Source organism: Bacillus sp. FSL K6-1218 (assembly GCF_038006445.1).
GTDB classification, from domain to species: domain Bacteria; phylum Bacillota; class Bacilli; order Bacillales; family Bacillaceae_G; genus Bacillus_A; species Bacillus_A thuringiensis_S.
This window is the reverse complement of sequence record NZ_JBBOVE010000001.1, coordinates 515001-572671: the sequence shown is the minus strand read 5'-3', so window position 1 is coordinate 572671 and position 57671 is coordinate 515001. Positions and strand designations below refer to the sequence as shown.

Below are 57671 nucleotides of genomic sequence, written 5' to 3'. Positions count from 1 at the left end.
GACTAGCTGAGCAACGCACTCCTCTAGATTCATACAAATAGCTCGCTATTTCCTCCCTTAAGCTCAATTCTCCTTGAGGGTGTCCAAGAAAAAGCAACTCATTATTATGTGGCTGCCATACATCATTTATAAGCTTGCGGTACGTAGTGAACGGAAAAGTATCCGTATCAACCCCTGTTTGGGTGAAATCAAATTTATAGTTCTCCTCCCGAAACGATACTTCTTCTACTTTCACTTCTCTTCCTTCTACATAAATCATTTGTTCAATTTTACATACAAAATAACCTTTTCTCGATGCCGATTCAATATAACCTTCTGCAAGTAATTGCTCGTAAGCTGCTTCTACTGTATTTTTACTCACTTGTAAATAGCTCGCCAGCTTTCTTTTAGCAGGTAATTTTGTAAAAGCCGGAATCGATCCATCTTTAATCTCTTTTTTTATATACTCATACAATTGCACATATATTGCCTTTTTACTATTCATATTTAAATTAGGCGTTAATTCTAACATAATATCTGACCCCTTAATAAAACTAAAATCTGATACTTTTTACAGTACCAGAAGTTATATATAATTCCTTTTATCATGTCACACATAAAAAATCAAATACTGGAGAGGAGAAACATGATAATGAACAATGGTAGACGTATCGGACTTATTATGATTATTACAGGGGCTACATTATGGGGATTATCTGGTCCAATGATTCAGTGGCTATTTCAGCATACTAATGTATCCTCAATTGATTTTTTAACAATTCGATTGTTGCTTGCAGGAATATTTATTTTGTCTTTCTTACTTATAAAGAAACAAAACATATTTCAAATTTGGAAACACCCTAGATATTCTATACAACTTATTATTTTCTCTATTCTCGGCATGCTTGGTGCGCAATACGCCTTTATCGAAACGGTTCATATTAGTAACGCGGTCACTGCAACGCTATTTCAATTTCTAGGTCCTGTTCTTATTACCGTGTACGTTGCATTTGAACAAAGAAAATTCCCTGCTTCCATGCAACTATTCGCAATTATAGCCGCGCTAATAGGAACATACTTTATTATTACAAATGGCTCAATTGAAAATATTGTTTTATCTAAAGAAGCTATTATTTTTGGACTATTAACAGCAATCGGATTTGCATTTTATACCCTTCATCCGGCTTCTCTCATTAAAGAATGCGGGACAACTGTAGTAATTGGTTGGGGGATGTTAATCGGAGGAATTGCACTACTTATTTATAATCGTTCATTCGGGTGGAATCAATTTTCACAAACCCTTACACTAAAAACTTTTTCTATGCTTATTCTTATCATTATTAGTGGTACCCTTTCTTTCCTTCTATATATCGGTAGTCTTAAATATTTAGCAGCAACAGAAACAAGCATTTTATCTAGCATTGAACCCCTTGTAGCTACCATCGTTTCAATTACTTGGCTAAATGAAGCTTTTGGAGTATACCAATTATTAGGCGGCGTATGTATCGTTCTGTCCGTTATTTTTTTGACGATGCCTCAAAAAGAAACCGAACCAACCTATACAACGGAACAAATATAAAATGAAACTTTAATTAGTGGGGCTATCTCCCACTGATGATTAACCTACACCAATCGGGCTTTTACGGGATAAAAAATGTCAAAAGAGGTCGTACAAAACTTACGACCTCTTTTTATACTTTAAAGGAATTGTCCCGCCTTCTAGCAAATACAATTACACTAACAATAAAAACTAGGAGTGTGGCACCATGAAAAAAATCGGAACTATGCTACTTCTCTCCTTCCTCATCACTGGATGCACACAAACGCAACCGGATTCAAAAGAACAAAAAAAAGACGTAATAGCAACGTCATCCACTCAAGTGAACGCACCTTCCTTCTTTCACCTTAGTGTTTTAAAAGATGTAAATTGGGAAGAAACACCTTCTTTCGTAGAAGGAAAAATGCCTTTAAAAGGCATCGAAGGTAAAATCGCAATGGCTGATAGTCCTATTATCGCAAATGAACAAAATGAAATAATGTGGCACTTTTTAGATCCTGAAAGGCCAACTGGAAAATTGTCTATTATTGCGCTAAAGCAAGGATCTGTAACTCCAACACCAGTACTCTTTCAACAAGAAACTTCCAAACAAACTTGGACTACTTCAAATACAATCGATTCTACTACAAACGAACTCCCTCTCACTATGTCACTACCTTCATCTGGATTATGGTTATTAAATATATATATAAATGAAAAATATTATGATCAGTTTGTAATCACTGCTGAGTAAAGTGACAAAAATAAACCACTTTCTTACAACAATGTAATTTCTACGTCATGTACTTCGATAGTTGAATTATCTCTCTTCTCTTATACTTAAAGTAAGAAATGAAACGAGGAGAGATGAGAGATGAAACAAATGATAGAAGTGATCGTAGCAGTAACTGAGGTTTTAGTAAATGGTAAACAAGTTGCAATGGAATTAAATAAATAGTGAAGAAACATAAATAATTCTACACTTCTTCATTATTTTGATTTCTTATCTCAAAAAAGCAGTGCCTTTTTAGGCACCGCTTTTAGCTATTAATAATTTGGTATTTTCGTAATTTGCGCCACGCCTGAATCAATAGCTGCTTTCGCTACTGCTTCTGCAACACTTGGAACAACTCTTTTATCTAATGGATTCGGGATTACATAATTCGCATTACGTTCTTCGTCCGTAATGATGTTAGCGATCCCATATGCTGCCGCTAATTTCATCTCTTCTGTAATATCAGTCGCGCGCACATCTAACGCACCGCGGAATATTCCGGGAAACGCCAATACATTATTTACTTGATTCGCATAATCCGAGCGCCCAGTTCCTACTACAGCTGCCCCAGCCTCTAATGCATCCTCAGGGAAGATTTCTGGAATTGGATTCGCCATTGCAAACACAATTGCTTTCTCATTCATCGTCTGTACAAGTTCTTTCGTTAATACGTTAGGAGCAGATACGCCAATAAAAATATCAGCTTGGTGAATCGCTTCTTTTAACGTTCCACGCACATGTTCACGATTTGTCTTTTTTGAAACTTCAATTTGCGCTTCATTCATCCATGTTTCACCTTCACAAACAATACCTTCTAAGCTAACTAACGTAATGTGCTTTGCACCAGCCTTTAATAATAATTTTCCGATTGCAATTCCTGCCGAACCCGCACCGTTAATAACGATTTTCACATTATCCATTTGTTTGCTAACAACTTTTAATGCATTAATAACAGCTGCTAAAACGACAATAGCTGTTCCATGTTGATCATCATGGAATACAGGAATATTCGTTTCTTCTTTTAATCGTTTTTCAATTTCAAAACAACGTGGTGCTGCAATATCTTCTAAATTAATCCCTGCAAATGTAGGCTCTAAATTTTTTACAAGAGTAACGATTTCATCTACATCCGTTGTGCCTAAACATAATGGGAAAGCATCTACATTCGCAAATTTCTTAAATAAAATACTCTTCCCTTCCATAACAGGCATAGCTGCTTTCGGTCCAATATTCCCTAAACCAAGTACCGCTGTTCCATCTGAGACAACTGCCACCATATTACCGCGTGCCGTATAGTCATACACTGTTTCTTCATCCGCCGCAATTGCTTTGCAAGACTCCGCTACACCTGGTGTATATGTCAGGCTTAAATCATCCGCTGAATTTACTTCTACTTTACTTGTAATTTCAATTTTCCCTACTAATTCTTTATGCAGTAACAATGATCTTTCATTAATTTGATTATCTAACATACTTATAATCTCCCCTTAATTTGACAAGCTAGCTATATGAATATAGCTAGCTTGTTTGATCATGAAAACATTTTTAATAAAATTGTCGCTGTTACAACCATTGCTGCCCCGCCTAAACGAGTAGAAATTTGCGCGAACGGCATTAATTCCATACGATTTGAAGCCGATAAAATAGCGACATCTCCAGTTCCACCTAAACCGCTATGACATCCAGTTACAATCGCTGATTCAACTGGATACATTTTCATCACTTTCCCTACAAGAAAACCTGATGCTACCATTGTAAGAACAACCGATGCACACACAACAACATATCCTACTGAAAGAACTGCTGCTACGTCTTTTAACGGAATATATAGCAATCCTAATCCAACCATTAAAGGCCAAGTTAAATTTTTTGAAATAAATTTATATAAATGGAATGCTCCTTGCTCCATTTTCGCTGGCATTAATTTAAAGTATTTCACAAGTGCCGCTGAGAAAATCATAATGATTGCCCCAGGAATACCGATGAACTTAGAAGCAAATCCTCCGAAGATGAAGAACGTGCACGCAATTAATAAACCTGCTCCCATTAATGAGAAGTCAATTGGCTTCTCTGTATTTTGTTCTTTTAATAATTCTGCTTGATTGTCTGTTTTCACTAATACACCGTTACCACTAAGCTCTGGTTTCTTCTCACCTAAACGCTTCATATACCCTGCACTCACGATTGCGAACATATTTCCAATAATAGCTGCTGGAATAAGCTGTGATACAAACGTTGCTGATGATTCATTTAAAATGTCACTATAAGCTAGCGACAATGGTAAAATTCCTTCCCCGATACCACCACTCACAATTGGTACGATGATAAAGAAGAATGTCTGCTTCATTTCAAATCCAAATAGTGAACCGACCAATAATCCTACTGCTACAGAAGCTAACGTCCCTACTACTAAAGGAATAAACATACGAACGAAACCTTGTACTAACACTTTACGGTTCATTCCTAAAATACTTCCGACTACTAAACAAGAAATATATAGATATAAAAAGTTCGATTTTTTCATTAACATTGTCGCAGCTTCCATTGAAGCTGGATTCATCCAGTTAAAAAATACAAGTAATGATGGAATAAATAACGAAAGTATTGCTGGACCGCCGATATTTTTAAAAATTGGAATTCTCATCCCAATATCACCTAAGAAAATCCCCATGATCATAATAACTGCAAATCCACCAATCATATCTGCTGGCAATTTATTATATACAGATGCCCCATAAATAATAGCAGCCAATACTACATATAACGGTAAAGGTATAACACCGATTTTTACATTCATAATTTTAGAAGCGAAAGATTCTCTTTGTACTTCATTTCCTTCAGGAAATGATACCGCTTCCACATTTTTTTGAATTCCCATATGGCACCCCCTCGTTTTCTTAATAACAATATTAAAACGCTTTCAATAGTAAAAATAGTTTTTGTAAGTTTTGTAATTGATTTTGTAATTAAAAAAAGTATAAGCGACTTATACTAAGTCGCTTATACGTAAAACTCTATTTTCTTTTGATCAACACATCTTAATTTACTTACAGGTCTTCCCACATGTTGGTACATCATTTCGTTTTCTAACACCCCAATGTCAGTCAAAAACATTACATATTTTCGAATAGAAACTCTTGAAATTCCAACTAATTGTGCCATTTCATCTGTTGTAAACACTCTTCCATTCAGCGACTCGATCTTCTGCCAAATTAATTGCAACGTTTGCTTCGTTAACCCTTTCGGAAGCTCTTTAGTGACAGTAGGCTCTCTTTTTTCTTTTTGTAAAATTAACGAATCTAATTCCGATTGACTAATTTTTTGTTGTTCTTTCATGAAAGTAAATTTTTCTCGATATATCGTTAATGCCTCTTTAAATCGTTCAAATGTAAATGGTTTAATTAAATAATCTACAACTCCATATTGTAATGCTTTTTTAATACTCCCCATATCATGTACAGCTGAAATCATCATTATATCGATTTCTTTTTCTTGGTTCCGGATATACATTAAAAGCTCAAACCCAGTCTCTTCAGGCATAAAAATATCAAGTAATACTAAATCCACTCGTGATTTCTCTAATACTTCTATCGCCGACTTTACTGAGTTAACTGCTTGAACAAGTTCAAACCCTCCTACTTGCTCTAAATAATGCGTATTTAACATTGCTACCATCGGGTCATCTTCTACAATTAAAACTTTAATCATATTTGCCTCTCATCCCTACCTTTAGGTATTTCAATTGTTATCGTTGTTCCCTTTCCTACTAATGAATGCATATGAATTTCCCCATTTATTCGCTGTATACTTTCTTTTACAAGATACAAACCATAACCGCGGTTATCTCCCTTTGTGGAATAACCTTTCGTAAATAATTCCTCTATTTCTTTTTCTTGTATACCTTTTCCCGTATCTTGTACTGTAATAGTTAATATATCCCCATGTTGTATCTCAACTTCAACTTGCTTCTTTTCACAATTCGTCACTGCTTCTAATGCATTATCAATTAAATTTCCGACAATCGTAATAAGTTCATGAGTAATACTTTCATCATCTATTTCCGGCATGTAAGAATCTTCACTTATAATTAATTTTATATTTTTCTCTCTAGCATAGCTGAGCTTACCTAGTAAAAAACCAGCAAATACTGGACTTTTTATTCTTTTCATAACTCCACCAATTTCATATTGATGCTCTGATACCATACCGCTTATATACTTCTGTAATTCTTCATACTGTTTCATATGTGTAAGCCCTAATACGACATGCATCTTATTCATAAACTCATGAGATTGTGCCCGTAATGCTTCTGCATATAGTCTAATACCAGTTAGTTCCTCTGCTAGTTTTCTAATCTCTGTTTTATCACGAAATGTTGCAATTGCACCAACTATTTCTCCTTTTACATATAAAGGAACTCGATTCGTCACAATCGTAATTCCATAAATATTTTGTTCTTCGTTTAATTGTACTTCTCCCGTTTGCAATACTTCTTTTATACGTGAATTTGGCATATACAACTCAACATCTTTACCGATAAAATTTTCTTCAAGTCCGCTTTTTTTAAATAGACGTTTTGCTTCATTATTAATTAGCGTTACTCTAGCCTCTTTATCTACAGCAATGATCCCCTCCTTTACAGATTGTAGCATCGTATTTCTTTCTTCAAGAATTTTTGCTATCCTGTGCGGCTCAAGACCGAATAAACTTTTCTTTATATGTCTAGCTAGCAATATTGCTCCTATAATTCCGACTAATACTCCAACTCCGACACCAATATAAATGATATGTCTACTTTCCTTAACTCTCTCTTTTACATTATCTGCTGAAATACCAACGGCCACTGCTCCAAGTTGTTCACCTGTTTCAGAAAATATTGGTACAAACACTCGCATGGAAATACCTAAAGTTCCTTCTGCTAACGATACATGTTCTTTTCCTTTCAATGCAGGCCCTTCATCCCCACCAATGAAATGACGACCTATTTTTTGAGGATCTGGATGAGATTTTCTTATTCCATCCATGTCCATAACTACGATAAATTGAACACCTGTGTTTTTTAATATCCTATTTGTATACGTTTGGATTGCAGGGGTATCCGCTTTCCCAACCAAACCATTGATTACAATTGAATCATTCGCCACAATGTGTGCAATTGTTTTTGCTTTCTCTGCTTGGCTATCCTCCGTCGCCCGTTCTACATTATGACTAATTAATATATCTGTCACAAGTAAAGAAAAAATTACAACTGTACAAACTAACAATGTAATCGTTTTCCACAAATTCCATAGTCTTTTTCTTTTTTTCATCCCGTTAATGACTCCCCTAATTGCTGAATAGAAAAATAAGTAAGGTGATATTATTTTCACCTTACTTATCTGCTGTTATTATACTTTAAATTTACTAGTCATCGCTTGTAGTTCTTCGGCCATCCCAGCTAAGTTTTGCGAAGCTGAACTAATTTCCTCCATTGAATTAACCTGTTCTTCTGTTGAAGCTGCAACACTTTGCATACTAGCTGTATTTTCTTCTGCAGCCGCTGCAATTTCATCAATAGCATTTGTCACTTCATTTGCATCTCCAGCAATTCTCTTCGTTGTTTCTACCATTTGATTAACTTGAGAAACAATATGTGTAGTAGAACTTAAAATTTCCGTAAAACTTACTTTCGTTTTTGTTACAACATCAAGGCCTTGTTGAACTTCTCCATTCACATTATCCATTGCCTTAACAGTATGTTCAATATCCGCCTTAATTTCTGCAATTAAATTTGCAATCTCTCCAGATGACTCTCCTGATTGCTCTGCTAATTTTCTAACCTCATCTGCTACAATAGCAAATCCTCGTCCCTGTTCACCTGCTCTTGCTGCTTCAATAGCCGCATTTAAAGCTAATAAGTTCGTTTGAGTAGCTATGTTTTGAATTGCTTCAGAAATAGCTCCTACTTGCTTTGATTTCTCATCAAGAAGTTTAATAATAGCATCTGACTCGGATACCGACCTAGAAATAGACTGCATTTGTTTTGCAGTTTGTTCAACTAAATCTTCTCCCTCTTCAGCTCTTTCTCTCGCATGTAATGAGGAAATAGAAATTGACTCTGCGCTTCCAGTTACATCTTGAATTGCTGTATTTACTTGTTGCAATGTAGCCGCACCTTCTTCAACACCTTGACTTTGTGATTCAGCCCCACCTGATACTTGTTCCATTGCAATTGTAATTTGGTCTGTCGCATCATTTGCTTGCTGTACGCTCGCTGTTAACTCTTCTGCCGATGCTGCAACATGTTCTGCTGAAAAGCTAATTTGGGTAATAACATCTTGTAAAGACGTAGACATTTCATTAAATGAATTCCCTAATTTTCCTATGTCATCCTTGGAATGGATTGTAATTTTCTCTGTTAAATCTCCCTTACTAATTTTATATGCCGATTCAGCTATTTTTCGTAATGGCCCTGTAATAGACTTTGTAATGAAATAAATTAATACACTACCAAATGCAATAGCGATAGCAATAACAATTAAAGTCTTATAAAACACTGGACTGGCAGCTTGGGTAATTTCTTCATCGAACATAACGCCAACTACTTTCCAGCCTGTTTTCTCATTTGTTGCAAAGATTAAATTCTTTTTATCATCTTGTTCTGTATAAGACACATTTCCTTGTTTATCTTCATAAATTGGTTTAATCCAAGGATCAGTAACTTTTGCACCTGGTTTTCTAGATGGATGACTAACAATTTGCTTATTTTGATCTAAAATAACTGCATAACCTTTTTCACCAATGTTAATCATTTTGGAAATTTTTAAGATGTTATCTAAGTTTAAATTAATTCCTATAACACCTTTACCATCTTTTACTTCTTTCGCAATTGTCACTACCATATTTTTTGTAGATGCTGACTGATATGGCGCAGTAACAATTACTTTCCCTTTATTTTCATGTGCTTCTTTATACCAAGCTCTATCTGTTGGATTATACCCATCAGCCATTTGGATAAATGGTTCTCTTATAAACTTTCCCGTCTCTGTTCCAATATAAATACCTTCTACTTCTGGATGAAGCTTTATATATTGTGCTAATTTCGTTCTCACTATTTCTTCTTGTCCATTTGGATATGTATCCTCTGTTAAGATGTCTGCAAAGTACGTCGCATCAACAAATTTCTCTTCTATATTTTGAGAAATAACAGTATTTAAAATCGAAATATTCTCCTTTGCTTTATCTGTCATTTGATGTTCAAAATTTGTTTTGGCAGTTTGATATGAAACACCACCGATAATAATTCCTGGTATAGTTAAAATAATAAAAAATGAAATGATTAATTTTTTATTGATACTCATACATTTAACCCAGTTAAATATTTTTTGCATAATAAGCCTCCTTTATGTAATGCGGATACTTGTGTCATTTTATACAATTAACATATATAAAACAATATATAATGATAACATGTAAATTTTTCGTCAATTATGCATTTTTGCATATTCACTCCTTAATAAGGATTTTAATCATAAAAATAAGAGAACTTTAGCATTATATATGCTAAAGTTCTCTTATTTCTCAACAGCTTCTACTCTACAAAATTTCTCTTATAATCCTCAATCTCTATCCTTCGCCTTATAGTCATATTACTAAAACTCTTCATCCTAATTTATTTGGAGCTCTTTACATAACTAATTGCCTGACTCCCCATTTGCACCCATGCCTGTTCAAAGCTTTCTCTCGATACTTTTACATCTAAGCTATCCTCAAGTGGATCTCGAATATATACAGATTCCTGATCATACCCAATAAGTACAATACAATGTTCATTATACGTAATAGAAACATCTCCACTATTTGTTTCCCATGTAGTAAATTCATCTTCATCTAATGGTGCAAATGTTGCATTCGTAATCATGACTACCGGTTTCCCTGCTTTTATACTCTTATAAATCTCTTCTATATTCTTCCCAGTTAAGTCTACAGCTTTATTAGGTAAATATTTTTCCGCTAACTGAAAAAGTGGCCCATGATATACACCATATCCTGATTCAGAAAATGTATAAATATTACCTACAAATCCTTCATTCGGATTCCCGCGCACACCATCGTCTATAAAATCAACTTTTTTTATTTCATTTGCTAATGTCATCTTATCCACTGAAACACCAGCGTATTGTAACATCATCGCTAAGCTTGTCACTTCACAGCCTCTATCCAATTCTGGTAACTGCTGAATTAAGGGAACATTTGATAAGATGACTTTTTCATCGTTATTACTAAACTCCGTTTCTTTTCCTCTTTGTATATTTGAGAATGTTAACTTCTCTACATACTTTGGAATTCCATTTGTATATACACTCCATATTGCTGCACCTAGTAAAGCTGTACATATATACCACTTCAATTTTCTTATCGCTTTCACGCCCTTATTAATTCGTTAAATAAGAATAAAATGCGTCAGCATCCGTTCGTATCATCGGTACAAAATTTAGTTCTTTTCCTTTTTCAGGCTGCTCTTTTTTTATCTTTTCCGCTAACTCTTGAATATTCATATTCATTTTATCCATATTAAGCTCATCTGCCATTTGTAGCACCTTTTGTTCATTAATTTCTCTTAATACTTGATATATATCTTTCCCATACAAATCAATATGATATTTTTTTGCTTCTTCCTGTACTTTTTGTTCGTACACTTCTTGTGCTAACTCTTCAATTTCTTTTCCTTTTTGAGAAATGTCTAACTTTCCTGCTTCTTCTCTTACTTTCGTTCCGTAGATTTCTTCCGCGATGTCTTCGATTTCTTTTCCATCTGTAGAAATGCCTAATTTATCTGCTTCATCTTTAATTTTAATCGCATTAATTTGAGTAATTAAATCTACAATTGATGTATTCTCTATAGATATGCCTAGCTTTAACGCTTCTTGCTTTACTTTTGTTTCATAGATTTCTTCTGACAGCGTCCCAACATCTTTTCCTTCAATCGAAATACCTAACTGCTCTGCTTCCCTTCCTACTTCTGTTTCATGAATTTCTTTTTCTAATGTAATTTGTTCTTTTCCTTCCGTTTCGATACCTAGTTTCTCTGCTTTTTCTTCTGTATGCACTGCATGTATCTTACCATTGTTCAATTGTTCTTTACTGCGCTGCGTGTAATCTGTCTTTCCTCTTTGTGTTTCAGAAGGAGAGGCACCCCCTAATATGCTTAAACTCATTACTCCAATAGTGAATACCGTCATCATTTTCTTTTTCAAAATTAATTCCTCCCTCTTATACTTTCTTTTCCATCATTCCCCTAGTTTTTTTAATACTATACATACATCTCATCACTGCTTGAGATAACATTATGATTGATAAAATCGACTCACATACACCTAGTCTCTTCTTCATGTAACGAACGTTCTTTATGCCATACATAATATAAATAGTTTCTTAACTTTCCCTTAAAAAAAAAGACGACCTTGTAAAAACAAGATCGTCTTCTTACTTATATTTTTTGATTTTTAGGGAAAATCACTTCAAAACAAGTGCCATTTCCCCATCTGCTCTCTACTGATATTTTTCCATAATGCTTTTCTACAATCCAATTGGCGATTGAAAGACCTAATCCAGCTCCTTCTGACGTACTTCTTGCTTTATCCCCTTGATAAAAACGATCAAATAATTTCGGAATATCTTCTTCTTTCACTCCTATCCCGTCATCCTTCACCTGTATACGAATTGAACTACTCGTTTGCGTACAATCGATTTGAATATGCCCACCTTCGTTTGTATATTTCATCGCATTATCTAACAGTATGACCATCATTTGATGAATCCGCTCTCTATCCCCCATAAAAGATACACCACGTTCTACTTTTAGTATCATTTCTTTTTCTTGATAAGAAGCAATCTCTTTATATGGAGCTACTATTTCTTCTAACAATTTATCAAGTTCAAATGTTTTCTTATCCATCTCAATTTGATTAGAATCAGAACGTGCTAGCAATAATAAATTACTAACGAGTTTCGATAACCGCCTACATTCTTTTGAAATTGTAGAAATATCCATCGCTTTTTCTTCTATCGTAGCGGATGGTGATTGGAATAACACATCCGTTTTTGATTGAATAACTGCAAGTGGTGTCCTTAGTTCATGTGATGCATCAGAAACGAATTGCTGCTGTTTCTCCCATGAATTTTGAATAGGTACAAGTGCTCTACCAGCTAGGAAAAAGCCAATACCTATCGCACAGAGGCTTCCTATGCTACAACCTATAACTAGAATTAAAAATAAAGTATTTAACATTCCTTCTTCCGCTGTTATATCTCGCACGATTTGAACTATTTCTCCATCTTTTTGAAGCGAAAATACTCTAAAATATCGTCCTTGTACTTCAATATCTTGTAACTCCCCTAATTTTTTTGGAGAAAACTTTTCCAAATTCTCTTCAAAAATAGAACGGAATTTACGGTTATCGCCCTCTATTTTCACTATTTTCCCATTCCAAGTTATTCTAGTTACTCGCGGATCTCCAATCTGGATATTCTCCATGCGTTTTCTTGGTGGTATTTTGACATCTAATTTTTCTCTATACTGAGCCATCATTTTTATAGATTGATCCACTTCATTATAAATACGCTTATATGTGTATGAATAAATAATACTGCCTAATATCCCTATTAATAGGATAAATACTAATGAATTCACTATAGTCAAACGAATGCGTGTCTTTTGAAACATACTTCCTTTTTTCATTGTTCTTTTAATATATATCCAATACCTCGAACGGTTTGAATATCTTTCTGATAACCGAATGGCTCTAATTTTTTACGTAAATGATGCACATACACTTCTACAATTGCTACTGTCGTATCTGAATCAAATCCCCAAACACGATCAAAAATTTGTTCACGCATTAAAATCTTCCCGCTATTTTGAATGAGATACTCTAGTAGCTCATATTGTTTCAATGTCAACTTAATACCTTGTCCATCTACTTGAACGTCTTTATCTTTTCCGAACAATTCAATCCCTTTATAGCGAATGGTTTGCTGCGTTGTTAAACTACCACTTCTGCGTAGTAAAGCGCGAATTCTCGCTTTTAATTCAGGGGCCTGAAATGGCTTAACGATATAGTCATCTCCACCAAAGTCCAATCCCTTCACCCGATCTTCTAAAGAATCTCTCGCTGTCAAAAACAGGACTGGTGTTTCAATCTTTTCATCACGTATTTTTTGAATCACTTCAAATCCGTCCATCCCTGGCATCATCACATCCAACAAAATTGCATCATATATATTTTGAAGCGCTAAAAACAATCCATCTTCTCCATTTATTGCCGTATCTACTTCAAATTCATCACGCAAAATTTGTACGATAGACTCTAATAACGAAGTATTATCTTCTACTACAAGTAAGCGCATGCTCTCACCTTCCATCAAATAGTTCAATTCTATTTATTATTACATTTCTTCTCTTCATAACAAAAGAATGTTGTTATATTACGTAATTTCATTTTCAACTATTTCCTTCTAAAATTTTGAAATTTTATTATAAAAACTTTGTCTTAAATTTACCTTAATAAAAAATTGAAAGAAATAAGATTCCTCTTATCTCTTTCAATTTTTTATTACATATACCTTTTTACTTGGCAACTCCAAACAATTTAGCTGACCACCATACACAGCCCCGCCATCAATTCCAATAATACGATTACTACCAAAATACACTCCGCAATCCTCACTACTATGAAGCGTTTTTGTTTCCGTATGCCCAAATACAACAACCTTTTCACCGCTATATCCATTATGAAATTCATTACGGATCCACATTAACGTATATGGTTCAGATTCAGAAACTCGTTTCATCGGCTCAACCCCAGCATGTACAAATATATACTCTTCTGTTTCAATGTAATGATCTAATTCTTGAATAAACTTTATATGTTCCTCTAATACAGAAGATTGTAAAATCGGTTTTTGGAAGTCTTTCTCATTAACCACAATATCTTCTTCTAGAAATCCATAACTATATAATGTCTTATCTCCACCATTTCTTTTTACCCAATGGTTCCATGAACGTTCCTCATTTGTCGTTAACGCCTTAATCATCATATCTTCATGATTTCCTTTTAAAATGAGAGCTCCCTCTTCTTTCAATTCTTTTACCTTTTCAATTACAGCACGCGCATTTGGACCACGATCTACATAATCTCCCAGTAAGATTAATTGATCCTGTTTCGCATCATATTGAGCTTCTTTCAACAACTGTTCGAACTTTTCTATTTCTCCATGAATATCACTAATAACAAGAATTCTTTTCATATTATCCCCCCTCTTTCTAATTATAGTTCAAAACAACGGAAAATTCCGAATCTTAACCTTGAATTAAATTTATCTCGCATTAACGGGCAGTAAGACCCCCACCTCAAAATTCAGCGGAAGCAAAGAAGTTAGGTGGGGGTCTTACTGCCCGTAAAAGCCCGATTGGTGAGGGCTAATAATCATTGGGGGATGAAGTAAAGCCCCATTGATTAAAGTTTCACTTTATTACAAACTAAACTATTATCCTTACAACAATGTAAGTCTCTTGTCATCCAATTCGATAGTTGTAATTACTGTATCTCCTTATACTGAGAGTAAGAAATGAAACAAAAAACAAGGAGAGATGAGAGATGAAAAAAGTAATGGAAGTTGTAGTAGCGATAGTAGAGGTTTTCGTAAATGGTAAACAAGTCGCAATGGAGTTGAATAAATAATGAAAAGGACAACATTCACTCTAGACCCTTTACTCATATAAAAGAGATAAGACTTCATCATTTCTTTGATCCCTTATCTCCCTATAAAGAAAGCCGTATCCCTTTTAAGGATACGGCTTTCTCTTATTTTTGACTCGTACGAGCTGAAATGCTAATTGCTCTATCTGTTGCTTTGGCAGCTTCATCTAACGCCTCTTTACTATTCTTTCCGTCATACATTGCTTCCAATGCTTTTACAACTGCATCTCGTGATTCTGGGAATACACTAATTAAAGCACCTTGTGTTGCTGGAGATTGCTTCGTCGCTTGCAGTTGATCTACTGTTACTTTCAACTGTGGATATTTTTCATATTGCTCTTTTACTAACGGCTCATTATATGCATCTGGATTAATTGAGAAATAGCCTGTTGCCGTATGCCATTTCGCTTGTACGTCTGGCTTCGTTAAATATTTCATAAAGTCCCAAGCACCTTGTTGCGTTTCTTCTGAAACCATATTCGTCATCCATAATGATGCGCCTCCAATGACAACACCATTTTGTTTCGAATCCTCTGGATATGGAATATATGAAACACCTACATTAAACTTAGATGCATCAATTAAATCACGAACACCTGCTGAAGAATCTAAATACATAGCAACTTGTCCAGACTGGAACGCAGCACGAATATCATCCCAACTTGCTCCATACTTTCCAAGTGCGCCAGCTTTATTTAAATCATCTAACATTCCAAATACTTTCTGTCCTTCTTTACCGTTAAATACCGCCTTCTTTGCAGCATCTTTACGGCCGTTTTCGTTATTTACATATAAAGCACCTTGTGTCGCTAACAACTCTTCAAAGAACCAACCATAGTTAAGCATGGAGAATCCATATTGTTTTACATTTCCGCCTTCTTTAATCGTTAACTTTTTCGCTGCTTCTTGTAATTCCGCATATGTTTTTGGAGCTTTCTCTGGATCTAAGCCCGCCTTTGCGAAAGCATCTTTATTATAAATTAATACTGGTGTAGATGAATTAAATGGCATAGAATACATTTTTCCATCAACTGAATAATAATTTGTAATTGCTTTTTCTAATTTTGACGTATCGTACTTATCTTTTTTTATCCAGCTATCAATTGGTGTGATTTTTTTGCTATCAATCATATATTTCGTTGTAATTTCACTCGATTGAACAAGAGCTGGCGCTTCTTTCGTTGCAGACATCGTTCTAAATTTCGTTAAAGACTCTTCATATGTCCCTTGGAACTCTGCCTTTATCTCGTATTTATTTTGCGACTTATTATAGTCTGCAACAAGACCCTCTAGTACTCCTTGTGTTTTTCCACCCATCGCATGCCAGAAGCGAATTACTGTTTTATCACCATTTTTTTCAACTGGTGCTACTTTTGCCTGTGCTTCAGGTTTTCCCTCTGTTTTACTATTTGAACAAGCGACACTAGATAATGCCATTGTTGCTACCATTAATAGAGCAGCACCTTTTTTTACTAGATTCATTTAAATCTCACCTTCTCTTAATTATTTAATTGCACCTTTTGTTAATCCTTGTTGTAATTGCTTTTGCCCTAAAAATAGTAAAATCAATGTTGGAATAACGATAACCGTAACACCGGCCATTACGCTTCCCCAATCAGTTGCAACTTCTTGAGACTGAAGCTGCTTCACACCGATTTGCACTGTTCTTACTTTTTCATCAGTGGTCACTAAAAGTGGCCATAAATACATATTCCATGTTGTTAAAAAGCTATATACTCCAAGCGTAATAAAACTCGTTTTACAATACGGAATTACAACGCTGAATAAAAACCTTACATTTCCAATCCCTTCAATAAACGCAGCTTCTTTTAGTTCATTCGGAAGTGTCATAAAATGTTGACGTAACAAGAAAATACCGAAAGCTGTTGCAAAAAACGGCACTGTCATCCCGGCGAAACTATTGATCCAGCCAAAGTTTTGAATCGTTAAAAAGTTAGGCACCATCGTTGCTTCCCACGGAATCAGCATCGTTGAAATAAACAGGAAGAAAATTAAGTTTCTCCCTTTAAACTGAAGAAAAACAAAAGCATAAGCTGCTAAACTTGATACGATAAGTTGTCCAATCATAACGACTGTCGATACAATTAAACTGTTATATAAGTATGTAAAAAGTGGTACTTTTTGAAAAATATTAATGAAATTATCAAAAGTAAACTGGGTCGGAAATAACCTTCTCATTTGAATATCGTCTGGTGTCATAAAACTTATTAAAAATGCATACAGTACAGGAAAAAATACCATTACTGCGCTAATAATGAGCAGCATGTATAATAGGAAATTTTGTTTCCACTGTTTAACAATCATTTATAATGCACCTTTCTCTCAGCAAACTTAAATTGAAGTAATGTAGCAACGAAAATGAAAACAAATAATACCATCGCTTGTGCACTTGCTGTTCCAAATTGATGATTCACAAACGCCTCTTTGTAAATCGAGTACACAATCAAATTCGTTGCATCATTCGGTCCACCGTGCGTTAAAATATCAATTTGTCCAAAACTTTGGAACGCACTAATTAACGTTACTGTTACAATAAAGAATAAAGTTGGCGATAGCATCGGTAATGTAACACGGCGAAGCTTATATAAATAACTAGCACCATCTATAGATGCACTCTCATATAAAGACGTATCGATATTTTGTAAACCACCTAATATAACTAAAAATGCAAACCCTGTATTCACCCAAACTGTTGTAACTGATACAGAGAATAGTGCCCAGTCCGGACTCGTTAACCATGCGATTGCAGGAAGATTCATAGCGGCTAATATATTATTAAATAATCCTACACTTGGATGAAATAAAAATAGCCAAATCACTGCACTAGCAGCTACTGATATTCCCATCGTCGAAGAAAACAGAACTCGGAATAACCCAATACCTCTTACCTTTCCATTTGCAATCAATGCAAGAAACAAAGCAAATATAATACTCGTAGGCACTGTATATAAAACAAATAGTAAAGTTGATTTTATACTTTTGTAGAAGGCTGTATCAGAGAATAAATATTGATAATTTTCTAAGCCAACGAAAAGATTAGCTTCTCCATGGATATCGGTTAAATAAAAACTATAGTAAATCGTCCTAAACAATGGATAGAACAGAAAAATCGAAAATAGCAAAATAGATGGCGCCAAAAACAATAATCCTATTCTTAAATCTTTCGTTCTCCCCCATAATTTTTTCTTTTTTGACACCTTTGTTTGAACTGGTAACTTATTTACTTCGATCATTATTTCGCCACCACTTTCAACTCTTCTTCAGCTACCACTTTTAAGCGTTCATTCGTGTTTTCGTTAAAGAAGCATAACTTTTCTTGCGAGAATAATAATTTTACTTTGTCACCTTTGTTCAAGAGTAACTGTCCGATGACTTTCGCACTCCAAATTGTTCCATTTACCGCAAAGTTTAATATAGATTCATTCCCTAATACTTCTACAGATTGCAGCGTCACTTCTTGTCCTTCCTCAGACAGTGCAATATGCTCAGGACGCATGCCTATACGAATTATTCCTTCTGGTAATTGCTTTAACTGTCCAATAGATAATGGAATTTGCAATTTCCCTATATGTAATACACCTTTTTCTTTATCCACTTCTCCATCATTTATATTCATAGAAGGAGAACCTATAAAGCTTGCAACAAATTCGTTTGCTGGTTCGTTATATATGTCAAGTGGTGTTCCAACTTGCTGTATACTTCCTTTATTTAAAACCATAATACGATCTCCCATAGTCATCGCTTCTATTTGATCGTGGGTAACGTAAATCATCGTAATTCCTAATCGCTGCTGAATTTCTCTAATTTCAATTCTCATTTGCGCACGTAATTTCGCATCTAAATTCGAAAGTGGTTCATCCATTAAACAGATTGGCGCTTGACTCACGATCGCCCTAGCAAGCGCAACACGCTGTCTTTGTCCGCCTGATAATTGGCCTGGTTTCATTTTCACATACTCTTTCAGTCCTACCATTTCAATAGCTTCCATTAATCGCTTTTGTCGCTCTTCTTTTTGTACTTTTCTTACCTTAAGTCCAAATAAAATATTTTCTTCTACAGATAAGTGTGGATATAATGCATAATTTTGAAATACCATTGATAGATTACGGTCTTTCGGCTCTAGATCATTTGCAACACGTTCATTAATAATTAAATCTCCCGAAGAAATCTCTTCTAAGCCAGCGATCATTCGTAATAATGTGCTTTTCCCGCATCCCGAAGGTCCAACTAAAACAAAAAATTCGCCCTTCTTAATATGAACCGATACGCCTTTAACCGCTGTCTCTTCTGCATTTTTATATACCTTTGAAACATTTTTCAATTCAATCACAAGGTTGCACTCCTTTTTTCTTCATGTATCCATACTTCATAATGACTTGTTGAAATCGCACTTGCTCCTGCACGAATTGCAATTTCCGCATCTTCTCGCGTTTGAATCAGCCCGCCTGCAATAATAGGAAACTCTATTTCCTCTGCTAGCTGTTTAATTATAGAAGGCATAATCCCCGGCATAATCTCTACTGCATTTGGTTTAGTCGTTTTACAATTTTCAATTGATTTAGTAAGGGATAAAGTATCTACAATAAAAATACGTTGAATTGTTTTCAATCCAATTTTATTAGCATTTCGAATTTTCGAACCCTTTGTTGAAATAATACCTTGTGCCCCGATAACATCTTCAATATACAAAAGTGCTTCCTCTGTATTCGTATTTAAGCCTTGTATAAAATCACAATGAAGAAATACATCATGTCCATGTTTCTGCAATTCATATACACGCTCTGGTAATTCCAGCATTGAACCAGTCATAAGAAAAACTGTTTTCGGCAATTTTTTGTATGCTTTGTATCCTTTCCAATCCTTTATCATCGCAATATAAGGTTCTTTAAACATTCATTCCACCTAACTGTTCTATTTTTATCCAAACTAAAAACACCTACTTACATAGAACGCCTTTCTCCTTATTTGAACTCTAGAGAATAGAGCACACCTAAGAAAGTGGCACATTATATGTAAGTGGGTGTTCTCAAATGTTCTCTACCCTAGTTATTTTGTTACCTTTACTATATTACGCATTTATTAAGTCAGTTTTGATAGATTGTTAATTAGGTGTTAACCGAATGTTAATATTCACCATATCACTATTTACATTAATCTAGATATTAAAATATAAACAAATAGAACGAAACAATACTTAAAATTCAATCAATATGTAAATTCATTCCATAGTTAATTAGTTTTAGTTTTCTCGCAACTGCTTGTGAAGCATAATTATCCCAAGAAGTACTATAAAGTGGAATGCGTTTTTCTTCTTGTAATGATATCGCCCAGGCTGTAACAACATCAGTACCATATCCGTTCCCTTGAAACTCCGCTAAAGTTTCCACACTTGCCTCAGCAGCTACGGGCGTACTTCTGGCACTGCAACAAACAGAAACTACCTTTTCATTTTTTACAATTGCAAAATAAGGTTTCCTCCATTCCATCTGTTCTATTAGATTAGGAAAATTTTCTCGCAAAAGCTCTCTATTCTTCTCAGTTATTTGTATTGTTCTAGTCGGCTTATGTAAATTACTATGAAACATGAAAGCAGGACCCATCCAAATATTTTTCACTGTTCTTTCTTCATTTAATACATTAATAATCTTTGCTATCTCTATATGCTTTGAAGGTTCTTGAATTAACTTCTCAATCTTACTTACCGTTTCATCATCCACATTACAATGATATCTCGTTATACTCCCTTCACGAGTTCTGCCAAGAAAAAAACGTGGTGCTTTCGGATTTCCTTGTTCATTTACATATTTCATTTTTCCTACTTGATTATGAACAAACAAAACCTCTACCTGAATTACTATTAAATCAAGTTCTAAGAGCCTCATTTTTATCCTCCTTATTTACTCCATATACCATCCATTCATAATCTATTTTTCATGTTCAAAACAAAAATCCCATTCAAATACACATTACTGAATCCATCATACTAACTGATTTCTTCATTCTGTCTATCTAAATGGGATTATTTTTCGTTTTTTACTCTACTGGTTGTTGTGGCTGTACTACTTCATTTGCTCCAGCTACCCTCAACATATTTACAATATCTTTAAAACCTCTTTTTTCAGCGTATTGCAGTGGCGTCAGATGTTCCTTGTTAGCCATATTTACATCTGCACCGTGATCAATAAGCAATTGAATTACTTTCTTATGGTTTTCACTACCATTTCCTAATACAATTGCTTCTAATAGCGCTGTTCCACCACGTTCATTTTTATAATTCACATCAATATCTGTATGCTCTAATAATTCTTTAACAACCTCTACATGGCCACGCTCAGATGCAGAAATAAGTGCTGTTCCACCTGACTTAGTCGTTTCTTTCGTATTAACTCCTGCATTAATTAATACTTTTACAATATCCGTATATCCTTCTCTACTTGCATAAAGAAGTGGATTACTTTTTTTCTCATCTTTAATTTCAATATTAGCACCTGCACCAATTAATGCTTTAACTGTCTCTACATGATTTTGGTACGTCGCTGCAAGGACAGGCGTTTCTCCGTTGTCACCTTCTACGTTTATATTCGCTCCATCCTGAATCAACTTCATAGCTGTCTCTGTGTCTCCAAGAGTAGCTGAAAGTAACAACTGTTTGTCCATTAAATTTATACTTTTCTCTTCTTTAGATTCTTCCTGTTCTTTATGCTTCTCTTTTTTCTTTTCATTTTTCACATGAACCGGTTTCGATTCTGGTTCTTCTTGCTTATCGCAAGCCACTACCGTCATTAAAAGTCCTAATAAAATACATAATAAAATTTTTTGTTTTCTCACAACTACAGCTCCTATGAAAGATAATGTTTTCTTAACCATTCCTCCATCACATACAATAACTCTTCTTGAGTACATTTATCCATAAGCCCTTTAGATTCCTTCTTTAATCAGATTATCTTAAGCTTATACTATGTTTCTCAACCTATTGAAATGATACGCCTGATGGCCCCATCATTAACATTATGAAGCAATTAGTTTAGCACGTTTTTACCGCATTTGTATACATTTCTAAAAAGTACATAAAGTGAAACTTTAATTAGTGGGGGTTTTGTTCATCCACCACTAATTATTAGCCCACACCAATCGGGCTTTTACGGGCAGCCCGACTCCACCTAAATTCTTTGCTTTCACTAAATTTTGAGGTGGGGATCTTACTGCCCGTTAATGCGGGATAAATGATTGCTTTAGGTTACTATATTCCATTGTAACCGTTCTTCTAAAAATTTTACACCTTTTCTATATTTGCACCTGAGTAATAATAGAAAAAGACAACTATATAGTTGTCTTTTTCTATTATTAATGATGTCCACCATGATTTCCTGCTTTCGGTTTCCCCATCATCTCTTTATTCATTTCCCATTTATGCTCTGCTAGCTCTTTATACGAAAGAACTTTCCCCTTATAGTTAGATACAAAGCTCTCTGCATCTTTTTTATTTTTAAATGAAATGACATTATAAGCCATCGGTGTCGTTATTGTTTTATCATATACGTAAGTAGCGTCTTCTAACGAAATCCAATCTTTCGAATCATAATCTCGAACAAATTTCTCTTTCGTCTTTTCATCTGAGTTGATCTCCATCCATTTATACATACAACCGATATCATCAAACTTTAACGCTTTTCCATTTTCTAAAATAATTTCTGTTGCAAATTGATTATCTGTTACCCCAATTTGACAAATATCACATTTATCATGTTTCTCATCAATGGCAACAGCTGCTGTTTCCTTTTTCCCACACCCGACTACTGTAAATATGAAACATAAACATATAGCAAGTACAACATATTTTACTTTCATCAATATTCCTCCCTAGAAACCGTATACTTCACGAAAAGAATACCAAAAGGTTGTGTGAGATTTGTGAAAAAACAATGTGCTTTTTGTAATATAGGAAACAAAAAAAGATGTGTAGTTATTTCTACACATCTCTCATCACTCGCAGCCTGTAATTAACAAATCATCTTCTAACTTAACTAATAATGTATCCGCACTAATTTCCTGTCCAACTTCTACATTTACCAATCTTATATTTCCACTAATCCCGACTGCAATTTTTTTTAGCTCACCGTCATTTTTTCGGATCATCAGTAATTTTTCCCATTCATATACGTAAGAAGATTCATTAATAAAAATCTCCTCTACTTTTCCTTCATAAGAGCTATAAATCTCTTCAATTCTCGTTTTCATATAACATCTACTCCCTATTTCACACTTCACTATTTTCATCTTATTCTACCATTCTTACGAGGAGCAGCTTACTTTTTAAAAATTCAAATTAACTACCGTGAACAAAATGAACAAAATAAAAATTATGCTTCTAATGATGTTATTTTTCAAATTATTTACCATTTGAATAGATGCTTTTATTATAAATAAAAAACCTTTTTCTGAATTTTTATTCTATTTTGAAAGCGCAATCATTCTTTTGAGGGGGAAATTACATGTTAGCACTACTTGGATTTGCGATGGTATTTGTCTTTATGTTTTTAATTATGACGAAACGTATGTCAGCGCTAGTAGCATTAATATTAATTCCGAGTGTTTTTGCATTAATTGGCGGATTCTATGCCAATATGGGGCCTATGATGTTAGAGGGAATTCAAAAATTAGCACCTACTGGTATTATGCTTATGTTCGCTATTTTATATTTTGGGATTATGATTGATAGCGGTTTATTCGATCCTGTCATTAGTAAGATTTTAAAATTTGTAAAAGGAGATCCTTTAAAAATCGTTGTCGGAACGGCTATATTGACTATTATCGTTTCTCTAGATGGTGACGGTACAACAACATACATGATTACAGTTTCCGCAATGTATCCACTATATAAGCGCCTTGGAATGAACCCCCTCATATTAGCTGGAGTTGTTATGTTAGGGGCGGGGGTAACAAATCTTACACCTTGGGGTGGACCCACAGCTCGTGTTATGAGCGCACTTGGACTTGATGCTTCCGAATTATTTACACCTCTTATTCCAGGAATGATTACTGGTGCAATTTGGGTTGTTTTCGTTGCCTACTATCTTGGAAAAAAAGAAAGAAAACGTTTAGGAATTATGGATGTACAGTATTTAAAACAAATGCAAACAATGGATGAGCAAGCTGCAACTGTCGAAGCCGCCGTACATAAACGTCCTAAACTTCTATGGATTAACTTTTTATTAACCGCTACATTACTTGTCTGTCTCATACTAGAAGTTATGCCGTTACCTGTTTTATTTACAGTCGCTTTTGCTATTGCTGTTATGATTAACTATCCAAACTTAGAACAACAGAAAGAACGTATTGCTTCTCATGCAGGGAATGTATTAGCAGTTGTTTCTCTCGTATTTGCTGCCGGTATTTTCACTGGTATTTTATCCGGAACAAAAATGGTAGATGCGATGGCTAACAGTGTAGTAACTCTTATACCAGATGCACTTGGACCACAATTGCCAATTATTACAGCTCTTCTTAGTATGCCATTCACATTTTTCATGTCCAATGATGCATTTTACTTTGGGGTATTACCTATTTTAACGAAGGCTGCTGCTACTTACGGAATTAGTGCAGCTGAAATGGGACGTGCTTCCTTACTTGGGCAACCCGTTCACTTATTAAGTCCTCTTGTCGCTTCCACTTATTTATTGGTCGGAATGGCCAAAGTTGATTTCGGTGAACATCAACGCTTCACTTTATTGTGGGCCGTTGGAACGACAATGGTGATGTTGATTACTGGAATTGTAATTGGGATTATTCCAATATAAATAGCACATAAATAAATTTATGTGCTATTTATAAAACTCACCAATCTTTCTTTGTTAAGAGTACATATTCCCGATCCGCCAATATTAATTGCAAGGGAGAAACTAAATCTTTAAAATTCAATTCACTATAGTTAGATACAGGATTATTTTCTTCTCCATACCAAGCCGTATAAAATTCAAGTGTAAATAACTCATCCTTCATATCTTGAATATAATTAAAAAGTAACTGTAAACATTTCAAATTCGTTTCGCAACCATTTTTAAATTGTCCTCCTTCTGGAGTAATGGAAACACAAAAAGGATTTCGCAAATGACTAGGTATCTCTGTTTTTTTTATCTCTCTTACAACAATTGCAGCAAAGTCTAATTCTGATCCTAAGAAAGCCTTATCCCTTTCCACTCTCTTTGTTTCTTTTCTACCAAATATCCCTATAGGCAACCTCTTTTTTGCAGCAAGAAAATAACGTTGAGTCATAATATATTCCCTTCCAAAAAGAACGTAACTTCAGTAAGCTACGTTCTTTTTTATTAAATATATTTTGCAATTACTAAAGCATTAAGAAAAGTCTTATACTCTTCATTAGTCAATACACATTCCGCTTGATTAATCCCTTTAAGTACTAATAATTCATTAAGTAATTGTTTTGAGTTTCCCTGAATTGTAAAATTAGAAATAAACCTTTTATCGATTGATTCAATAATAATCACAATTTCCCTGCCTTCTTTAATTAACTGCTGTTTTTCCGAATCAGTAATTTTTGAATCATTCATAATCTCATTTTCAATAAAATCTCTATTATTTTTTTCCTCTGTTGATAATAAACCCCTTAAGATTTTTTCATCATTAATACCGAACACACACTCAATAGTTTTATAGTTAATATAAGGGTCTAGCATAAGGTTCACAAGTTCTTCTTTTCTTATTAAAATAGCTTTATATTTAAAGGTTATAAGCTTTCTAACCTCATTTATAGAATGTTTATATGGCAATTGTGATTTTAAAAACTGTTCGTGTAATTTCTTTAAGCCCATATTACTTCTTCACTCCAGTTCTAAAAAAATGAATGCCCACCTACTCTTTTATTATGAGCGTCCTGTGCATGAAAATGATAAAAATAACTACCTCCATTCCCATGAACCTCCGCTTTAGTAGGAGTATACTTACCTGCTTTATTCGCCACTGTCCAAGCTAAAGAATTGCTTCTAGACCAAATATCGCCCCCTGCTCTTAAATGCGCCGCTGCTCGTGACTGAGAAACACTATTACCAATCCATAATTTGCCACTTCTTAATTTTGCCATATAATGATAAGGATCACTTCGCTTCAATCGACTAATAACCTTAGTTGCTACATAATATGTTACACCTGCTATAACCATTGCTGCTGAAATTGCAATTAAATGTGATACTAGAGCCCCTCCTAAAACAACAGCTATGGGTAAAACTACTGCCGAGGCTTTTGTTTTAGTATTATCGACTACATATTGTTCACCCGTTTCTATATCCGTAAAAGTCGCAATAAAAACATCCTCTGTAGCCTCTGAAATTTCTACCTTATATTCTTTTTTCACTTCATTATTTGTGTCAGCATTTTCAGTTGAAATAACCGTTATAGTGTCTTCTTCTTTATTTAGTGCGGCATTTATATTCAATTCGTTATCTTCAACCTCTAGATTAGTCTCGATAATCGCGATTTCATCATTATCTTTTACAATTTCTATATCTTCTTTAAAATCTTCAGATAACTGTATTTCTCCATTTTCATCTAAAATATAATTGTAACTTTCTCCACTCACTTCTTCAGCTTGTACAATATCGACACGAGGCAAGGTACTTACAATTAAAATTAAAATTAAAAAAGATGAAATATATTTTTTGAAATTCATTCTACTTTTCCTCATAAAACAACCTCACTCCCCCATATTTTTTAATCTTCTAATCTTAAAATTCCATACCCATACTCATTATCATATCCAGTTCTCCCTGCATCTACTGACAATTTTTTTAATAAATCTTTTACTGCATCTACCTTTCCTTCTTTAATAGAATCATTGTAGTGTTCTTCCTCACTTATTACTTTAGCAATAATTCCTGTAACATAGGCAGTTGCAAAAGATGTACCACTATAACGCTCGTACCCTCCTAGATTATTTGTAGATAAAATATTTACCCCTGGGGCTGTAAAATCGATTTTTCCAGTGGAAGAAAAAGAAGCCCTTTGTAAATTGGAATCAATTGCTCCAACCGATATTACATTTGCAAACTTAGCTGGATATTCTACCTTAGAAATATAATTATTTCCTGCTGCTGCTACAATTATTATATTTTTTTGAATTGCTTTATCTATAGTCCCCCTCAGCTCCAAATTATTCGCCCCTAAACCAAAGCTAATATTGACAATATCCATTTCATTATTAATACACCATTCAATCCCTCTTATTAAGCTACCAATATCACCTTCTCCAGAATCAGATAAAACCTTCACTGAAAAAATATCCGATTCTGGAGAAATACCGACTACCCCTTTATCATTATCTTTGGCTGCAATTATTCCTGCTATAGCTGTTCCATGTCCCAAATTATCCACAATGGGCTCATCCACATTTATAGCATTGTACTCCCCTTTTATTTTCCCTACTAAATCAGGATGGTTTTTGCTAATCCCACTGTCCAAAATTGCAATTTTCACTCTGTTACTTTCTTTAATATGTGTTAATCCATTTTCCCATGAATTTTCTTTTTGCTCTAAAAACTTCTTTTCATCTAAATTTTTTTCATATTTTTGGTTCTTCAATTGTGAAAAGATATACACTATCCCTGATAAAAATAAGAGTATTATTATATATTTTTTCATTATTATCCCTTCTCCTATTTCAATTTATTATCATAACCCCCTTATTTTTCTGAATTTTCAAAAAAATAAAATCACACCTCCTCATACATAAAATGTTTATTTGTTTAAAATTTACCATATTTTACATTGTTATTCAAGACAAAAATTATACATATATATTATTTAATTAATAATAAACATAGTTAATTAAACCTAAAAATTATATTGTTATACTAACCCCTTCTACTTCATAACTAAATTGTGAAGTAGAAGGGGGATCTAAAAATTAAATACCTTATCATCTATAAATTTATTTCATCATACTTTATAAAATAAAAAATTCAAAAACCATTAATTTTAATCTTAAACACAGTCTTTGATATATACTTATTAAAACCTTATATTAAATTATTGATACCTCTTTATTTTTTTACTACTTCAAGAAAATACCGTCTCTCCGGTCTCCCCACACTCCCATATATTAGCTCTGCATGAACTTTCTTCCCAGATATTAAATACTCTAAATAACGCCTTGCAGTTGATCGGCTTACGCCTACCATTGAACTTAGCACCTCTGCTGTAATCCCTTCTTCATTAACTGTTAACATATGCTTTTTTATTTTCGCTAAAGTTAAAGGATCTATCCCTTTCGGGGCATATTCTATTTGATCTCCCTTCACGCCTCTTTGAGACCATAAATATTCAATTTGTTCTGTAGATAATTGATTGTTTTTCTTTAACTGTATAATCTTTTTTTGATAGCCTTCCAGACTTGCTTTAAATCGGTCAAACATTAGTGGCTTTACGATATAATCTGTTACTCCGCCCCGCAGGGCGTGCCTCACTACATCTGTTTCCGATGCTGCTGTAATCATAATAATATCTGTATCGTGCAAATGATGCCTAATATATGTGACAAGTTCCGTTCCTTGCATATCAGGTAAGTACACATCTAATAAAACAAGCTGTGGCTTCACAAGCTCTAGCCATTCTTTCGCTTGTTCTCCAGTCGTTGCCGTTCCAATTACTTTAAATCCCTCAATTTTTTCAGTAAAACGACGATGAATGTCCGCAATCCGAATATCATCTTCTACAATTAATACTTCAATCTCCTCACCCATTACTATTCGCCTCTCTCTTTTGGTAGTGCAATAATAAATAACGCACCACCTAAATCCCCTTTTTCGATTGCAATACTTCCATTTAAATCTTCTACTAACTCTTTCACTTTTGCTAATCCATATCCTCGCTTTTCTCCTTCTTTCGTCGAAAAACCTTTATAGAATATGTTAGTAATTATTTCATCATTAATCCCTTGCCCTGCATCTTCCACTTCAATTAATATTTCTTCTCCAATATCAGTTACAAACATTCTTACTTTCTTATCATCCTCTTGATTTCCTTCAATTGCTTCAAATGCATTCGTAATTAAGTTTCCTAAAATAGAAACGACATAATTACTCTCAATGTGTGGACTTAATTTCTCTAAACTACTTTCTCGATCTAGCATAAAATCAATCTTCAATTCTCGTGCTCTATTATAAAATCCAATTAAAATTCCACCTAACCACGGATTTTGAATTCGCTTCATAATAAATTGAACAAAATCTTGATATACTGCTGTTTCCTTATGAATAAGCTCTAAAGCATCTTCATATGATTCTAATTGGATAAGACCCGAAAGCGTATACAATAAATTGTTATATTCATGCGTTTGCGCTCGTAATGCCTCTGTATATTGCTTCGTCTGAGATAATTCTGCTGTTAACTGATCCATTTCAGATTTCAAACGTAAGCTCGATACAACGCCAGTTACTTTATTCTTTACTTTAATAGGTAGACGGTTCGCAATAACAGCCTGTCCTTTTATATTTAATTGGCGATCAAACTGTTCTTCACCAGTTTGAAGTACATCTAGTATCGTTGAATTAGGAATTACATTTAAAATAAATTCCCCAATAATATTTTGTTGTTTATTTAGCGAAAGAATATCATAAGCTGCTTGATTGACTAAACTAATCATGCCATTTTTATCGATTACAATAATCCCTTCACGTACAGATTGAATCACTGTACTATGCTCTTCATATAAAGATGAAATTTCTTCTGGTTCCATCCCGAACATCATTCTTTTTATACTTGCCGCTAAATATATAGAGCCGATTATCCCAATTAAAAGACCTATTATTGTAATCCAAAATACCCGCTTTCCATACACTTCTACTGCTCCATGAATATCAGCCATTGAAAACCCAACAGACACCACGCCAATAATTTCATTTTCCTGGTTACGGACTGGGACTTTCCCACGCAATGAAGGGCCTAATGATCCATTAGCTTTCGAAACATAAGATTTCCCTTCTAATAAAACGCCTTTATTATCTCCACCAACCATTTTTTCTCCTATTTTATCTTGCTCAGGATGCGCATAACGAATCCCCTCTTTATTTCCAACTACAATAAAGTCAGCTTCTGTATCAATTCGAATTTTTTCTGCGATTGGCTGAATAATAGAAGCTGGATTTTCTTTTTGAAAAGCTTCCTGAATTTCTGGTATAGCGGCAACTGTTTTCGCAACATGCAAAGCTCTTTTCCCAATTTGCTCTTCTACTGTTTCAGATAATATGTAATAAAATAAATAACTCGTTAGCATAAGTACAACAAGAATAAGTGTACTAATAGTTAATGTAATTCTCGGTTGTAGTTTTAATTTTTTCAATTTCAAAACCATTCCCCTAACATAATTAAAGATAGAATTTAAAGAAAATACAGTTTTTTATTATCATAACACGCTTACTATATATTTCTTTCTTTTTTATCTTCATAAAAAAGAAACGAAGCATAAGCACTACTTCGTTTCTTAACAGTTTATTATTATATTTTAAACTTACCAATCATCTCTTGTAATTCCTCTGCCATTTGTGATAAATGGACTGCTGCTGCATTTATTTCATCTACTGAAGCTAATTGTTCCTCTGAGGAACCAGCAATATTTTGAACACTTGCTGCATTTTCTTCAATCGTAGCTGCAATTTCATTAATAGATGCACTTACTTGCTTTGCATCTACCGTCATTTGTTTTGCTACATCTACCATGCTATCAATTTGTACAACTGTATCATTTGTAGACTTCAATATTTCGACAAAGCTTTGCTTCGTTTCATTTGCAACTACAAGTCCTGATTGTACTTCTGCTCCAACTTGATTCATAGAGCTTACTGTTTCTTTTATATCAAATTGAATCTCTTTCACTAGTTTTCCAATTTCCGTAGAAGACTGTCCTGATTGTTCTGCTAGCTTTCGCACTTCATCTGCTACAATTGCAAATCCTCTTCCTTGCTCTCCAGCTCTCGCAGCCTCAATTGCCGCATTTAACGCTAATAAATTTGTCTGTTCTGCAATATGTTGAATCACTTCAAGAATTGCTCCAATTTGTTTCGACTTATCGTCTAACAAACCAATGATTTTGTCTGACTGTGAAACAGAATCATGAATTAATTGCATTTGATTCACATTTTTTTCAACTAACTTCCCACCATTTTCAGCTTTTTTCTTCGTATACATAGAGGCTGTAGATACTAATGAAGAACTATCTGCAACACGCTGAATTCCTTCTGTAACTTCTTCTAACAATGTTGCTCCTTCTTCAACTTCTTTCGTTTGTATTTCTGCACCACTCGATACTTGCTCTATCGCCTGTGTAATTTGTTCCGTTGCTTCGCTTGTCTGCTTCATACTAGCTGTTAATTCTTCTGAAGATGCTGCTACATGACTTGCTGAAATGTTTATATTGGAAATGACACTATGTAACGATGTAGCCATCTCGTTAAAGCTTTCTCCTAGCTGTCCAATTTCATCTTTAGAATGAACTGTAATTGATTCTGTTAAATCGCCTTCACTAATCTTCTTCGATGATATAACAAGTTGTTTTAACGGTTTAATAATAGACGCAATAATGAAGTAAATTACAATCCCACCGATTATTAGCGAAATTCCAAGAACAGTTATTGTTTTATAGAAAATAGGTTCAGCCGCTTCGATAATTTCTTTGGAAGGCATAATTCCTGCTATTTTCCATCCAGTTTTCTTATTCGTTTTAAAAGTGATATTACGATCTTCACCATCTAATGAATAATGAACATCCCCAGCTTCCTGTTTATACAATTCTTTACTAAGTTTCTCTTCTAATTTCTCTCCTGGCTTCATTTTCGGGTGCGCTACTACATTTTTATCTTGATCAAATATTGCTACATATCCTTCCTTACCGATATTAACCATCTTGGAAGTAGTAACAATATCATTAATGATTAAGTCAATCCCAAGAACGCCACTTTTATCCTCATTTTGTTTTGCTAGTGTAATAACAATATTCCCTGTCGTTTTTGACTTATATGGAGCAGTTACAATTACTTCTCCGCTTTTCTTCACTGCCTCTTTATACCAATCTCTTTCTGTAGGATTATATCCATCTGGCATCTGAATAGCTGGTGATTGAATAAACTGTCCATTACTAGATCCTGTATAGATTGCTTCCATTTCTGGATGCAGTTTATTGTATTCTTCTAGTTTATTTTGTATGTTTTGAATTTGATCTGCTTGGTAACTTGATTGTGTGAATAATTTTGTAAAATAAGTTGCATCTATTTTTTTACTATCCAATTCTTTATTAATTACATTATCCAAAATTTTTATATTATCTTTCGCCGAGTTTAAAATCGTTTCATTAAAATTCGTCTTCGCCTGTTGATAAGACGTCCAACCAATTACAATACTTGGAAGAATTAAAATAATAATAAATGATACAAGTAACTTTGTTTTTAAACTACTACTCCTTAATTTCCCTTGAAACATACTTCTACCCCTCCATACCGTTTTAAATGTAATTAATTAACATTTAATCTTTCTATAAAAATAATACGATTTAAATGTATCGATGAGACTCTCTATCTTTTTCTACATCATAAAGAATTGATACATATCTTTTTCATTCTATATAAATTAAATAATTAAAACAATGTATAAAAATGTATATTATTCGAAATATTATAATTCACAGAAGAACCTCTAGTATTTCACTTACTAGAGGTTCTTTCCACCTTACTATTCTTTATCTTTTTCTACTTCTTTTTTCTCATCTTCTACTACAGATACAACAGGTTTATCGCTTGATAATTGTTGTACCGCTCCTTTTCCTGCAAATCCTTCTAATAGCTCTTTTAAGTCAATGCCAGAAGAAGCTTTTAACGTTTCTTGCATCGTTGCCATTAAATCAGTCGCATAACCCGCAACTTTTCCGGCCCCGCTATTTTTACCACCGCCGCCTGTATCGACAACTGTGATTTTATCAATATTACTAAGCGGACTTGCAAGTTCCTTCGCATAACTTGGAAGCATTTTAAGAACCATATCCATAATTGCCGCTTGACCATATAATTCAAATGCTTCTGCGATTTTTTGTTTCGCTTCTGCTTCTGCTAAACCTTTTAATCTAATAACATCTGCCTCTGCTGTACCTTGCGCTTTTTGTACTTCCGCTTTCGCTTGACCTTGTGCTTTTTCAATTTCCGCCTTCGCTAAACCTTCTACACGTACTTCTTCTGCACGTGCTCTCGCTTCTGCTTCAATCTTATATTGATCCGCATCGGCTTTTTTAATTTGTTTTACTTTTTCTGCTTCCGCTGATTGCTCAACAGCATAGCGATCTGCATCGGCTTTTTTCTTAACTTCTGCATCATATTGCTTTTCACGACGCGCAATCTCTTTTTCTTCTAATTCAATTTGTTTCTCACGCTCAATGATTTTAACGCGCATTTGCTCTTCTGTAACACCTTGTTGTGCTTTCGCTTGTTGTAATTCGTAAGAAAGATCCGCATCTGCACGTGCTTGCTCTTGTTCCCTTTTATAGGACTGTACTTTTAATTCTTTATGTTTTTCAGCTTCAGCGATCTGTGCATCACGTTGATATTCTGCTTCTTTTGCTTCTTTTTCAGCACGTGCTTTTTCAATACGTGCTTCTTTTTCACGCTCTGCGTTCGCAATTGTTGCATCACGCTTAACTGTTGCAATTTGCGGCTGACCAAGCGCATCTAAGTATCCGTTTTTATCCATTATTTCTTTAATTGTGAAGGAAACAATGCGAAGTCCCATCTTCTTTAAATCTGTAGAAGCTACTTCATGTACCTTTTGAGCAAATTGCTCTCTATTACTATACGCATCTTCTACTGTCATAGAAGATAAGATAGCACGGAGATGCCCTTCTAAAACTTCTTTTGCTTCTATTTTTAACTCTTCTGTTTCTTTTCCTAAATATTGTTCAGCCGCTGTGGAAACCTCTTCAATTGTTGATCCCACTTTAATAATAGAAACACCGTTTACTGTGATCGGTACACCTTGTTTCGTATACGTATCACGTGTACCAACTTCTAATTTATAATTTAATAAGCTTAAAGGCTCTGCTCTTTGCATAATTGGAACTACGAAAGTACCGCCCCCGCGAATAATCTTAATCTTCTTTCCATCATCAGTGGTAACAACATTCTTTCCACCACCAAGCCAGTTCCCTGTAACAATTAACGCTTCATCTGGACCAACCGTACGATACTTCGTAATAAATACTAAAATGAGTAGAATTAAAATTGCGAGTAAAACTCCACCGATAATTAATGGAATCGTCATGCAAATTCCCCCTTATAATTTTGGTTTCTTTAAAGAATAAGCGATGTTTTGTACAAGTAAAACACCATCTTGGACTCCCTCGATAATAACCTCTGTTCCTTGCGAAATATCTTTTTTTCCAACTGTTTTAGCTGGGATTGCATTACTTCCAAATTGGGATGAAATTAATACTTCACCAAATCCTTCTGTAGGAATTGTCGTAATGACTTCTCCTTTGCAACCGATAAATTCACCCATACGTTGCACCGTGTTTTGTTCTGCTTCTGCAATCGGTTTTAAAATTAGTATTTTCATGATGAAAACACCGATAAAAGATATAGCAAATGCAGACCCGAAAATAAGAATACTATTAAAGGAAAATAAATATTCTCCTATATAACTAAGTCCACATAACATGGCGAAAAAACTAAGTAATAAAGTAACAACGGATACAGATCCGCCTCCAAAACTAAATATGGATTCAAATATATCTCCAAAAAAGATATAAATTACAGTGAGTATAGTAGCAATAATAAATCCATATAAATAAATTGTTTCAAGTGGATAACCAAACAAGACCATTTCTTATCCCCCTTTCTTAAACAATCCCTTTTTTGTTATGTGTATGCCCCACCTCTTTCAAAGATTATCATTCTTAATTTTCAGTTATTTGACCTTTAAAGAAAAGCCTGTAAGACAGGCCTCTAAAAAAGAACAGGAGAAACCTATTGTGACAGGCTCCTCCTAGAAAATAACCGATATATTATATATCTATATAATATATTGTTTTCCACAAAAAGTAAAGTTAAACATACATTGGAAAAGTACTTATTTTACTGATAATTTGTAAGTTCCATCACCATTATCATATTTATATACATACAAGTAATACTTGCCTGGTTTTGCATTAAATTTTGCTTCTATATGATTCCCATTGGCTTGACCGTAAGCCGCATAATTTTGCATATCTGATTCATGGTGAAGTACCCATGTCATCCCAATTCCATACTCATTTAAAACAGAAATGTCGATATCTTTCGTTGATGCTACATTAAATGTATAAACATCAGTGTGGTCCCCGCCAATGAGACTGCCTTTTATCGTACTATTTAGCCCAATACGATTTGCTTCCTCTGGACTATTATTTGGCTCTGATTCTGTTAAACTTCCATCTTTAATCGTAACAGTTGTTTCGCTTCTGCTCTCTTTTCCTTTATCATCTTTTACTCTTAACGATACTTTATAAGAACCTTCTCTTTCATATACATGTACTGGATTCACTTCTGCACTTGTGCTTCCATCTCCAAATTCCCATAAATAAGAAACAATTTTTCCATCTTCATCGTTTGAGCCATCACTTTTAAATTGAATTCCCTCTTTTACAACTCCATTATAAGGTCCGTTTACATTAACCGTCGGAGCTTTATTTTCTCCATCATCTTTTGCGATTCCATGGAAGACTACATCATATTCAAATTCATTTGAGCTATTCACACGATAATTGACGAAGTATGCTGTAACAGTTTTGTAGCCACTCCATTCTTTTTGCGCCAATTGTTCTAAAGATTCATTTACTCTTTTACTCATTGCTTTCCAATCTTCTGATTCACCTTTTGTGACACTACCTGTATACGTACCTTCTAATGTAAATGTATTAAAGAATTGAGAATTATGTTTTGTCATTTTTGTATCTTTCATAGGCAACGTATCACTAATTTCTTTCTTCACCGCTGTTAATGACTTCGTTGCATGTTCAGCTAAATAATCATCAGCTACTTCTGGTACAGTGTATGTATCTTGATTATTAATTAATTGTTGCATATACTCTTGATACTCTTTATTTAACTTAGGATCTTTACTTAGATTTTCACGATATGCATCATAATTTTTCACGTCATTCGCACGAATTAAATCTTGAATTTTATCAAATGTTTCAAACTGATGCGTATATAAGTAAGACTGCAATGCGAACGAGTAATTATAGAAATCCCAAGAACCGTATTTAGCAAATAGTGTGCGCTCTGCAGTATAACGGCTTGCAGGATCAGATGATAATCCGCTAATTATACTCTTTCTTGGTACAACGTTATTCGTACGAGTAGAGCCTGCGAAAAACTCTGCATTTCCTTCTTGGAACCAAGTTAGCCTTTCATTTTGATACATATCTCCTCTTCCAAATAAACCAGGAACTTCATATCTCCCTTGCAGATAATGAGTAAATTCATGACGGAATAACTCTTCTAAACTATAAATACTTTGCTCTGGTGTACGCTCATATGTAAAGAATGTTCCTGTTTCTTCTATATAAATTCCACCGTTGTTTGTTTCATACCCATACAATTGTCTATTTAACTGATATTCATCTGGACTATTATAAATTACGATTGTTAACACATCATCCGCATTTCCTGGCTCTAACGCTTTGTCATTTCCAATTACACGGTGATACTGTGCCTTTACTTCCTTCGCAGCCCAATATAATCTCTTAATTTTTTCTTCTGATACCTTATCTCCTGTTTTGAACACAATTGATCCATCATCGAATGTATACGTTTTTGGTAAGTACTGCTCTTTTCCTTCTTTACGTATTTTCTCTAAGTCTACTGTATTCCCCCTATAATCTTTACCATTATAATTTGTTGTAATTTGTTCTACCGCAACAAAATACGGTTCACTTAAGCGCGGGTACATATGCATTGCTTGTGTAACAACCTCTAATCCTTTATTCGGATTGCTATGAAATTTCCCTAATCGGCTAGCAAAATAAATGCCATTATTAACGAGCCATTTATTTTCTGGCGTTACTTTATTTAGAAGAGCAATACGATTTATTTCATTAATAAACCCATCTACTTTTCCATACCACATCGTTTCATTCGCTTCTTTACGGGCCTCAACTAAATAAGACTGTATATCATAGTCAATCCCTTGCATCATATCGTATATTGCTTGTCCCTTCATTCGATCATTTACATAAGTAGTAAAATTATCATTGTATTGCTTTAAAATATTTGATGCGTATTGAACTGTTTCAACATCACTTGATGCATTACTAATTAATTTTCCGTATGCAGATACGACTGTATCTTGTTCATCTGTACCAAGCTTAAAGTTTGGATTTTTTGCGATTGCTTTTAAAGCAGGTAAACATTTATCCTGGAAGCTTCTTTCATTTAAGTCGCTTAATTCACTATTATAAAATGCAAGATAAAAAGCTGAACGCAACACTTCAGTAAACGTTTGAATTCCTTTTGAATCATCTTTCGTAAATGTACTACCTCTATGAGCTAATTCATCTATAATGACTTGCATTTTTCCTTTATCTTTATAAAAAGCCTTTGCATCTTCATTAAACTGGAATAAGTCTGTAATTTGGTGCCACTTAATACTACCTAACGTTTCAACTAATTCTTGATCATTCATTTTGTTTAAATCAGCCATTGAATAGCTTTCTTTAACTTGCTTTACTGCAGTTTTCTTCGTAATAGATGCTGGTCGCTGTGAAAAATCTCCTACTTTTAAACGTTCTTGAAATGATAAAGTTTCATCAACTTTTGAAATATGTCCAACTTCATCTACCGGCTTTTCAATTCCAACCGGTTTCGTTTTCAACACGTTATACGGTACTTTTTCTTCCGCTGCTGCATGAGTTTGAAGTGCCCCTAACGATAAAGCCATTGTACTAATGCTAAGCATCACTTTATTGATCTTTGATTTCTTGTTCATATCCTTGCCCCCTATTTTAATATTCCATTCAAGAATTTAACATAAAATCTGGATGTAACAATATAAAATGCAATATTTCATATTATTTCTTCCTACAATTTGTACATATCGTGAACAAATCAACCTTTATCTCCCGCCAATAACCTGCTTTCTTCCATTTCTAATACACTTAGAAATGCCCAGCAATATCCTTCTCTCATAAAAAAAGACATCATCATATGCATGTTTCTAATGAAACTGCCATGATAATGTCTTCTCGAAAAAGTAAAAATTAGTTATATCTAATAATAAGATTAAACGTTATTCATTTCTTAAATAATCTCTTTCTAAATACGAACATACTTAGGGCGGAAAGAACAAGTGTTATTCCAGAAAGTAAAGTCGATGTGCTAGCTTCACCGCCTGTTGATGGTAAAGATTTCTTGCCTTCCTCTGGCTTATTAGTATGTTGTTTATTTAATGTGTCTGCTTTTCTTCTCTCTTTTTCAACAACTTGATTATTCCCTTTTGGCTCTTGATCCAATCCTGTTGCTGATTCTTTTACTTCTTCTTTCGCTTCTTCAACTTCTTTTGTTGGCTCTTTTACTTCTTCTTTTGTTTCTTCAACTTCTTTTACCGGCTCTTTTACTTCTTCTTTTGTTTCTTCAACTTCTTTTACCGGCTCTTTTACTTCTTCTTTCGCTTCTTCAACTTCTTTTACCGGCTCTTTTACTTCTTCTTTCGCTTCTTCAACTTCTTTTACCGGCTCTTTTACTTCTTCTTTCGCTTCTTCAACTTCTTTTACCGGCTCTTTTACTTCTTCTTTCGCTTCTTCAACTTCTTTTACCGGCTCTTTTACTTCTTCTTTCGCTTCTTCAACTTCTTTTACCGGCTCTTTTACTTCTTCTTTCGCTTCTTCAACTTCTTTTACCGGCTCTTTTACTTCTTCTTTCGCTTCTTCAACTTCTTTTGTTGGCTCTTTTACTTCTTCTTTCGCTTCTTCAACTTCTTTTGTTGGCTCTTTTACTTCTTCTTTTACTTCTTCAACTTCTTTTACCGGTTCTTTCACTTCTTCTTTTGTTTCTTCAACTTCTTTTACCGGCTCTTTTACTTCTTCTTTCGGTATTAATGTTTCTACTATATTCTGAATTACAATGCCACTATATAATATGCCAGTCTCATAATGATCTGCATCTAAATCAAATTCATATATTTTTTCTCCTAAAGTACTCCAAATGATTCCCTCATCGGTAAGCGTTCCACCTTCACTCTTTAGTGTAATCTTTTCAATTGGCTCTCCCTCTAGATCATATACAGAAATTGTCACTTCTTTATTTATTTCTGCATCATCCAAAATGACCTTTTGCCTTCTAACATCAATTGTCCCCCACTGACCTAATTGTATTAATGGCCTTACATCACGAATCTCATTTTCAGCTAATTTTAAACTAAGTAAGTCTAACATTGAGCCAAGAACCGTTACATCTTTAATACGATTATCTGTAAGATTTAACCATTGCAAATTTTTCAATAAAGATAACGGTGTTGTATCTTCAATTTGATTATGAGATACATTTACATCGTTCAATTGTTTCAAGTTTGAGATAAACTCTATATTTTTTAGGCCTACTCCTTCTAAAGTGAGTTTTTCTAAATTCGTCATGTACTCTAAACCTGTTATATCTTTTATCTCTTTTCCTTTTTCTTTAAGTATCTCTACTGTTTTAATCTGTAATAAATCTTCTTTTGTTATAGGAGCGTTTAAATTCTCTCTACCTAAATTCTCTTTATTAATATGTTGTTGTAAAGTTTTATCGAGAATTACATTTTGACTTTCTTTTTGTTTTTCAACTATATTCTGTATAACCGTACCATTAAATCTTATTTTACTTTCAGTAGAATTAGTATCTAGTTTAAATTCATATATTTTTTCTCCAGGACTATTCCATTTTATAAATCCGTTATTCAGAGTAGCCCCCTCACTTTTTACATTAATATTTTGAAGTGGCTCTCCTTTAAGGCTGTATACTGGGATTTTTATTTCTTCATCTACGCTTGCTTCATTTAAAAAGATTTTTTGTCTTTGAATGTCAATTGAAATTCGCTTACCTAATTCCTCAACAGGTCTTACGTCAGAAATTTCATTTGCTCCAAGATTTATCTCATGTAAATTTGTTAAGGTGCTCAGCGGCGATATATCAGAGATATAATTCTCTTCTAAATTCAACACTTGTAAATTTCCTAATTGAGATAATGGTGATATATCTTTTATTTCACTATCAGCAATTTCTAGTTCAATAAGATTACTCATTTTACTAATAGATTCAACATTATTAATTTTATTGTTCCCTATCCATAATAGTTCCACATTATTTAATCGATCAATTCCATTAAGATCACTGATTTGATTATTTGCTAAGTATAATTGTTTCATAGTTGATAATGTAAATAATGGCTGGATATCTTTAATGTTATTACCGATTAAATCTAATGTTTTGATTTTTTTCATTTTACTTAATGGTGTAAGATCAGAAATTTTATTATCTCTTAAAAAAAGCATATTAATATTCTCTAATTGCCCAATTGGATGAATACTTTCAATTGAATTAGAAGTTAAATCAACGTACTTCAAACTTCTCAATTTCGAGATGGCTGATATATCTGTTACATTAGACTCTCGTAACGTCAACTTCTCTAAATTTGTCATATACTCTAAACCAGCTATTCCATTTATCCCTTTACCTGAATAAATGGATAATGTTTTAATTTGTAATAAATCTTTCTTTGTGATTGGCGTATCTACATTATCTCTATCTAAGTTATATTTATTAATATATTTTTGTAATTGCTTATCTAATATTACATTTCCGTTTTCATCTTGTTGCTCCTCTTTATTTTCCTTTTGTTTTTCTGGAACATTGTTTTCTAAATTTATAGCATTTACTTCAAACTGCACTTGATATTTATTATCATAGGCCATCGTTGGAATATAAATATGCATTTGCATATTGTATGTTTTTCCTAATTCTCCAACTTCAAATTGAATAACCTTCGTCCCATTTTTCTTTTTGTCTTCTGATAGGACCTTTACATCATGAAACACACCTGGCGTATGAATATCCTCTGTTTTCAAGTATTGGAAGAAATCACTATCACTTAACGTTGCTGTTACAATTTTCTTTCCATTCTCAATTGTTAATTTCGGATCCTTTATATAAACAGCTGCCATAGACTCTACATTCGTTTTATCTTTATACGCTTTAATAACAGCGTCATATGTACCATCTTCTAAACCTTGTCCCGTTTTATTCGCCTCAATTGCCACTGCCGCTAAAGCAGGTGTTGAATAAACAGCAAACGGAAGTGATAACGCCGCCGCTATAATCATTGCATTTATACGTTTTCTTTTATTTTGTTTCAACTTTACATCTCCTCCAAAATATATAATTCGAAATGTAATCATTTCTCGAATAAATGATAATGATTTTCATTATCATTGTCAACTAAAAAAATAAAAAGTTTACAAAAAAAGAACCTCTTTAAAAGAGGTTATGCCATTTTCTCACCTGATTCTTCTCTAAAAAAGCTTTTCATCGCATGAAATACGTCTGCTTTTTGCTTTAAAATATAGTATCTAAAGTTTTCATCTTTAATATTTTTATAGGCTGACATGAGTGTACTATGGCGGTTATACTGATTCACTTCCCCATATCCAAACATATTACATTTCTTCATTAATTCTTCCACAAGCTTTACACACCTAGCGTTATCTGATGTTAAATTATCACCGTCTGAAAAATGGAATGGATAAATATTATAGCGGTCTGGTGAATATTTATTATCAATCAGTTCTAATGCCTTTTTATATACGGAAGAACATATTGTTCCGCCACTTTCTCCTTTTGAGAAAAATTCTTCTTCTGTGACGACTTTCGCTTCTGTATGGTGAGCAATAAATTCAATATCAACTGTTTCATACTTTGTGCGTAAAAATCTTGTCATCCAGAAAAAGAAGCTACGTGCCATATACTTCTCCCACATTCCCATCGATCCACTCGTATCCATCATCGCTAACACAACAGCCTTTGAATCTGGCTTTAATACTTCATTCCAAGTGCGGAACTTTAAGTCTTCTTGATGAATTGGATGGAAAGATGCTTTACCACGCATCGCATTTCGTTTATATGCAGATATCATTGTTCGTTTCTTATCGATATTTCCCCATAATCCTGTTTTTCTAATGTCATTAAATTCAACATGTTCAATCCGGTTTTCATCTATTTCTTTTCTCTTTAAATTAGGCAGCTCTAACTCTCTGAAAAACGCCTGCTCTAATTCTAAAATAGAGACTTCAGCTTCATAGTAATCTTCCCCAGCTGCATCTCCTGCTCCTTGCCCTTTTCCTGGCCCTTTTTGTTTTTGACCACCTGATCCATCTCTCGCAACGACATCACCAACTTTGCTGTCACCGTTTCCTTGCCCGACATGTTTATTTTTATCATAATTGTATCTAATCTTATATTCATCTAGAGAACGAATTGGTATTTTTACAACATCTTTACCATTAGACATAACTATACTTTCTTCTGTCACAAGATCGGGTAAATTATTCTTAATTGCCTCTTGTACTTTTTCTTGATGGCGTTGTTGGTCGTCATATCCTTTGCGATGGAGGGACCAGTTTTCCTGTGAAATCGTATAATTTGGTTGATTTTCTTCGCCCATTCCTTTCCCTCCTTACTGTAATTGTCTTCCTGTATGAACAGCAATCTATAAATTTTGTTCTGTAATGTGCAAGCTAGAATATTTGAAAGGTAACTGCCCACAGAAAATCATCCCATAAACATTTATAACGTTTTTCATACAATACCCCGAGCATCCTAAACAAAATTTTTCCACTCACATAATAGAAAGAAATATTCAGCCACTGATAAGAAAGAAACACAATGCATTGTTGCACACATTTTTACTTTGCAACATATTGTATTGTGTTGGCTTTTTTCATATGAATGGTTGGTTACTCTATCATATGCATATTGTAAAAATAATTGACAATAAATTCATGAAATTGCATCTTAATTTATTACATTTGGACAAGGTATGACACTTTATACACATATGAACGGATAATAAAACGCTGTCCCGCAAAATACAAGAGACAGCGTTTTGTTATCAAACTATCGGTTTAACAAGCTACCTACATAGCGTAATAATTCATTTGCTGAAGAAGAATTATAGCCATGCTCATCAATTAAACGCGCAACAACATCATTGATTTTCTTAAGCTGATTTTCGTCCGGCGTTTTCGTTGATGTTGTAATTTTCACTATATCTTTTAAATCAGCAAATAGTTTTTTCTGAATCGCTTCACGAAGACGTTCATGTGAATTATAATCAAAGCGTTTTCCTTTACGGGCATAAGCAGAAATGCGAATTAAAATCTCTTCACGGAACGCTTTCTTAGCATTTTCTGAAATCCCAATTTGCTCTTCAATTGAGCGCATTAATTTTTCATCTGGACTCATTTCTTCTCCTGTTAACGGATCACGTAATTTCGATTTATTGCAGTACGCCTCGACGTTATCTAAATAATTATCCATAAGTGTCTTAGCCGATTCTTCATATGAATAAACAAACGCCTTTTGTACTTCTTTCTTCGCGATTTCATCGTATTCTTTTCTCGCTAATGAGATGAAATTCATATAACGTTCACGGTCTTCATTACTAATCGATGGATGCTGATCCAGCCCATCTTTTAAAGATCTAAGTACATCTAACGCGTTAATAGATGGTACCTCTTTTCGAATGATTGTAGACGAAATTCGGTTAATGACATAACGAGGATCAATACCCTTCATACCTTCATCTTGATATTCTCGTTGTAGCTCCTCTACATCAATCGCATTATAACCTTCTACCGTTTCTCCATCATACAAACGCATCTTTTTAATTAAATCAATATCCGGACGCTTCGGATCTTTTAAACGAGTTAAAATAGTGAACATTGCTGCAACGCGAAGTGTGTGTGGTGCAATGTGAACATTCGAAACATCACTTTCACGAATCATTTTTTCATAAATATGTTCTTCTTCACTTACTCGTAAATTATAAGGAACTGGCATTACAATAATTCTTGAGTGCAATGCTTCATTTTTCTTATTTGCTATAAATGAGCGATACTCTGTTTCATTCGTATGCGCTACAATTAATTCATCTGCTGAAATAAGCGCAAATCTTCCCGCTTTGAAATTCCCTTCTTGCGTAAGCGATAATAAGTGCCATAAAAACTTCTCATCGCATTTTAACATCTCTTGGAACTCCATCATTCCTCGGTTCGCCTTATTTAATTCTCCATCAAATCGATACGCACGCGGATCTGATTCTGAACCATATTCTGCAATCGTAGAAAAGTCCAGACTACCTGTTAAATCTGCAATATCCTGTGATTTTGGATCAGACGGGCTAAATGTACCAATCCCTGTACGGCGATCTTCAGAGAAGAAAATACGCTCTACAACTACATCCTCAATTCTTGATCCGTATTCTTGCTCTAAACGCATGACATTTAGTGGTGATAAATTCCCTTCAATTCTAACCCCATACTCATCAAAGAAATCATCTCGTAAATGATGTGGAATTAAATGCAGTGGATCCTCATGCATTGGGCATCCTTTAATTGCAAAAATTGCTCCACGATCTGTTCGTGAATATGTTTCTAATCCTCGTTTCAACATCGTAACTAACGTTGATTTCCCTCCACTAACAGGACCCATTAATAATAAAATTCTTTTTCTAACATCTAATCGTTTTGCAGATGGATGAAAATATTCCTCTACAAGACGTTCTAGAGCATCCTCTAATCCAAAGAGCTGATTACTAAAGAAGTTATACTTTCTTCTACCATCAACTTCTTCAATTCCAGCATCTTTTATCATATTGTAAATGCGAGAGTGTGCTGTTTGAGCCACCCATGGTCTTTCTTTCACAAGCTCCAAATACTCCGCAAACGTCCCTTCCCATTGTAACCGTTCTTCTGCTGCTCGATGCTGTTCAATCTTTTTTAGAATATCCATTATAGCTCCTCCCCCATCTCCTTGTTCAATCGGATTATTATAAAAGGTATGCTAGGATGTCCTTAAACATTCTTTAAATCAAAACGAAATATATAATAGCACGCTAAAATTCTCTCCAAAATTCAAAGAAAATTCTGTATAATATAGGTATTAACGTTTTCACACTGCTATTCATTATAAATAAATTCTTTTCTTCTAAGAACCTTACATACATTTTGGGTAATAAATAGAACTCGTGAACCGAAAAAAGTAAGGAGGATATTAGTATGAAATTATTATTAATTTTAGGTGTATCACTCACATTTCTTACAGCTATTTTTACATCTGGTTACAATGACAAACCAGGTACACATAAAAAATGATGTGCTTTTAGCACATCATTTTTTTATATATTATTTATAATACATATTTTCCATATCATATTTGGATAATGGTCGACTATAATAATAACCTTGTACAAGCTTCACATTCTTTTCTTTCAAAAACTGTATTTGCTCCTTTTTTTCTACTCCCTCTGCAATTACATTCAATTCTAAAGTATGAGCTAAATGAATAATTGCAGCTGTAATATTCGTATCACGTTCATCTATATGTATACCTTCCATAAAAGAACGATCAATTTTTAAAGTATCAATTGGATATGTTTTCAAGTAACTTAAAGATGAATAGCCTGTTCCAAAATCATCTAAATGAATCTTTAAATTTTTTTCTTTTAATTGTAGTAACACTCTCTTCGATATATCTTTATGTATAAGAGCTCCTTCTGTAACCTCTATCGCTAATAAATGAGCTGGTACATTGTACTTATTTAAAGCCCGTGTAATCATCTCTATTAATGTAATAGAGCGAAAGTGTCTAGCTGAAATATTAACTGCAATTGGGACCACTTCATATCCTTTATTTAACCATTCGCGCAGTTGCTGACACACTTGATTTACTACCCATTCATCGAGCTTAATAATAAATCCTGTTCTTTCTGCCAAAGGAATAAATTGATTTGGAGAAACAAATCCTAATTCCTTATTCTCCCACCTTATTAAAGCTTCCATACTAGCTATTTTTTTCGTTTCAATATTAATTTGTGGCTGATAATATAAGAAAAACTCATTTTTTTCTATAGCACGATGTAACTGGTTTTCTATTATAAACCTTTGTTCACGCTCACAGTCTAATCCACTACAATAAAAATGATAATGTCCTTTTCCTTTTTCTTTTGCTTTTTCTAAAGCAGCATCGACCCTCTGAAATAGTATTTTTTCATCTTCTCCATCTGCTGGAGCCATTACAATTCCAATTGACGCACTTAAATATACATCTTCTTCCTCTATTACAAAATATTCACTAATATTTTTCAGTATGCTCTTTGCAATTTCCTCTACACATTCTTTCGTTATATTTTCTATTAACATAACAAATTGATCATCGTGTTCTCTAAATAAGTGCATACCTTCTATTTTTAGATTGCTTAAACATTCTGTAACTTTTTGTAATACTTTATCTCCCTCTTTATGACCAAATGTATCATTAATACGATGAAACTCATCTAAATCTATAAATACAAGCGCAAAATTTATACTCTCTTTTAAAAAAGTATTTAACTTATTTGTACATGAAATTCTATTCATTAATCCCGTTAACTGGTCATAGTAGGCTAAATATTCTGTTCGCATTTCGTTTAATACTTGCCTTGTAACATCTCTCGTAACAATATAAACTCCAACAATTTCACCGTTCACAATAATCGGGATAGTTCTCAAAGAAATATATAGCTCGTACCCTTCTTTATGAACATATTTCTTTGAAACAATTTGTTTTGCTCTTCCCTGCAGAGCTCCTTTAAATAGAATTTGAAAGTCTTTTTCATATTCTTTATTAATGAATTCAAAAATAAATTTATTATTTAACTCTTCATACCGGTATCCAAATATTTCATACGTTGCCGGGTTTGCATATGTAACTCTCCCTATAGAATCTATAGATATAATTGAGTCATTATTATATTCTAGTAACGACTTAAATAACATTTGTTTTTCCTCTATCTCTGTCTTCTCCTCAATTTGAGCTGTAATATCTCTTGTAATACAAATAACAAATTGACATATTCCTTCTTCATCGCAGACAGGATTAAGTGAAGATTCATAATGTATCTCACCTTTTTGTAATTTGACTACATCACAAAATGTGTGTGCTTTCGCTTCTCTCACTACTTTTTCATATTGCCTTTGCAATATCCCCGCTATATCTTTTGGTAATACTTCTGCAAAAGTTTTTCCATAGCACTCTTCGCTTAACCTAGCATAATCCATTCCTATTTTATTCACATACATATATTTAAACGTTTCATCATCAATAACTTTCAAAATAAATACTAAATCTTGAATAGCATGTAATAATCCTTGTCTAATTAAATCCATATCTATCATACTTAAAAAGGTATTTTGATTACTATATTCTTCCTTCATATTTATCTCAACCCGTCTTATCTATTTTTAATCATATATCCCATTCTATATGATTATGTCCTCTCTTTTAAATGTATGATTACATATTATTTTTATTTTATAAAAAAAAGTCGCCATATGGCGACTTTTAATAAACGATTTCTAAATCTAATCCAGGGTAATTTTGTTGACGGAACGCTTCATAAATTAAAATTGCTGCTGTATTAGATAAATTTAATGAACGTACTTTATCTGTCATTGGAATACGTAAACAATGATCAAAGTTTTCTTCGATTACATTAGCTGGTAAGCCGTTTGTTTCTCTTCCAAATACAAAATAGTAATCCTTCTCGCGCTTGCTATAGTCAAACGCTGTATGAGCTTTTTCGCCATACTTCGTTAAATAGAAGAATTCACCATCTTTATTTTTTTCATAAAATTCTTCAATTGAATCATAATACGTAATTTTCACGTGCTGCCAATAATCTAATCCGGCACGCTTTAACATTTTATCATCCGTTGAAAATCCAAGCGGTCTAATCAAATGTAATTCTGTTCCAGTTGCTGCACAAGTACGAGCAATATTCCCTGTATTTGCTGGAATTTCTGGCTGATATAAAACAACATGTACTCCCACGCGATATTCACCTCTGTTTTTTGTCTACTACGTATTATACCACTTGAGCGAAAAATCTCTACCCATTAATAATATGAAAGAATTTATATTTCATTTGTGGTGTATATTTACTAGAGTCTTCATAGTTCCAATAACGTCGACGGCTATTCGCTGAATGTGCATTTACAAGCGGCATACCATCTGCATCTTTTGCTACTACAATCGTCGTATGATTCCACCTTCCGTCATCCTCGAAATCATAAGCAATAACATCTCCAAGAATAAGTTCTTCTGGTCTCTCTACCGCCTCTGCTCGAAGTCCTGTTGTAGCACCTGACAAATACCAATAAAAAGAATGTGCAACAGCCCAGCTCCAACTCCACTGATTCTCCCTTTGCCACCATCCTTTACGAATATTAGGATATCCGTTCATAGGTACTTCTCCAGTATGAAGACATTGAGAAATGAAATTCGTACAATTATCAGGGAAATTACGATACATAGGATTTCGGTCATCCCACCAACGCTCTGCATATTTCACTGCCTCTAAACGATTGTATTGATAAGAACCGTACTTCTCTTTCGTAATTTCCCTTTCCAATGTCTCACCCATTCTAATTTCTTCTAATACTTCAATAGCATAATCGACTATAATCCGACTATTTTTTAAACAAACTCTTCGTTTTAATTGTTCCTCTTCAATATAAAATAATTCTTTATGCTTAATTAAATATTTAAAATGTATTTGATAATCAATTTCTTGATGGTCATTACTATTTAATTGTCTAATGAAAGAAACATCCGCAATTGCTTTCACTATATATGCACTACGCCTTTGAAACAATTGTTTCTTTCTCTGTGCCATTTGTAGTAAATCCTCAGCAATACCATCCACGTCTGTTCGTTTCTCTGTGATATATGCTAAAAACTGTTGTACTTGCTTTTCAATATTCGTTTTTACAGCCATTTCGTTTCCCTCCCATATTACAATATGAAAAAGGGAAATATTATCTACTCTTTTTTCTGTGTTAACAACTCAAGCCCGCGATTCATTTCATGAAGCACTTCTTCATCTTTCTCACGTTCCATCGCTTTTTCAATCGCTTCGCCGACTCCATCTCCGCCAATTTTTCCAAGTGCCCACGCTGCCGTTCCGCGCAGTACCGGTCTTGGGTCATCTTTCATGACACCAATTAAATCAGGAATTGCCGATGCTTCTTTAAAATGTGCTAATGCTAAAATCGCATTTCTTTGCAGTGGCTTTTTCCCTCTCCATGACCCTGACATAATCCCATATTTCTCTTTAAAATCACGATTGCTAATTGTTAAAAGCGGCGTTAATAATGGTTTAACTAGCTCAGGGTCCGGCTCCATCTCAGGATGATTATGAAAATCCATTCCTTTATTTTTCGGACAAACAGTCTGACACGTATCACATCCATATATACGATTTCCTATTTTATCGCGATATTCTTCAGGTAGGAATCCTTTCGTCTGTGTTAAAAACGCAATACACTTCTTCGAATCTAACTGTCCCCCTTGTATTAAAGCACCTGTAGGACAAATATCGATACATTTCGTACAGCCCCCGCATTGATCTTCTATCGGCTTATCTGGTGGGAATGGAACATTTGTAATCATTTCCCCTAGGTATACATACGAACCAAATTCAGGTGTAATAATAGCACAGTTTTTCCCACTCCAGCCAATGCCTGCACGCTCTGATACAGCTCGATCACTTAATTCACCTGTATCAACCATGGACTTCACTTCTATATCCGGAAGTTTTTCAATTAAATATGCTTCTAATTTTTGCAAACGATCTCGTAAAACAAGATGATAATCTTGTCCCCAAGAAGCACGGCAAAAAATCCCACGGCGTTCTCCACGCTTACTTAATGGTGCATTTTTTAATTTTGAAGGATATGCTAAAGCAATTGCAATAATTGATTTAGCACCCGGTAATAAAAGTTGCGGATTCGTTCTCTTCTCTATATCAGGCTCTTCAAATCCAGATTGATAATTTAATTGTTGCTGCTGGATTAAGCGCTGCTTTAATTCCTCAAAAGGAGAAGCACTCGCAAAGCCTATTTTATCTATGCCAATTGTTTTACTATACGCAATTACATCTTGCTTTAATTGTTCAAAATCCACTCTTAATCGCCTCCTCAGATGGATCCATCCCTTATGTAACGACTCTATTGGTTAATAATTCACTTTTGAAATACTATTATTTACTTCTATTTTCGCATGTAATGATGTTTTTCAAACATTAAAAAACGCAATGCCTCGTTTATCTCGGAAACGAAACACTGCGTTGATCACAATTTATAGAAAAACATTTAATAAAATTTGGAGCGGGTGAAGAGAATCGAACTCTCGACCAGAGCTTGGAAGGCTCTTGTTTTACCACTAAACTACACCCGCAAATATGAATTACATATAAGATATTAGAATAACTTATGTAAAGAAGTATAGCATGTAAAAAAAGTCGAGGCAAGAATTTTATCGAAAAAAGTCGAAAAAGTGATGAGAGGCCTCATCACTTTTTCAATTCTTTATCAATTGCCTTCTTCATACTATCGAAATCAGGGTTTGCAAGATTTCCGTTTACATATACTGAAGGAGCACCTTGAACTTTTAATTTTTGAGCACGATCTGAGTCTTTACGTACTTTTTCTTTAATTTCTTTACTGTGTAAATCTTTCTTAAATTGTGCTACATCAACTTTTGGAAGTTTCTCTTTCACAATGCTAAGAAGCAAATCTTCTGTAATCCATTCTTCCGTATCTTTCTTTTGATTTTGATAAATCTCATCATAGAAGATCCAGAATGAATCTTTATCTTGTTTATAAATTGCTTCACCAGCTGCTGCACCTAAATCCGAGTCTTTTCCGATAAATGGGAAGTTAATAAAATATAACTGCACTTTACCTTTATCAATATACTCTTCTTTTAATCGTGGTAATACTGTTACATCCCAAGTACGACAAGCAGGACATTTGAAGTCTCCAAATTCAACTACCTTAACCAGAGCATCATCTTTTCCTAAAGATTGTTGTGTAGAATAAGCAAACATCTCATTCCCTTTATCTTTTTTGTCATTTATGATGCTATACGCAATTGTTCCGATTACAATCAATACTGCGATAGAAAAAACTACCCCAAGAGCCATAAGTTTATTTGATTTCATATACATTCCTCTTTAAATTCATATTCTGTATACAGTATTGTACACAATACACATAATATCAACACTTATATACGTCACGCAATGAACACGCTCACATAAATTACAAAAACACAATATTTGTGACGATATTGTGTCACAATTTGTCACAATTTATTCAAAAAAAGAGAAGCTCCTCTGTAGGAACTTCTCTTAACTTACTGCTTTTTTACGCGCACTATTTAACATTGACTGCTCTATTTTTATATCATGACGAATTACTAATTTCTCACTAACTGCTTGAACATACTCATCATGGCTTATATAGCCTTCTTTCTCCATTAATCTCAAAACGACATTTCGTCTCTCTACTGCTTTATCATAATTTTGGGCAGGTGAGTAATAAGCAGGTGCTTTTACTACAGCAGCCATCATCGCACTTTCAGCCAACGTTAATTGGTTCACCTCTTTACCGAAGTAAAGGTTTGCTGCTTTTTCAATTCCCCATGCTCCTTCACCATAATAAATGTTACTTACATATAATTTTAAAATTTCATCCTTCGTAAATGTACGTTCAATTTTTTTCGTATAAAAAATCTCTTTCCACTTACGAGAAAATGTACGTTCATTCGTTAAAAAAGCATTTTTAGATAGCTGCTGTGTAATCGTGCTTCCTCCTTGTACGACACCACCAGCCTTTATGTTCTCAACAGAGGCCCTAATAATTGCTATATAATCTAAACCGTTATGATGATAAAATCTTTTATCTTCTGTCGCAATAAATGCATGTGTTAATGATTCTGGTACCTCTAACTTAGCCGGCACATGTAATTTACTAATATCACTTTGCTCAATCATTACATTTCCAATGAATAATAACGTACAACTTAACAATAATAATAATATAATGGCTTTATAAAAAAGTTTAGTCATTGGATTTAATGCAACTTTTTGATGATAGTTCACCCTAGATAATACTCGTTCTTTCATCTTGAACACCTCTTTTCCACACAGCATATAACTCTTACTTTAAGAATACATTGTTGTAAAAAAATATCCCATCGATTTCTCTTACACGTACCTTACATCATTGTAAGGTATAAAATGAAACTTTAATAAGCACTCATCAATCAGGCTTACTGCCCAGCAAATAGTGGGATAAAAAAATATTGTATCACAGTCTTTTTTTATCTACTATTCATCTGAAATATTGAATATAGGTTATGTTAAAGTACGAATAGCCAATAAGAGTAACCCTTAAGACTATTATATTTTCACTTTACACTTTAATTATATCATCTACAAATATATGTACTTTTGACTATCTAGTAATCTAAATGTATACAACATATAGATTCATTATACAGAACGAGTGTTCTACAAATCAATACTAACGCTATTATTATTTTGACCTTTTTCTTAAACAGTATACAAAAAAAGAGTAGTGATTTGAATGTACCTCAAATCGGCTACTCTTTTCTTTACAATCTTCTAATTAAATTATACGGCTGCACTTCCCACGTTTCATACGGAATACAATGTGTTGCTCTCATTGCATCAAGTGTTCTAGATTTCATATGAGGACGCGTTATATACTCATCTATGTTCTCTTCATTTAAAGCAACAAATTTAGCCTCTTGTATTTCTTCAGGTTGAATTTTTATTTCGCCACTCACATATGCTACTTTAAAAACAACAGCTAGAATGTGCATAGAGGCATTATAATAAACCCCGGTAATTCCGATAGGCTTCACCGTTAATCCTGTTTCCTCTTTTATTTCCCTACAGACAGCTTGATCGAGTGCTTCTCCTTCTTCTACCTGTCCTCCTGGCATTTCCCACGTATCAGCTCGCCAGTGTACCTTTGTTAATAACACTTCATTTTTTTCATTTGTTAAATAACCTGCTACGGCAACTATATGCTTTGGTGTCTTATGTTCCATACTAAGCCTCCTAGAAATAATGGTTATTTCATATATCCCTATAAGCATATTCCCTATCTACACCAAAATACCTTTAATAATTCATCACCTTAATTAACTTCATAAAAAAAGCCCCTATTCGTTAAACGAAAAGGGGCTTTCATCGTATTACTCTCCTAAGTCTACGTTGTGATAAACTTGTTGTACATCTTCTAAATCTTCTAATGCATCAACCATTTTCTCAAATTGTACTTGAGCATCTTCAGGAAGTGTAACATCACTTTGTGCAAGCATTGTTAATTCTGCAACTGTAAATTCTTCAACACCAGCACCTTTAAGTGCAGATTGTACTGAATGGAATTGATCTGGTTCAGCATACACGATAACAGCATCTTCTTCTTCTAGAATGTCACGTGCATCTACATCTGCTTCCATTAAAATTTCAAGAACTTCATCTGATGTTTTACCTTCAAGGCCGATAACAGCTGTCGCATCAAACATGTAAGCTACAGAACCGTTTACACCCATGTTACCACTGTTTTTGCTAAATGCAGCTCGTACATCTGCTGCAGTACGGTTTACGTTATTTGTAAGTGTATCTACAATAACCATAGCTCCATTTGGCCCAAATCCTTCATAACGAAGCTCGTCATAATTTTCCTCTGAACCGCCTTTTGCTTTTTCAACTGCACGATCAATAATTGTTCTTGGTACATTGTATGTTTTCGCACGTTCTAATACGACTCTAAGCGCTTGGTTTGATTCTGGATCTGGCTCGCCTTGTTTTGCCGCCACATAAATTTCACGTCCAAATTTCGCGTATATACGGCTTGTATTTGCATCTTTTGATGCTTTTTTGTCTTTAATATTGTTCCATTTACGGCCCATACTTTCCACTCTCTTTCTCGTTTTAAATCTACATAAAAATATTAATATGAAATATAATGTGTGTTCAACACATTTTTAAAAGAAATATAAAAAGTTCATTTTTGATTCATATTACAGACATAATATAAATCACTATCATTTTCTTCTTTCGACAAGTTATATTATACATGAATTCTCACGTTTATTACGAATTTTAGAAGCACATAGTATAATTTAACAAAAAGGAATTCGTTTTAGAATCCTTTCTATACCAAATGGAGGTAGAGGGCAATGGTAAAGTATCAATCAGTAAATTGTTTTGAGTATATAGAATCGTGGTCCTATTATATTGAAAAAGCAAAAGTTACAAATAACAACCTTTACTTAATATTCGACTCCATTGAAATTACAAAAAAACACCCTTTAAATCCTTTTAATAACGGATGGGAAATAAATAAAGCTACATTAACTTTCTATGACTTTGAAGTAATTGATGCTGGTTATTATGATTGTTCTCATGTTCAAAAACAGGAGATTATTTTTGATAAAGATTGTCTTTATGTACCTACATCATTATTAGAATTAATAAATGATTTTACACTAGTCACTGAAGATATGAAAGAGCAAAACGAAACCTTTTTTGAGCATTGCTTCGAGGGATGGGCATGGAAATTCGGCGAAGACATATGGGGATACTTCAAAATTTGCTATACACGGATGGAAATGACATGGGATTCATTTTACAACCAAAGGGATAAATAAAGTTGATTCTACTTTTTACTACAGGCTAATTCAGTTTAATAAAACTTATAGACAGACTGCTTCATTTTGATCTATTTTCTTTAGTTAGCATCAATATGGCCATTTAAAGAAGCATAAAAAATAAAAGCCACGATTTAATGTCGAAGTTTTTTATACTTATTTTTATACATCTTTCATAGTATCAGAAACATTTACGCCGCTACTCATACATATTTCCATCATATTTACTTTCTATTGCTGTATAATTAAAATAGGAAAAAATTTGAAGTTAGGATAAGGCAGAATTATTATGACACATTCAAAAGAGAAAAAATCACATGGTTTTAAAGGAATAGGAGAGCAGTTAAACCCAACTATCTATCAAGTGAGATTCATAAAATTAGATGAACCAATTCAATTTGAGTCGTTTCCTAAATTAAAAGAATTAGGGGACTGGTTGAGTACTTCAACACAAATGTGGTCGTGTCACTCAACTATGTACAAGTACAACAGAGAAGAGTTTGAAAAGAAGTTTTTAGAAATTACAAAATTAACAGTTGATAATGTACTAATATCTACTGGTGGTGTCGGATTTAACTTCATATCACCGGGGTGGAGAGATTCTCTCTAGAGTGCTTGAAAAAATTCTTGTATATGTAATATACCACTGAAATTCTATAAAAGGATAAAGCCGAACGTTCGGTTTTATCCTTTTAGTACTTTATAGTTTCTTCCAACTATATCTAAAGTTCGTCGCGCCACAACACACTATCAGTACTTATTTTGTAGTGTGAAGAAAACACAAAAAAACCCTACACAATTAGTGTAGAGCCTTAATGTTACGCCGTTCATGATACCGATGGTCGGGGTCGAACCGACACTCCCGAAGGAACACGATTTTGAGTCGTGCGCGTCTGCCAATTCCGCCACATCGGCACAAAAGAAAAGGCGGCAACCGGATTTGAACCGGTGATAAAGGTTTTGCAGACCTCTGCCTTACCACTTGGCTATGCCGCCATATTAAATTTCATTGGAGCGGAAGACGGGATTCGAACCCGCGACCCCAACCTTGGCAAGGTTGTATTCTACCACTGAACTACTTCCGCAAAAATGGCTGGGCTAGCTGGATTCGAACCAGCGCATGACGGAGTCAAAGTCCGTTGCCTTACCGCTTGGCTATAGCCCATCGAATTCTTACTTAATTATATGTAAGTATCAATTAAATTATTTGTAATTTTTAAAATAAAAATGGGGCGACTGATGGGAATCGAACCCACGAATGCCGGAGCCACAATCCGGTGCGTTAACCACTTCGCCACAACCGCCATGTTGTGTAAATATATTTGGCAGGGGCAGTAGGAATCGAACCCACACTGGAGGTTTTGGAGACCTCAGTTCTACCTTTAAACTATGCCCCTATGTAAATGGTGGAGGGGGGCAGATTCGAACTGCCGAACCCGAAGGAGCGGATTTACAGTCCGCCGCGTTTAGCCACTTCGCTACCCCTCCGAAACTTACATGGTGCCGGCTAGAGGACTTGAACCCCCAACCTACTGATTACAAGTCAGTTGCTCTACCAATTGAGCTAAGCCGGCGTATTTTATTAAGATAAATGGTGGCTCGGGACGGAATCGAACCGCCGACACGAGGATTTTCAGTCCTCTGCTCTACCGACTGAGCTACCGAGCCTTATTAAAATGGCGGTCCCGACCGGGGTCGAACCGGCGATCTCCTGCGTGACAGGCAGGCATGTTAACCACTACACCACGGGACCATTTGGTTGCGGGGACAGGATTTGAACCTGCGACCTTCGGGTTATGAGCCCGACGAGCTACCGTACTGCTCCACCCCGCGATAATACTATTCATATAAAATTCATATGGTGGAGGATGACGGGATCGAACCGCCGACCCCCTGCTTGTAAGGCAGGTGCTCTCCCAGCTGAGCTAATCCTCCAAAGTGGTGACCCGTACGGGATTCGAACCCGTGTTACCGCCGTGAAAGGGCGGTGTCTTAACCACTTGACCAACGGGCCAAATATTATAAATCCTATGGCGGAGAGCAAGGGATTCGAACCCTTGATACGCTTGTGACGTATACACGATTTCCAATCGTGCTCCTTCGGCCAACTCGGACAGCTCTCCAATGGCTCCGCAGGTAGGAATCGAACCTACGACCGATCGGTTAACAGCCGATAGCTCTACCGCTGAGCTACTGCGGAATAATATTGCCTGGCAACGTCCTACTCTCACAGGGACAAGGTCCCAACTACCATCGGCGCTAGAGAGCTTAACTTCCGTGTTCGGTATGGGAACGGGTGTGACCTCTCTGCCATCATTACCAGACATTATTCTTTTGAGACAATCATTATTATAACTTATTTACTTTAAAAGTCAACAAGTTTTTTATGTTCTCTCAAAACTAGATAACATTTGCTACATATTATATGGTTAAGTCCTCGATCTATTAGTATTCGTCAGCTCCACATGTCACCATGCTTCCACCTCGAACCTATCAACCTGATCATCTTTCAGGGATCTTACTAGCTTACGCTATGGGAAATCTCATCTTGAGGGGGGCTTCATGCTTAGATGCTTTCAGCACTTATCCCTTCCGCACATAGCTACCCAGCTATGCCCTTGGCAGAACAACTGGTACACCAGCGGTGCGTCCATCCCGGTCCTCTCGTACTAAGGACAGCTCCTCTCAAATTTCCTACGCCCACGACGGATAGGGACCGAACTGTCTCACGACGTTCTGAACCCAGCTCGCGTACCGCTTTAATGGGCGAACAGCCCAAC

46 protein-coding genes, 16 tRNA genes, 2 rRNA genes and 2 pseudogenes (2 of these 66 cut by a window edge) are annotated in these 57671 nt (G+C 34.4%); 5 read left to right on the top strand and 61 right to left on the bottom strand.

What is annotated here, in order from left to right; genetic code table 11:
* Positions 1–511 carry the start of a MocR-like pyridoxine biosynthesis transcription factor PdxR gene (gene pdxR / locus MHI26_RS02945; protein ID WP_061666976.1) on the bottom strand. The gene continues 890 nt to the left of window position 1, outside the view, so 511 of the gene's 1401 nt are visible here — the first part of the coding sequence; it begins with the start codon at positions 509–511; its stop codon lies beyond the left edge, outside the window.
* 120 nt (positions 512–631) lie between these two features.
* On the opposite strand from pdxR, the gene MHI26_RS02940 reads away from it, so the two are divergent.
* A complete protein-coding gene (locus MHI26_RS02940) occupies positions 632–1558 on the top strand; it encodes a DMT family transporter (protein WP_001059058.1) in 927 nt (308 codons plus the stop codon).
* A gap of 187 nt (positions 1559–1745) precedes the next feature.
* The gene (locus tag MHI26_RS02935; protein WP_061666977.1) at positions 1746–2270 is read left to right on the top strand and encodes a DUF4871 domain-containing protein; all 525 of its coding nucleotides are present in this window, start codon (positions 1746–1748) and stop codon (positions 2268–2270) included.
* 293 nt (positions 2271–2563) lie between these two features.
* On the opposite strand, the gene MHI26_RS02930 is transcribed toward MHI26_RS02935, so the two are convergent.
* The 20 genes and pseudogenes from MHI26_RS02930 to MHI26_RS02840 form a co-directional block, all read right to left on the bottom strand.
* Entirely contained in the window at positions 2564–3763 is a 1200-nt protein-coding gene (locus tag MHI26_RS02930; protein WP_000886555.1) for an NAD(P)-dependent malic enzyme, read from the bottom strand.
* A gap of 59 nt (positions 3764–3822) precedes the next feature.
* Positions 3823–5169: a 2-hydroxycarboxylate transporter family protein gene (locus MHI26_RS02925; RefSeq protein ID WP_061666978.1), complete on the bottom strand. Its 1347-nt coding sequence runs from the start codon at positions 5167–5169 to the stop codon at positions 3823–3825.
* Between the two features lie 122 nt (positions 5170–5291).
* Complete coding sequence (locus MHI26_RS02920) at positions 5292–5999, bottom strand: response regulator (protein ID WP_000598689.1); 708 nt, start codon at positions 5997–5999, stop codon at positions 5292–5294.
* The gene (locus MHI26_RS02915) at positions 5996–7600 is read right to left on the bottom strand and encodes a sensor histidine kinase (RefSeq protein ID WP_000746399.1); all 1605 of its coding nucleotides are present in this window, start codon (positions 7598–7600) and stop codon (positions 5996–5998) included. The genes MHI26_RS02920 and MHI26_RS02915 overlap by 4 nt, the downstream gene beginning before the upstream one ends.
* Before the next feature lie 78 nt (positions 7601–7678).
* Positions 7679–8497: a methyl-accepting chemotaxis protein gene (locus MHI26_RS31550; protein ID WP_434166820.1), complete on the bottom strand. Its 819-nt coding sequence runs from the start codon at positions 8495–8497 to the stop codon at positions 7679–7681.
* 120 nt (positions 8498–8617) lie between these two features.
* A pseudogene (locus MHI26_RS31545) lies at positions 8618–9520 on the bottom strand (cache domain-containing protein); the annotation flags it as partial.
* A 422-nt stretch (positions 9521–9942) separates the two neighbouring features.
* Positions 9943–10698, bottom strand: coding sequence for a C39 family peptidase (locus tag MHI26_RS02905; protein WP_003306260.1), 756 nt, complete (start codon positions 10696–10698; stop codon positions 9943–9945).
* A gap of 7 nt (positions 10699–10705) precedes the next feature.
* On the bottom strand, positions 10706–11527 hold the full coding sequence (locus MHI26_RS02900) for a hypothetical protein (protein WP_061666980.1): 822 nt from the start codon (positions 11525–11527) through the stop codon (positions 10706–10708).
* A 233-nt stretch (positions 11528–11760) separates the two neighbouring features.
* A complete protein-coding gene (locus tag MHI26_RS02895) occupies positions 11761–13011 on the bottom strand; it encodes a sensor histidine kinase (RefSeq protein WP_000715831.1) in 1251 nt (416 codons plus the stop codon).
* Positions 13008–13679 carry a response regulator transcription factor gene (locus tag MHI26_RS02890; RefSeq protein WP_002162940.1) on the bottom strand — a complete coding sequence of 224 codons (672 nt, stop codon included), beginning with the start codon at positions 13677–13679 and terminating at the stop codon, positions 13008–13010. Before MHI26_RS02890 ends, MHI26_RS02895 begins: the two co-directional genes overlap by 4 nt.
* A 195-nt stretch (positions 13680–13874) precedes the next feature.
* Complete coding sequence (locus MHI26_RS02885) at positions 13875–14579, bottom strand: metallophosphoesterase family protein (protein ID WP_000821983.1); 705 nt, start codon at positions 14577–14579, stop codon at positions 13875–13877.
* A gap of 557 nt (positions 14580–15136) precedes the next feature.
* Positions 15137–16513, bottom strand: coding sequence for an ABC transporter substrate-binding protein (locus MHI26_RS02880; RefSeq protein WP_001055010.1), 1377 nt, complete (start codon positions 16511–16513; stop codon positions 15137–15139).
* A gap of 21 nt (positions 16514–16534) precedes the next feature.
* Positions 16535–17356 (bottom strand): carbohydrate ABC transporter permease, encoded by an 822-nt coding sequence (locus tag MHI26_RS02875; RefSeq protein WP_000635948.1) that lies wholly within the window; start codon positions 17354–17356, stop codon positions 16535–16537.
* Positions 17353–18285 carry a carbohydrate ABC transporter permease gene (locus MHI26_RS02870; RefSeq protein ID WP_061666981.1) on the bottom strand — a complete coding sequence of 311 codons (933 nt, stop codon included), beginning with the start codon at positions 18283–18285 and terminating at the stop codon, positions 17353–17355. The genes MHI26_RS02875 and MHI26_RS02870 overlap by 4 nt, the downstream gene beginning before the upstream one ends.
* Complete coding sequence (locus MHI26_RS02865) at positions 18285–19382, bottom strand: ABC transporter ATP-binding protein (RefSeq protein ID WP_000571381.1); 1098 nt, start codon at positions 19380–19382, stop codon at positions 18285–18287. The genes MHI26_RS02870 and MHI26_RS02865 overlap by 1 nt, the downstream gene beginning before the upstream one ends.
* Positions 19379–19945: a glycerol-3-phosphate responsive antiterminator gene (locus MHI26_RS02860; RefSeq protein ID WP_061666982.1), complete on the bottom strand. Its 567-nt coding sequence runs from the start codon at positions 19943–19945 to the stop codon at positions 19379–19381. The genes MHI26_RS02865 and MHI26_RS02860 overlap by 4 nt, the downstream gene beginning before the upstream one ends.
* 308 nt (positions 19946–20253) lie before the next feature.
* Positions 20254–20934, bottom strand: coding sequence for a GNAT family N-acetyltransferase (locus MHI26_RS02855; protein WP_061666983.1), 681 nt, complete (start codon positions 20932–20934; stop codon positions 20254–20256).
* A gap of 151 nt (positions 20935–21085) precedes the next feature.
* On the bottom strand, positions 21086–21955 hold the full coding sequence (locus tag MHI26_RS02850) for an ankyrin repeat domain-containing protein (protein WP_000287334.1): 870 nt from the start codon (positions 21953–21955) through the stop codon (positions 21086–21088).
* 441 nt (positions 21956–22396) lie between these two features.
* On the bottom strand, positions 22397–22900 hold the full coding sequence (locus MHI26_RS02845) for a nitrous oxide reductase accessory protein NosL (RefSeq protein WP_000865661.1): 504 nt from the start codon (positions 22898–22900) through the stop codon (positions 22397–22399).
* Between the two features lie 135 nt (positions 22901–23035).
* On the bottom strand, positions 23036–23290 hold the full coding sequence (locus MHI26_RS02840) for a hypothetical protein (protein WP_000857376.1): 255 nt from the start codon (positions 23288–23290) through the stop codon (positions 23036–23038).
* Between the two features lie 254 nt (positions 23291–23544).
* On the opposite strand from MHI26_RS02840, the gene MHI26_RS02835 reads away from it, so the two are divergent.
* Positions 23545–24849 (top strand): CitMHS family transporter, encoded by a 1305-nt coding sequence (locus MHI26_RS02835; protein WP_000880469.1) that lies wholly within the window; start codon positions 23545–23547, stop codon positions 24847–24849.
* 37 nt (positions 24850–24886) lie between these two features.
* Here MHI26_RS02835 and MHI26_RS02830 read toward each other — a convergent pair whose 3' ends face one another.
* The 23 genes and pseudogenes from MHI26_RS02830 to MHI26_RS02725 form a co-directional block, all read right to left on the bottom strand.
* A complete protein-coding gene (locus tag MHI26_RS02830; RefSeq protein WP_000194259.1) occupies positions 24887–25324 on the bottom strand; it encodes a hypothetical protein in 438 nt (145 codons plus the stop codon).
* A gap of 53 nt (positions 25325–25377) precedes the next feature.
* Entirely contained in the window at positions 25378–25881 is a 504-nt protein-coding gene (locus MHI26_RS02825) for a hypothetical protein (protein WP_000523312.1), read from the bottom strand.
* A 20-nt stretch (positions 25882–25901) separates the two neighbouring features.
* Complete coding sequence (locus tag MHI26_RS02820; protein WP_001009644.1) at positions 25902–26735, bottom strand: SAR2788 family putative toxin; 834 nt, start codon at positions 26733–26735, stop codon at positions 25902–25904.
* A gap of 41 nt (positions 26736–26776) precedes the next feature.
* Positions 26777–27703 (bottom strand): S8 family peptidase, encoded by a 927-nt coding sequence (locus MHI26_RS02815; protein ID WP_000759924.1) that lies wholly within the window; start codon positions 27701–27703, stop codon positions 26777–26779.
* A 401-nt stretch (positions 27704–28104) separates the two neighbouring features.
* Positions 28105–28803 carry a response regulator gene (locus tag MHI26_RS02810; RefSeq protein ID WP_000503460.1) on the bottom strand — a complete coding sequence of 233 codons (699 nt, stop codon included), beginning with the start codon at positions 28801–28803 and terminating at the stop codon, positions 28105–28107.
* Positions 28804–28805: 2 nt separating this feature from the next.
* Positions 28806–30413 carry an ATP-binding protein gene (locus tag MHI26_RS02805; protein WP_061666984.1) on the bottom strand — a complete coding sequence of 536 codons (1608 nt, stop codon included), beginning with the start codon at positions 30411–30413 and terminating at the stop codon, positions 28806–28808.
* Between the two features lie 143 nt (positions 30414–30556).
* Positions 30557–31417 carry a methyl-accepting chemotaxis protein gene (locus MHI26_RS31540; RefSeq protein ID WP_390228369.1) on the bottom strand — a complete coding sequence of 287 codons (861 nt, stop codon included), beginning with the start codon at positions 31415–31417 and terminating at the stop codon, positions 30557–30559.
* An 81-nt stretch (positions 31418–31498) separates the two neighbouring features.
* Positions 31499–32533, bottom strand: a pseudogene (locus MHI26_RS31535) (HAMP domain-containing protein); the annotation flags it as partial.
* Positions 32534–32782: 249 nt separating this feature from the next.
* Complete coding sequence (locus MHI26_RS02795; protein ID WP_000154999.1) at positions 32783–34357, bottom strand: flotillin family protein; 1575 nt, start codon at positions 34355–34357, stop codon at positions 32783–32785.
* A gap of 12 nt (positions 34358–34369) precedes the next feature.
* The gene (locus MHI26_RS02790) at positions 34370–34918 is read right to left on the bottom strand and encodes an NfeD family protein (protein WP_000242439.1); all 549 of its coding nucleotides are present in this window, start codon (positions 34916–34918) and stop codon (positions 34370–34372) included.
* Positions 34919–35164: 246 nt separating this feature from the next.
* On the bottom strand, positions 35165–38062 hold the full coding sequence (gene colA, locus MHI26_RS02785) for a collagenase ColA (RefSeq protein ID WP_061666986.1): 2898 nt from the start codon (positions 38060–38062) through the stop codon (positions 35165–35167).
* A 304-nt stretch (positions 38063–38366) separates the two neighbouring features.
* Positions 38367–41462, bottom strand: coding sequence for a leucine-rich repeat domain-containing protein (locus MHI26_RS02780; protein ID WP_340993712.1), 3096 nt, complete (start codon positions 41460–41462; stop codon positions 38367–38369).
* A gap of 128 nt (positions 41463–41590) precedes the next feature.
* The gene (yhbH, locus tag MHI26_RS02775; RefSeq protein ID WP_000503516.1) at positions 41591–42766 is read right to left on the bottom strand and encodes a sporulation protein YhbH; all 1176 of its coding nucleotides are present in this window, start codon (positions 42764–42766) and stop codon (positions 41591–41593) included.
* Between the two features lie 452 nt (positions 42767–43218).
* Positions 43219–45114 carry a PrkA family serine protein kinase gene (locus MHI26_RS02770; protein ID WP_000353273.1) on the bottom strand — a complete coding sequence of 632 codons (1896 nt, stop codon included), beginning with the start codon at positions 45112–45114 and terminating at the stop codon, positions 43219–43221.
* A 392-nt stretch (positions 45115–45506) separates the two neighbouring features.
* Positions 45507–47576: a sensor domain-containing protein gene (locus MHI26_RS02765; RefSeq protein ID WP_000657162.1), complete on the bottom strand. Its 2070-nt coding sequence runs from the start codon at positions 47574–47576 to the stop codon at positions 45507–45509.
* 127 nt (positions 47577–47703) lie between these two features.
* On the bottom strand, positions 47704–48192 hold the full coding sequence (gene trmL, locus MHI26_RS02760) for a tRNA (uridine(34)/cytosine(34)/5-carboxymethylaminomethyluridine(34)-2'-O)-methyltransferase TrmL (protein WP_000538147.1): 489 nt from the start codon (positions 48190–48192) through the stop codon (positions 47704–47706).
* Between the two features lie 58 nt (positions 48193–48250).
* Positions 48251–49138, bottom strand: coding sequence for an amidase domain-containing protein (locus tag MHI26_RS02755; protein WP_000279395.1), 888 nt, complete (start codon positions 49136–49138; stop codon positions 48251–48253).
* 44 nt (positions 49139–49182) lie between these two features.
* Positions 49183–50325, bottom strand: coding sequence for a tRNA epoxyqueuosine(34) reductase QueG (gene queG / locus MHI26_RS02750; protein ID WP_061667825.1), 1143 nt, complete (start codon positions 50323–50325; stop codon positions 49183–49185).
* Between the two features lie 199 nt (positions 50326–50524).
* Positions 50525–50598, bottom strand: a tRNA-Gly gene (locus tag MHI26_RS02745).
* Positions 50599–50713: 115 nt separating this feature from the next.
* The gene (locus tag MHI26_RS02740) at positions 50714–51364 is read right to left on the bottom strand and encodes a DsbA family protein (protein ID WP_061667824.1); all 651 of its coding nucleotides are present in this window, start codon (positions 51362–51364) and stop codon (positions 50714–50716) included.
* 189 nt (positions 51365–51553) lie between these two features.
* Complete coding sequence (locus MHI26_RS02735) at positions 51554–52330, bottom strand: transglycosylase domain-containing protein (RefSeq protein ID WP_000664717.1); 777 nt, start codon at positions 52328–52330, stop codon at positions 51554–51556.
* Between the two features lie 491 nt (positions 52331–52821).
* Positions 52822–53283 carry an NUDIX hydrolase gene (locus tag MHI26_RS02730; protein ID WP_061667823.1) on the bottom strand — a complete coding sequence of 154 codons (462 nt, stop codon included), beginning with the start codon at positions 53281–53283 and terminating at the stop codon, positions 52822–52824.
* A gap of 147 nt (positions 53284–53430) precedes the next feature.
* Complete coding sequence (locus MHI26_RS02725; RefSeq protein WP_000532949.1) at positions 53431–54150, bottom strand: YebC/PmpR family DNA-binding transcriptional regulator; 720 nt, start codon at positions 54148–54150, stop codon at positions 53431–53433.
* A 270-nt stretch (positions 54151–54420) separates the two neighbouring features.
* On the opposite strand from MHI26_RS02725, the gene MHI26_RS02720 reads away from it, so the two are divergent.
* Together MHI26_RS02720 and MHI26_RS02715 are read left to right on the top strand one after the other, a co-directional pair.
* Positions 54421–54891 (top strand): hypothetical protein, encoded by a 471-nt coding sequence (locus MHI26_RS02720; RefSeq protein ID WP_061667822.1) that lies wholly within the window; start codon positions 54421–54423, stop codon positions 54889–54891.
* 289 nt (positions 54892–55180) lie between these two features.
* Positions 55181–55501 (top strand): DUF3884 family protein, encoded by a 321-nt coding sequence (locus tag MHI26_RS02715; protein WP_000149747.1) that lies wholly within the window; start codon positions 55181–55183, stop codon positions 55499–55501.
* 223 nt (positions 55502–55724) lie between these two features.
* On the opposite strand, the gene MHI26_RS02710 is transcribed toward MHI26_RS02715, so the two are convergent.
* The 17 genes from MHI26_RS02710 to MHI26_RS02630 form a co-directional block, all read right to left on the bottom strand.
* A tRNA-Leu gene (locus MHI26_RS02710) sits at positions 55725–55806 on the bottom strand.
* 10 nt (positions 55807–55816) lie between these two features.
* A tRNA-Cys gene (locus MHI26_RS02705) sits at positions 55817–55887 on the bottom strand.
* Positions 55888–55901: 14 nt separating this feature from the next.
* Positions 55902–55976, bottom strand: a tRNA-Gly gene (locus MHI26_RS02700).
* Between the two features lie 5 nt (positions 55977–55981).
* Positions 55982–56056 (bottom strand) — tRNA-Gln (locus MHI26_RS02695).
* 63 nt (positions 56057–56119) lie between these two features.
* Positions 56120–56195: transfer RNA gene (locus MHI26_RS02690), tRNA-His, on the bottom strand.
* A gap of 19 nt (positions 56196–56214) precedes the next feature.
* A tRNA-Trp gene (locus MHI26_RS02685) sits at positions 56215–56288 on the bottom strand.
* Positions 56289–56295: 7 nt separating this feature from the next.
* Positions 56296–56379, bottom strand: a tRNA-Tyr gene (locus MHI26_RS02680).
* A gap of 10 nt (positions 56380–56389) precedes the next feature.
* Positions 56390–56465: transfer RNA gene (locus MHI26_RS02675), tRNA-Thr, on the bottom strand.
* Positions 56466–56483: 18 nt separating this feature from the next.
* Positions 56484–56559: transfer RNA gene (locus MHI26_RS02670), tRNA-Phe, on the bottom strand.
* Between the two features lie 9 nt (positions 56560–56568).
* A tRNA-Asp gene (locus tag MHI26_RS02665) sits at positions 56569–56644 on the bottom strand.
* Positions 56645–56647: 3 nt separating this feature from the next.
* A tRNA-Met gene (locus MHI26_RS02660) sits at positions 56648–56724 on the bottom strand.
* Between the two features lie 26 nt (positions 56725–56750).
* Positions 56751–56826, bottom strand: a tRNA-Val gene (locus MHI26_RS02655).
* A gap of 4 nt (positions 56827–56830) precedes the next feature.
* A tRNA-Glu gene (locus MHI26_RS02650) sits at positions 56831–56905 on the bottom strand.
* 17 nt (positions 56906–56922) lie between these two features.
* Positions 56923–57014 (bottom strand) — tRNA-Ser (locus MHI26_RS02645).
* 2 nt (positions 57015–57016) lie between these two features.
* Positions 57017–57091, bottom strand: a tRNA-Asn gene (locus tag MHI26_RS02640).
* Between the two features lie 8 nt (positions 57092–57099).
* Positions 57100–57215: ribosomal RNA gene (gene rrf, locus MHI26_RS02635) — 5S ribosomal RNA — on the bottom strand.
* Between the two features lie 101 nt (positions 57216–57316).
* Positions 57317–57671: ribosomal RNA gene (locus MHI26_RS02630) — 23S ribosomal RNA — on the bottom strand (it continues 2567 nt past the right edge of the window).

What these genes read in the sequence shown, in the direction of transcription:
- MHI26_RS02940 (WP_001059058.1), top strand. Translation starts at nt 632, where the DNA reads ATGAACAATGGTAGACGTATCGGACTTATTATGATTATTACAGGGGCT.
- MHI26_RS02935 (WP_061666977.1), top strand. Translation starts at nt 1,746, where the DNA reads ATGAAAAAAATCGGAACTATGCTACTTCTCTCCTTCCTCATCACTGGA.
- MHI26_RS02930 (WP_000886555.1), bottom strand. Translation starts at nt 3,763, where the DNA reads ATGTTAGATAATCAAATTAATGAAAGATCATTGTTACTGCATAAAGAA.
- MHI26_RS02925 (WP_061666978.1), bottom strand. Translation starts at nt 5,169, where the DNA reads ATGGGAATTCAAAAAAATGTGGAAGCGGTATCATTTCCTGAAGGAAAT.
- MHI26_RS02920 (WP_000598689.1), bottom strand. Translation starts at nt 5,999, where the DNA reads ATGATTAAAGTTTTAATTGTAGAAGATGACCCGATGGTAGCAATGTTA.
- MHI26_RS02915 (WP_000746399.1), bottom strand. Translation starts at nt 7,600, where the DNA reads ATGAAAAAAAGAAAAAGACTATGGAATTTGTGGAAAACGATTACATTG.
- MHI26_RS31550 (WP_434166820.1), bottom strand. Translation starts at nt 8,497, where the DNA reads ATGGAACAAGTATCAGGTGGGGCTGAATCACAAAGTCAAGGTGTTGAA.
- MHI26_RS02895 (WP_000715831.1), bottom strand. Translation starts at nt 13,011, where the DNA reads ATGAAAAAAGGAAGTATGTTTCAAAAGACACGCATTCGTTTGACTATA.
- MHI26_RS02890 (WP_002162940.1), bottom strand. Translation starts at nt 13,679, where the DNA reads ATGCGCTTACTTGTAGTAGAAGATAATACTTCGTTATTAGAGTCTATC.
- MHI26_RS02885 (WP_000821983.1), bottom strand. Translation starts at nt 14,579, where the DNA reads ATGAAAAGAATTCTTGTTATTAGTGATATTCATGGAGAAATAGAAAAG.
- MHI26_RS02880 (WP_001055010.1), bottom strand. Translation starts at nt 16,513, where the DNA reads ATGAATCTAGTAAAAAAAGGTGCTGCTCTATTAATGGTAGCAACAATG.
- MHI26_RS02875 (WP_000635948.1), bottom strand. Translation starts at nt 17,356, where the DNA reads ATGATTGTTAAACAGTGGAAACAAAATTTCCTATTATACATGCTGCTC.
- MHI26_RS02870 (WP_061666981.1), bottom strand. Translation starts at nt 18,285, where the DNA reads ATGATCGAAGTAAATAAGTTACCAGTTCAAACAAAGGTGTCAAAAAAG.
- MHI26_RS02860 (WP_061666982.1), bottom strand. Translation starts at nt 19,945, where the DNA reads ATGTTTAAAGAACCTTATATTGCGATGATAAAGGATTGGAAAGGATAC.
- MHI26_RS02855 (WP_061666983.1), bottom strand. Translation starts at nt 20,934, where the DNA reads ATGAGGCTCTTAGAACTTGATTTAATAGTAATTCAGGTAGAGGTTTTG.
- MHI26_RS02850 (WP_000287334.1), bottom strand. Translation starts at nt 21,955, where the DNA reads ATGTACTCAAGAAGAGTTATTGTATGTGATGGAGGAATGGTTAAGAAA.
- MHI26_RS02845 (WP_000865661.1), bottom strand. Translation starts at nt 22,900, where the DNA reads ATGAAAGTAAAATATGTTGTACTTGCTATATGTTTATGTTTCATATTT.
- MHI26_RS02840 (WP_000857376.1), bottom strand. Translation starts at nt 23,290, where the DNA reads ATGAAAACGAGAATTGAAGAGATTTATAGCTCTTATGAAGGAAAAGTA.
- MHI26_RS02835 (WP_000880469.1), top strand. Translation starts at nt 23,545, where the DNA reads ATGTTAGCACTACTTGGATTTGCGATGGTATTTGTCTTTATGTTTTTA.
- MHI26_RS02830 (WP_000194259.1), bottom strand. Translation starts at nt 25,324, where the DNA reads ATGACTCAACGTTATTTTCTTGCTGCAAAAAAGAGGTTGCCTATAGGG.
- MHI26_RS02825 (WP_000523312.1), bottom strand. Translation starts at nt 25,881, where the DNA reads ATGGGCTTAAAGAAATTACACGAACAGTTTTTAAAATCACAATTGCCA.
- MHI26_RS02820 (WP_001009644.1), bottom strand. Translation starts at nt 26,735, where the DNA reads ATGAATTTCAAAAAATATATTTCATCTTTTTTAATTTTAATTTTAATT.
- MHI26_RS02815 (WP_000759924.1), bottom strand. Translation starts at nt 27,703, where the DNA reads ATGAAAAAATATATAATAATACTCTTATTTTTATCAGGGATAGTGTAT.
- MHI26_RS02810 (WP_000503460.1), bottom strand. Translation starts at nt 28,803, where the DNA reads ATGGGTGAGGAGATTGAAGTATTAATTGTAGAAGATGATATTCGGATT.
- MHI26_RS02805 (WP_061666984.1), bottom strand. Translation starts at nt 30,413, where the DNA reads ATGGTTTTGAAATTGAAAAAATTAAAACTACAACCGAGAATTACATTA.
- MHI26_RS31540 (WP_390228369.1), bottom strand. Translation starts at nt 31,417, where the DNA reads ATGAAGCAGACAAGCGAAGCAACGGAACAAATTACACAGGCGATAGAG.
- MHI26_RS02795 (WP_000154999.1), bottom strand. Translation starts at nt 34,357, where the DNA reads ATGACGATTCCATTAATTATCGGTGGAGTTTTACTCGCAATTTTAATT.
- MHI26_RS02790 (WP_000242439.1), bottom strand. Translation starts at nt 34,918, where the DNA reads ATGGTCTTGTTTGGTTATCCACTTGAAACAATTTATTTATATGGATTT.
- colA (WP_061666986.1), bottom strand. Translation starts at nt 38,062, where the DNA reads ATGAACAAGAAATCAAAGATCAATAAAGTGATGCTTAGCATTAGTACA.
- yhbH (WP_000503516.1), bottom strand. Translation starts at nt 42,766, where the DNA reads ATGGGCGAAGAAAATCAACCAAATTATACGATTTCACAGGAAAACTGG.
- MHI26_RS02770 (WP_000353273.1), bottom strand. Translation starts at nt 45,114, where the DNA reads ATGGATATTCTAAAAAAGATTGAACAGCATCGAGCAGCAGAAGAACGG.
- MHI26_RS02765 (WP_000657162.1), bottom strand. Translation starts at nt 47,576, where the DNA reads ATGAAGGAAGAATATAGTAATCAAAATACCTTTTTAAGTATGATAGAT.
- MHI26_RS02755 (WP_000279395.1), bottom strand. Translation starts at nt 49,138, where the DNA reads ATGGCTGTAAAAACGAATATTGAAAAGCAAGTACAACAGTTTTTAGCA.
- MHI26_RS02740 (WP_061667824.1), bottom strand. Translation starts at nt 51,364, where the DNA reads ATGAAATCAAATAAACTTATGGCTCTTGGGGTAGTTTTTTCTATCGCA.
- MHI26_RS02735 (WP_000664717.1), bottom strand. Translation starts at nt 52,330, where the DNA reads ATGAAAGAACGAGTATTATCTAGGGTGAACTATCATCAAAAAGTTGCA.
- MHI26_RS02730 (WP_061667823.1), bottom strand. Translation starts at nt 53,283, where the DNA reads ATGGAACATAAGACACCAAAGCATATAGTTGCCGTAGCAGGTTATTTA.
- MHI26_RS02725 (WP_000532949.1), bottom strand. Translation starts at nt 54,150, where the DNA reads ATGGGCCGTAAATGGAACAATATTAAAGACAAAAAAGCATCAAAAGAT.
- MHI26_RS02720 (WP_061667822.1), top strand. Translation starts at nt 54,421, where the DNA reads ATGGTAAAGTATCAATCAGTAAATTGTTTTGAGTATATAGAATCGTGG.
- MHI26_RS02715 (WP_000149747.1), top strand. Translation starts at nt 55,181, where the DNA reads ATGACACATTCAAAAGAGAAAAAATCACATGGTTTTAAAGGAATAGGA.